This is a genomic window from Merdimmobilis hominis (assembly GCF_016901855.1).
Taxonomy (GTDB): domain Bacteria; phylum Bacillota; class Clostridia; order Oscillospirales; family Ruminococcaceae; genus Paludihabitans.
On record NZ_JACJKY010000018.1, the window covers coordinates 1 to 52,478 of the forward strand.

The 52,478-nt window shown below is 44.9% G+C and carries 48 protein-coding genes, 2 pseudogenes and 1 CRISPR repeat array; of the genes and pseudogenes, 24 read left to right on the top strand and 26 right to left on the bottom strand.

What is annotated here, in order from left to right; all coding sequences use genetic code 11:
- Positions 1-39 precede the first annotated feature (39 nt).
- From H6A12_RS10090 to H6A12_RS10125, 8 genes are all read left to right on the top strand, one after another.
- On the top strand, positions 40-135 hold the full coding sequence (locus H6A12_RS10090; RefSeq protein ID WP_204447499.1) for a helix-turn-helix domain-containing protein: 96 nt from the start codon (positions 40-42) through the stop codon (positions 133-135).
- Positions 136-288: 153 nt separating this feature from the next.
- On the top strand, positions 289-687 hold the full coding sequence (locus tag H6A12_RS10095) for a helix-turn-helix domain-containing protein (protein WP_087168774.1): 399 nt from the start codon (positions 289-291) through the stop codon (positions 685-687).
- Positions 688-1,552: 865 nt separating this feature from the next.
- Positions 1,553-2,083: a type II toxin-antitoxin system PemK/MazF family toxin gene (locus tag H6A12_RS10100; RefSeq protein ID WP_204447500.1), complete on the top strand. Its 531-nt coding sequence runs from the start codon at positions 1,553-1,555 to the stop codon at positions 2,081-2,083.
- A gap of 9 nt (positions 2,084-2,092) precedes the next feature.
- Positions 2,093-2,332 (top strand): helix-turn-helix domain-containing protein, encoded by a 240-nt coding sequence (locus tag H6A12_RS10105; protein WP_204447503.1) that lies wholly within the window; start codon positions 2,093-2,095, stop codon positions 2,330-2,332.
- 138 nt (positions 2,333-2,470) lie between these two features.
- The gene (locus tag H6A12_RS10110; protein ID WP_204447505.1) at positions 2,471-3,073 is read left to right on the top strand and encodes a type IV toxin-antitoxin system AbiEi family antitoxin domain-containing protein; all 603 of its coding nucleotides are present in this window, start codon (positions 2,471-2,473) and stop codon (positions 3,071-3,073) included.
- Positions 3,070-3,924, top strand: coding sequence for a nucleotidyl transferase AbiEii/AbiGii toxin family protein (locus tag H6A12_RS10115; protein WP_204447508.1), 855 nt, complete (start codon positions 3,070-3,072; stop codon positions 3,922-3,924). The genes H6A12_RS10110 and H6A12_RS10115 overlap by 4 nt, the downstream gene beginning before the upstream one ends.
- Before the next feature lie 409 nt (positions 3,925-4,333).
- A complete protein-coding gene (locus H6A12_RS10120) occupies positions 4,334-5,566 on the top strand; it encodes a tyrosine-type recombinase/integrase (RefSeq protein WP_204447510.1) in 1,233 nt (410 codons plus the stop codon).
- 143 nt (positions 5,567-5,709) lie between these two features.
- Positions 5,710-6,921 (top strand): tyrosine-type recombinase/integrase, encoded by a 1,212-nt coding sequence (locus H6A12_RS10125; RefSeq protein WP_204447512.1) that lies wholly within the window; start codon positions 5,710-5,712, stop codon positions 6,919-6,921.
- Positions 6,922-6,989: 68 nt separating this feature from the next.
- Here H6A12_RS10125 and H6A12_RS10130 read toward each other — a convergent pair whose 3' ends face one another.
- The 3 genes from H6A12_RS10130 to H6A12_RS10140 form a co-directional block, all read right to left on the bottom strand.
- The gene (locus tag H6A12_RS10130) at positions 6,990-9,665 is read right to left on the bottom strand and encodes a hypothetical protein (protein WP_204447514.1); all 2,676 of its coding nucleotides are present in this window, start codon (positions 9,663-9,665) and stop codon (positions 6,990-6,992) included.
- Between the two features lie 657 nt (positions 9,666-10,322).
- Complete coding sequence (locus H6A12_RS10135) at positions 10,323-10,493, bottom strand: hypothetical protein (protein ID WP_204447516.1); 171 nt, start codon at positions 10,491-10,493, stop codon at positions 10,323-10,325.
- Positions 10,494-10,495: 2 nt separating this feature from the next.
- Positions 10,496-11,620, bottom strand: coding sequence for a ribonuclease III family protein (locus tag H6A12_RS10140; RefSeq protein ID WP_204447518.1), 1,125 nt, complete (start codon positions 11,618-11,620; stop codon positions 10,496-10,498).
- A gap of 475 nt (positions 11,621-12,095) precedes the next feature.
- Here H6A12_RS10140 and H6A12_RS10145 point away from each other — a divergent pair, with 475 nt between their 5' ends.
- The 4 genes and pseudogenes from H6A12_RS10145 to H6A12_RS13815 all read left to right on the top strand — a co-directional run.
- The gene (locus H6A12_RS10145) at positions 12,096-13,652 is read left to right on the top strand and encodes a glycoside hydrolase family 32 protein (protein WP_204447520.1); all 1,557 of its coding nucleotides are present in this window, start codon (positions 12,096-12,098) and stop codon (positions 13,650-13,652) included.
- Between the two features lies 1 nt (position 13,653).
- Positions 13,654-14,556: a PfkB family carbohydrate kinase gene (locus H6A12_RS10150; RefSeq protein WP_204447521.1), complete on the top strand. Its 903-nt coding sequence runs from the start codon at positions 13,654-13,656 to the stop codon at positions 14,554-14,556.
- A gap of 479 nt (positions 14,557-15,035) precedes the next feature.
- The gene (locus H6A12_RS10155) at positions 15,036-15,329 is read left to right on the top strand and encodes a zinc-ribbon domain-containing protein (protein ID WP_204447522.1); all 294 of its coding nucleotides are present in this window, start codon (positions 15,036-15,038) and stop codon (positions 15,327-15,329) included.
- A gap of 34 nt (positions 15,330-15,363) precedes the next feature.
- A pseudogene (locus H6A12_RS13815) lies at positions 15,364-15,558 on the top strand (hypothetical protein); the annotation flags it as partial.
- A gap of 191 nt (positions 15,559-15,749) precedes the next feature.
- On the opposite strand, the gene H6A12_RS10165 reads toward H6A12_RS13815, so the two are convergent.
- The 4 genes from H6A12_RS10165 to H6A12_RS10180 all read right to left on the bottom strand — a co-directional run bounded on the left by H6A12_RS10165 (position 15,750) and on the right by H6A12_RS10180 (position 18,428).
- On the bottom strand, positions 15,750-16,724 hold the full coding sequence (locus tag H6A12_RS10165; RefSeq protein WP_204447524.1) for an FRG domain-containing protein: 975 nt from the start codon (positions 16,722-16,724) through the stop codon (positions 15,750-15,752).
- A gap of 111 nt (positions 16,725-16,835) precedes the next feature.
- Positions 16,836-17,810, bottom strand: coding sequence for a reverse transcriptase family protein (locus H6A12_RS10170; protein ID WP_243415483.1), 975 nt, complete (start codon positions 17,808-17,810; stop codon positions 16,836-16,838).
- Positions 17,811-17,846: 36 nt separating this feature from the next.
- Positions 17,847-18,062: a hypothetical protein gene (locus tag H6A12_RS10175; RefSeq protein ID WP_345941244.1), complete on the bottom strand. Its 216-nt coding sequence runs from the start codon at positions 18,060-18,062 to the stop codon at positions 17,847-17,849.
- Between the two features lie 135 nt (positions 18,063-18,197).
- Positions 18,198-18,428: a hypothetical protein gene (locus H6A12_RS10180; RefSeq protein ID WP_204447528.1), complete on the bottom strand. Its 231-nt coding sequence runs from the start codon at positions 18,426-18,428 to the stop codon at positions 18,198-18,200.
- 161 nt (positions 18,429-18,589) lie between these two features.
- Between H6A12_RS10180 and H6A12_RS10185 the strand changes: the two genes are divergently transcribed.
- The gene (locus H6A12_RS10185; protein ID WP_204447530.1) at positions 18,590-18,727 is read left to right on the top strand and encodes a hypothetical protein; all 138 of its coding nucleotides are present in this window, start codon (positions 18,590-18,592) and stop codon (positions 18,725-18,727) included.
- Between the two features lie 135 nt (positions 18,728-18,862).
- On the opposite strand, the gene H6A12_RS10190 is transcribed toward H6A12_RS10185, so the two are convergent.
- From H6A12_RS10190 to H6A12_RS10205, 4 genes are all read right to left on the bottom strand, one after another.
- Positions 18,863-19,630 (bottom strand): hypothetical protein, encoded by a 768-nt coding sequence (locus H6A12_RS10190; protein ID WP_204447532.1) that lies wholly within the window; start codon positions 19,628-19,630, stop codon positions 18,863-18,865.
- On the bottom strand, positions 19,614-19,949 hold the full coding sequence (locus H6A12_RS10195) for a nucleoside triphosphate pyrophosphohydrolase (RefSeq protein WP_204447535.1): 336 nt from the start codon (positions 19,947-19,949) through the stop codon (positions 19,614-19,616). The genes H6A12_RS10190 and H6A12_RS10195 overlap by 17 nt, the downstream gene beginning before the upstream one ends.
- 145 nt (positions 19,950-20,094) lie before the next feature.
- On the bottom strand, positions 20,095-22,845 hold the full coding sequence (locus H6A12_RS10200; protein ID WP_204447537.1) for a DUF3427 domain-containing protein: 2,751 nt from the start codon (positions 22,843-22,845) through the stop codon (positions 20,095-20,097).
- Positions 22,846-23,132: 287 nt separating this feature from the next.
- A complete protein-coding gene (locus tag H6A12_RS10205) occupies positions 23,133-23,609 on the bottom strand; it encodes an SLOG family protein (protein ID WP_204447539.1) in 477 nt (158 codons plus the stop codon).
- Positions 23,610-23,752: 143 nt separating this feature from the next.
- Here H6A12_RS10205 and H6A12_RS10210 point away from each other — a divergent pair, with 143 nt between their 5' ends.
- Positions 23,753-24,061 carry a helix-turn-helix domain-containing protein gene (locus tag H6A12_RS10210; RefSeq protein WP_204447542.1) on the top strand — a complete coding sequence of 103 codons (309 nt, stop codon included), beginning with the start codon at positions 23,753-23,755 and terminating at the stop codon, positions 24,059-24,061.
- Between the two features lie 332 nt (positions 24,062-24,393).
- Here the strand turns inward: H6A12_RS10210 and H6A12_RS10215 are convergent, their stop codons facing one another.
- Positions 24,394-25,560, bottom strand: coding sequence for a ribonuclease III family protein (locus tag H6A12_RS10215; RefSeq protein WP_204447545.1), 1,167 nt, complete (start codon positions 25,558-25,560; stop codon positions 24,394-24,396).
- A gap of 518 nt (positions 25,561-26,078) precedes the next feature.
- Here H6A12_RS10215 and cas3 point away from each other — a divergent pair.
- Genes cas3 through cas2 form a run of 7 tightly spaced genes read left to right on the top strand, consistent with a single transcriptional unit; the run spans position 26,079 to position 33,792 of the window.
- On the top strand, positions 26,079-28,448 hold the full coding sequence (gene cas3 / locus H6A12_RS10220; protein WP_204447548.1) for a CRISPR-associated helicase Cas3': 2,370 nt from the start codon (positions 26,079-26,081) through the stop codon (positions 28,446-28,448).
- A 1-nt stretch (position 28,449) separates the two neighbouring features.
- Complete coding sequence (gene cas5c / locus H6A12_RS10225) at positions 28,450-29,193, top strand: type I-C CRISPR-associated protein Cas5c (RefSeq protein WP_204447550.1); 744 nt, start codon at positions 28,450-28,452, stop codon at positions 29,191-29,193.
- Positions 29,184-30,983: a type I-C CRISPR-associated protein Cas8c/Csd1 gene (cas8c, locus tag H6A12_RS10230; RefSeq protein ID WP_204447552.1), complete on the top strand. Its 1,800-nt coding sequence runs from the start codon at positions 29,184-29,186 to the stop codon at positions 30,981-30,983. The genes cas5c and cas8c overlap by 10 nt, the downstream gene beginning before the upstream one ends.
- The gene (gene cas7c, locus H6A12_RS10235) at positions 30,964-31,812 is read left to right on the top strand and encodes a type I-C CRISPR-associated protein Cas7/Csd2 (RefSeq protein WP_204447554.1); all 849 of its coding nucleotides are present in this window, start codon (positions 30,964-30,966) and stop codon (positions 31,810-31,812) included. Before cas8c ends, cas7c begins: the two co-directional genes overlap by 20 nt.
- Positions 31,802-32,464: a CRISPR-associated protein Cas4 gene (gene cas4 / locus H6A12_RS10240; RefSeq protein WP_204447556.1), complete on the top strand. Its 663-nt coding sequence runs from the start codon at positions 31,802-31,804 to the stop codon at positions 32,462-32,464. Before cas7c ends, cas4 begins: the two co-directional genes overlap by 11 nt.
- A complete protein-coding gene (cas1c, locus tag H6A12_RS10245) occupies positions 32,461-33,492 on the top strand; it encodes a type I-C CRISPR-associated endonuclease Cas1c (protein WP_204447558.1) in 1,032 nt (343 codons plus the stop codon). Before cas4 ends, cas1c begins: the two co-directional genes overlap by 4 nt.
- Positions 33,493-33,501: 9 nt before the next feature.
- On the top strand, positions 33,502-33,792 hold the full coding sequence (cas2, locus tag H6A12_RS10250; protein WP_204447561.1) for a CRISPR-associated endonuclease Cas2: 291 nt from the start codon (positions 33,502-33,504) through the stop codon (positions 33,790-33,792).
- Positions 33,793-33,976: 184 nt separating this feature from the next.
- Positions 33,977-37,255: a CRISPR direct-repeat array (repeat unit 33 nt; unit sequence GTCCCACCCCATGCGGGGTGGGTGGATTGAAAT).
- Positions 37,256-37,466: 211 nt separating this feature from the next.
- On the opposite strand, the gene H6A12_RS10255 is transcribed toward cas2, so the two are convergent.
- The 12 genes and pseudogenes from H6A12_RS10255 to ppdK all read right to left on the bottom strand — a co-directional run bounded on the left by H6A12_RS10255 (position 37,467) and on the right by ppdK (position 47,346).
- Complete coding sequence (locus H6A12_RS10255) at positions 37,467-37,628, bottom strand: hypothetical protein (RefSeq protein WP_204447564.1); 162 nt, start codon at positions 37,626-37,628, stop codon at positions 37,467-37,469.
- 480 nt (positions 37,629-38,108) lie between these two features.
- On the bottom strand, positions 38,109-38,663 hold the full coding sequence (locus H6A12_RS13460; RefSeq protein WP_243415486.1) for a GNAT family N-acetyltransferase: 555 nt from the start codon (positions 38,661-38,663) through the stop codon (positions 38,109-38,111).
- Positions 38,664-38,675: 12 nt separating this feature from the next.
- Positions 38,676-39,149 (bottom strand): annotated as a pseudogene (locus tag H6A12_RS13465) (GNAT family N-acetyltransferase); the annotation flags it as partial.
- A gap of 18 nt (positions 39,150-39,167) precedes the next feature.
- Positions 39,168-39,617, bottom strand: coding sequence for an 8-oxo-dGTP diphosphatase (locus H6A12_RS10265; RefSeq protein WP_204447570.1), 450 nt, complete (start codon positions 39,615-39,617; stop codon positions 39,168-39,170).
- Positions 39,618-39,635: 18 nt separating this feature from the next.
- Positions 39,636-40,127 carry a GNAT family N-acetyltransferase gene (locus H6A12_RS10270; protein ID WP_204685143.1) on the bottom strand — a complete coding sequence of 164 codons (492 nt, stop codon included), beginning with the start codon at positions 40,125-40,127 and terminating at the stop codon, positions 39,636-39,638.
- A gap of 197 nt (positions 40,128-40,324) precedes the next feature.
- Positions 40,325-41,164 carry a hypothetical protein gene (locus H6A12_RS10275; protein ID WP_204447575.1) on the bottom strand — a complete coding sequence of 280 codons (840 nt, stop codon included), beginning with the start codon at positions 41,162-41,164 and terminating at the stop codon, positions 40,325-40,327.
- Between the two features lie 29 nt (positions 41,165-41,193).
- Positions 41,194-41,517, bottom strand: a complete 324-nt coding sequence (locus tag H6A12_RS10280) for a DUF4268 domain-containing protein (protein WP_345941245.1) — start codon at positions 41,515-41,517, stop codon at positions 41,194-41,196.
- Entirely contained in the window at positions 41,408-42,133 is a 726-nt protein-coding gene (locus tag H6A12_RS10285; protein WP_243415485.1) for an SNF2-related protein, read from the bottom strand. The genes H6A12_RS10280 and H6A12_RS10285 overlap by 110 nt, the downstream gene beginning before the upstream one ends.
- On the bottom strand, positions 42,126-42,329 hold the full coding sequence (locus H6A12_RS10290) for a hypothetical protein (protein ID WP_204447577.1): 204 nt from the start codon (positions 42,327-42,329) through the stop codon (positions 42,126-42,128). The genes H6A12_RS10285 and H6A12_RS10290 overlap by 8 nt, the downstream gene beginning before the upstream one ends.
- 141 nt (positions 42,330-42,470) lie before the next feature.
- Positions 42,471-43,316 carry a ParB N-terminal domain-containing protein gene (locus H6A12_RS10295; protein WP_204447580.1) on the bottom strand — a complete coding sequence of 282 codons (846 nt, stop codon included), beginning with the start codon at positions 43,314-43,316 and terminating at the stop codon, positions 42,471-42,473.
- Positions 43,270-44,100, bottom strand: a complete 831-nt coding sequence (locus H6A12_RS10300) for a ParA family protein (RefSeq protein ID WP_204447581.1) — start codon at positions 44,098-44,100, stop codon at positions 43,270-43,272. Before H6A12_RS10300 ends, H6A12_RS10295 begins: the two co-directional genes overlap by 47 nt.
- 615 nt (positions 44,101-44,715) lie before the next feature.
- Positions 44,716-47,346, bottom strand: a complete 2,631-nt coding sequence (gene ppdK, locus H6A12_RS10305) for a pyruvate, phosphate dikinase (RefSeq protein WP_204447582.1) — start codon at positions 47,344-47,346, stop codon at positions 44,716-44,718.
- Between the two features lie 292 nt (positions 47,347-47,638).
- On the opposite strand from ppdK, the gene H6A12_RS10310 reads away from it, so the two are divergent.
- From H6A12_RS10310 to H6A12_RS10320, 3 genes are all read left to right on the top strand, one after another.
- The gene (locus H6A12_RS10310; protein ID WP_204447583.1) at positions 47,639-48,742 is read left to right on the top strand and encodes a UDP-N-acetylglucosamine diphosphorylase; all 1,104 of its coding nucleotides are present in this window, start codon (positions 47,639-47,641) and stop codon (positions 48,740-48,742) included.
- 214 nt (positions 48,743-48,956) lie between these two features.
- Positions 48,957-49,838, top strand: a complete 882-nt coding sequence (locus tag H6A12_RS10315) for a helix-turn-helix domain-containing protein (RefSeq protein WP_204447585.1) — start codon at positions 48,957-48,959, stop codon at positions 49,836-49,838.
- Between the two features lie 75 nt (positions 49,839-49,913).
- On the top strand, positions 49,914-50,435 hold the full coding sequence (locus H6A12_RS10320) for a hypothetical protein (RefSeq protein ID WP_204447588.1): 522 nt from the start codon (positions 49,914-49,916) through the stop codon (positions 50,433-50,435).
- Between the two features lie 79 nt (positions 50,436-50,514).
- On the opposite strand, the gene H6A12_RS10325 is transcribed toward H6A12_RS10320, so the two are convergent.
- Complete coding sequence (locus H6A12_RS10325) at positions 50,515-51,312, bottom strand: C40 family peptidase (protein WP_204447590.1); 798 nt, start codon at positions 51,310-51,312, stop codon at positions 50,515-50,517.
- A gap of 13 nt (positions 51,313-51,325) precedes the next feature.
- The gene (locus H6A12_RS10330) at positions 51,326-52,351 is read right to left on the bottom strand and encodes a hypothetical protein (protein ID WP_204447593.1); all 1,026 of its coding nucleotides are present in this window, start codon (positions 52,349-52,351) and stop codon (positions 51,326-51,328) included.
- Positions 52,352-52,478: the final 127 nt, after the last annotated feature.

Here is a 52,478-nt window from a genome sequence, read left to right on the forward strand (position 1 = left end):
GTAAAAATCGTATACTGATAGCGAAAGGAGGATACCAATATGACCTTCGGGGAAAAAATACAAAAGCTGCGGAAAGAAGCCGGGCTGTCACAGGAGGAACTATCCTATCCGTTAGGCGTATGTGTCAACAAATAACTACATTTATGTCTTGAAAGGTTTACCTATACTTTCAAAACGCTTAAATTTCAAGATGTTACAGCGAATTGACAAATTGCCAACACTTCTTGCTTGCCAGTAAAACCCGAAAACTATATACTTGATACAACAAACGCAAGGAGGATTTTGCAAGTGAAGTTTAATGAGAAACTTATGTCCATTAGAAAAACGAAAGGCTTATCGCAAGAGGAATTGGGAATGGAACTTCAGGTTTCGAGGCAAACCATTTCTAAATGGGAATCTGGACAATCTTACCCGGATTTTCAAAGATTAGTTATGTTGAGTGACTACTTTGATATGACTTTGGATGAGTTGGTGAAAGATATTGATGTTCAAGATATACGCGATAAAAATTTAACTGATGAGAAAGTGGCGTCTATTTATTTAGATGTTGAAAATGTAAAAAACAAGTCCAGAAAATTAGTAAAAATCTTTTGTTATGTTGGTGTCATATTGCTGGGAATAGTTATTTTATCATTTATTCTGCATTTGTTTTTTCCCGACATAGAATGGTTTTGGGGAAGTACTTAATAACTAATCATTTAGCAAAGCCATCCGAGCCATACAAAATTAAATATCCAGCCGCCACCGAGCAGGAAATTAAAAGGTTTCCTGCTTTTCTTATGCCGTTTTTCAGAAGGAGGACTGCTGATGGTATCAGAATACCAAGATAACTTGTGAAATGGCAATATATGGCTGGTGTTCTGGCGTGTACTGCAATGCTGTTCATGTTCGGAAAATGATGGCCCTCAAGAAAATAAAAAAATTTTGGAATAATCGTTGTGCAACCTCTCACCCTCAACGGCAAATAGGGTGAGAGGTTCTTTTTATGGCCTCACGGCACTTTGAAAACTGCATACCCATTCATCAAGCACATTCCCGCTGCTTTGGCGAAAGCCAAAGCCCAGGTAGCGGCTGCGCGGTGATCTGCCGGGAGAAAACAACGAGACACCACCGAAAAAAGAAATTGTAGGTCTTTGGTTTGTTCTTCCTGACAAGGAGCGAGAAACAGCAGGCTGCCAGTACCGGGCGGCTCCCGGTACGGCCATGACCAGCAGCGGAGCGATACTCCCGTCCAGCCTAACGTCCGAGCGTTGAAGCGGCTCTATTTTGCCGTGATCCGTCGCAGGCAATGGGGGCGGTTGCGTGAGAACCACGCGAGGGGTGAGATTCCCCGTGGAGCTGGTGAGCTGCCAGCCGTTTGATGACTTCCCACCACGGTGCTTCGGGGTGTCGAGGACAAATAGGAGCACCTTTGAAATACGGGCCGTACAGCAGGACGGGCCAATGAAAACAAGAGGATTGTTTTATCACTCCCCGGCCTTCATACTGTTCTGCTGTCCGGCTCTACATAGGCGGCATCAGCCGCCTGCATTTCAAAGGGAGGTCATAAAGCATGAACAGAACATATCATCGCGGCGATATGTACTATGCCGATTTGGGCCGGGGAATCGGTTCCGAGCAGGAAGGTTATCGCCCTGTCCTTATTATTCAGAATGATACTGGAAACAAGCACAGCCCCACGGTCATTGTGGCGGCCATATCCAGCAAAGTGGACGCCAAGGCCAAGCTGCCCACTCATTACCTTCTCAAAGCAGAGAACGGCCTGGAGCTGCCTTCTCTGGTGCTAATGGAGCAGCTTCGCACCATTGATAAAAGGCGGCTGGAAACGTACATCGGACATCTGGAGGAACAGCATATTCGCCGGCTCAACCGCGCCCTGGCTGTCAGTGTGGGATTGATTGAAGAAACACCGAAAAACTTAATCATGTGCCTTTGTCCGGCCTGTGCCAATAACTTCTACGGCACAGGCTCTTATTATTTGCGCAGGCTCCACCCTGGCCGGGTGGAAAAGGACATCTGCACCTACTGCGGCCAGCGGCCTGGTTTTGATTATGAAGTAGTAAAAAAGAAGGAAAGGAAGTGAAGATTGGATATGGAAAAGCTGATTACTCGTAAGGAGGCGGCAAAACTGTTAGGAATCAGCCTTGCCACGTTGGATGAAGCCAGAAACAGCGGTTTGATTTCCTATATTCAGTATGTGCCGAATGGGTGCGTATATTTCACTTCTGCCTACCTTCAAGAATATGTTGCCAAATGCACCTATCGGGCAAAACCTGTGGAAAAGAAAGCGACCTACCGAAATGTGCGTAATGGTAAAGCACAGCATTTGTGAAGAACCAAAAGATTTATCGTGCAGGGGTGGCAGTACAAATAGGTATTTATGAAAAATGGTAGGTAGTGTCTGTTAATTATTGTATTTACTTTCGTGCTACATTCGTGTATAATAGTAGCACGAAAGGAAGTGGCAATAATGATCAAATCGAAGCGATTTGAGCAATTAGACAAACTGATAGTAGAACATGATGGGATGTTGCGAACTTCACAGGTAATCGACTGTGGAATTGCAAAGGCCATCTTTTATGAATATGTGAAAAAGAAAAATCTTCAACAGGTTGCCCATGGTATCTATGTTTCCGAAGATGCTTGGGTTGATGGGATGTTCCTTTTACATCTGCGATGCAGCCAGGCAATATTTTCCCATGAATCAGCGTTATTTTTTCATGACCTGACAGATCGGGAACCCTCTCCATACGCGATAACAGTACGCAGAGGTTACAGTACAACTCGCTTAAAGGCAGAAGGGTTTTCTGTTTATACTATAAAGTCGGAGTTATATGAAATTGGATTGACTACCGGCCAAACACCTTTCGGTCATGCAGTGCCCATCTACGATATGGAACGAACTATCTGCGATCTGATCCGTAGCAGAAACAGTATAGAGATGCAGACTTTTCAAGGAGCTTTAAAGATGTATGCCAGAAGAAAAGATAAAGACTTGCGAACTTTGATGCGCTATGCTGGGATGTTCCGAGTAGAAAAAATTTTACGGCAGTATTTGGAGGTACTTTTATGATAAGGACGGCAAGGCAGCTCAAGGATTTGATTCGGAACCTGTCCAGACAAAAATCAGCGGATGCACAAATTCTTATGCGTAACTATATGATGGAGCGTTTTTTGGAACGGATTTCCCTGTCCGAATATCGAGACAAGTTCATTTTGAAAGGCGGTATGCTGGTAGCCGCTATGGTCGGGCTGGATGCCCGTTCCACGATGGATTTGGACGCTACTGTAAAAGGAGCCAATGTCAATATAGAGGACATAGAAAACCTGATTTCTGCTATTGTGAGTGTTCCGATTGATGATGGTGTCAAATTCCAGTTGAAAAGCATTTCAGAGATTATGGACGAAGCGGAGTATCCTGGGATTCGGGTGAATCTGACGACAACTTTTGACGGTGTAGTAACGCCTTTGAAAATTGACATCTCTACGGGGGACGTCATTACTCCCAGAGAGGTCCGCTATTCTTTCAAACTGATGCTGGAAGATCGCTCCATTGACATTTGGGCGTACAATTTGGAAACGGTTCTGGCGGAGAAGATGGAAACCATTATTACCAGAACCACGACCAATACCCGAATGAGAGATTTCTATGACATTTATATTCTGGAACAGCTCCACGGGAGCACACTGAACCAGCATACACTCCATGATGCACTGTTGGCAACTGCCAATAAGCGAGGAACAGAAAAATATCTTACAGATGCAAAGAACGTTTTGGATGAAGTAGAAAACAGTCCTATTATGCAGAAACTTTGGGAATCTTACCGTAGGAAGTTTTCCTATGCGGCAGAGCTGGAGTGGAACATCATCATGGAGGCAGTCCGCAGTCTGTACGCTCTCTGTGAAAAGGAATCAAGCCTATGAAAAGACACGGCCATTATTGTAAAGTATGCGGAGAATGTAAAGCCAATGAAAAATTTTCAGGTAAAGGTCATGTGGCTCATATTTGTGAATCCTCTGCTTCATTTAATGGGATTGGCTGTGAAAGCGGCACGTTCCGACAAACATCACCACGATCTTATAAACTTCTGAAAAATAAAAGTTTATAAGATTGATGTTATAAACTTGATTTTAGATGGAATTTATGCTATGCCTCTCCACTTAGGGGATTAAAAAACTTCATATCTGAAATGGACAGCCGGTTGGTTTTCTCAGAGAGAATCAATCGGCTGTTATATGTCCAGGGTGTAAGATGCGAAATCGCACCTTTGAGCAGATCGTGTGGTTTTGGTAAAACAAAGATACAACACTGATTGCATTTGGAGGTAGAAAAATGGCAGCAAAAAGAAAACGAATTCCCAGGTACAGCAAAGTCCAGATAAATGGGCATGAGTATTACAAAACAGATATTGAGGACGCAGATGGCAAACGGGTGATTCTTTACGGAAAAACCCGCGAGGAAGTTTACGACAAGGAAATGGCGGCTCTTGAGCAAATCGACAACGCCACATTCCGGCGTAAATCCCCCACGGTTGCCGAGTATTGTGAAAAGTGGCTTCTAATGCAGTCTGTCCATATCCGTGCCACCACATTGATTGATTATACATCCAAGGTGCGGCGGCATATTATCAAGGAGCTGGGTGAGAAACGAATGGCCGATGTAACCCTGGATGACATCCAGGTTGCCCTTGTGCCAGTCTCTAAAAAGTCGGCTTCAGTTTATAAGTCCGTGGTAATCCTCTACAAGTCTATTTTCCGGGCGGCTAAGGAAAGCCATGTGATTGATACAAACCCGACGATATACCTTGAAGCAAAAGGCGGAGGCGTTCCGCAGGAGGAACGGCAGGCTTTGACGGATGAACAGGTAGAACGGCTTTTGGACGCCATTCGCGGGTTGCCGCCCTATGTATTTGTGATGATTGGCCTGTATGCTGGGCTGCGGCGGGAAGAAATCCTTGCACTGCAATGGGATTCGGTATATCTGGATACAGATGCGCCGTATTTGACGGTCCGGCGGGCGTGGCACACGGAACATAACAGGCCGGTCATTCTCACAGAGTTAAAAACGAAGGCTGCGGAGCGGAATATCCCTCTCCCGGATCGTTTGGCAGAGTGCTTGAAAGAGGCAAAGAAAAAATCGACATCAGACTATGTAATTGCCAACCAGGATGGAGAGCCGTTGTCTTATACGCAGTTTAAGCGGCTTTGGCAGTATATTGTGACACGGACAGCAAAACCGAGGATGGCCCGCAAACTTGTGGACGGGAAATATGTGAAGTATATGCTTTACCCGAAGCTGGGTGAAAAAGCACGGAACAATGGTCATGTGGTATATAGCCTGGATTTTGACGTTACGCCACACATGCTTCGTCATACCTACATCACAAATTTGATTCATGCTTCGGTAGACCCGAAAACAGTTCAATACTTGGCTGGTCATGAGAGCAGTAAGATCACGATGGACATTTATGCGAAGGTAAAGTACAACAAGCCGGAGCAACTGGCAGGAGTTTTGAGCGGAGCCTTTGCAGAATGGGATGGCGGTGAATACGAAGCGGCACAATAATTAGACGGAAAACGTACAAAGGGCGGGGAGTGTTCCCCGCCCTTTGCGTTTTCCAGAATCGCACCTTTGATAGAGCCATGGTTTTTCAGTATAAAGAAGGTATCGGCGCTGAAATACATATTAAATAGAAAGGAACTGAAATCATGGCGAAAAAACAAGAAAATGTTCCCCGGTATGGCACTGCCATGCGGAGGGGGATTCAATATTACAGGACTCGGATCACCGATGCAGATGGAAAGAGGGTGGATTTGTATGCTGAAACCTGCGAGGAACTCCAGCTAAAGGAGATGGAGGCCCGACGCCAGGTAGAGGAGGCGGTTTTCCGCAGAAAACATCCAACGGTAGCAGAGTATTGCGAGAAATGGCTGCTCATGCAGTCGGCAAAGGTGTCCTCCGGCACGTTGAGGGGATACACCCAGACCATGAACAACTATATTGTCAAGCCCTTGGGAGAAATGTACCTATCAGATGTGACAGCAGACGATATTCGGCTTGCGATGATTCCATTGGCTTCAAAATCTGCTGGATTGTATAGTAAGGTAAATATGCTCCTGAAATGTGTCTTTTATTCGGCAGAGCGAAGCCAGTTACTTGAATATAATCCCTGTGAGGGACTCTCGGCCAAAGGGGGAAAACCGGGGAAAAAGATAAATGCCTTGACGGATGAGCAAGTGAAGCTGCTTTTAGATACTGTCCGAGGACTTCCGCCCTATACCTTTATAATGATCGCTTTATATTCCGGTCTGCGGCGCGAAGAAATTTTGGGACTGCAATGGGACTGCGTATTTCTGGATGTTCCTACGCCGTACATCTCTGTACGGAGAGCATGGCGCTCAGAAAATAACAGGCCGGTGATTTCCACAACGCTGAAAACGAAGGCGGCCCGGAGAGATGTTCCGATCCCAAAGTGTTTGACAGACTGCCTGCGGGAAGTGAAAGAGAAAAACGAATCGGAATATGTGATTGCTGACAGAAATGGACAGCCTCTTTCATCTTCGCAGTTCCAGCGGGTTTGGAAATATGTAACCGTCCGATCCACAAAACCGCATACCTATTATAAGTATGTAAATGGCCAGTGCGTGAAGTGTACGGTGACACCCACCCCTGGCAGTCATCAGAAAAATAACCCGAAGTTGGTGTATGCCATTGACTTTGATGTGACCCCACATCAACTTCGTCACACCTATATTACTAACCTGCTGTACGCAGGCGTTGACCCAAAAACTGTTCAATATCTTGCCGGGCATGAAAACAGTAAGACGACTATGGACATTTACGCGCAGGTGAAGTATAATAAACCGGAGGAACTTCTGGGTGTTGTAAATGCGGCATTTGCTCCATCTGTTGGTGTCTAAAATGCCCCCATTTTTATGATTAAATACTGGGGCAACATTTGAGGGCAGAGGCCAAAAAGCCCATAAAATCAAGGAAAACAGGCGCTAAACTGTACGCCTGTACTGGTCTCAAGCCGCCATTTCCACAGCGGCAACTCATTTAAATACTGCTGTGACGATTCGGTCAGATAGGCGCCGTCGCCTTTTCCGATAAATCCGCCGACGTAACTGTTTCCGCTGACCACAACCATAAAACCGGTATCAGCACTGTTTACCTGACACCCCATCACAGCGGATGGCTGAATTCCTACGAGCGAGAGCAGCATCTGCGCTTTCGAAGGATCTGTGGAAAGAAGCCTTGTCAGCAGTCCTTTTACCGTACTCAGCAAGCTTGCATCTGTTGTTTCATTTTTCCCGAGATTTGAAATCCATCCGACTGTCGCAATGCCCGCAAATCCGCCGATACAGCTTTCCGCTCCTTTTACCGAAACGGAACCGGTTATCGTATCGTTGATCGCGTAGCTGTTTGTGAGTGCGCCAACAAATCCGCCCAAGTAATCTCCGCCCGTCACGGTGACCTGCGGTGCTGACACTTGACAGTCAAGCAACAAGCTCTGCGGCTGGGTCACACGAAGAAGTTCAATACCGACCTCAGAGAGCAGGCCTTTGATCTCAGCGTCCCGCGCAATTCCCGCAAAGCCACCGGCATACGATATCGCCTGAACATTGTAAGTTTGTGCACAGGAAACAGAACATGATACAGTTCGTGTTCCAACCTGTGCACCGACAAAGCCGCCAGCATAATCGGTGTTCTCTCCGCCGATCACCGTGCCATCCTGATTCAAGTCGACTACATGGCAATTCCGCAAAACCGGATTGTAGTAACCTGTAGGGATTAACTTATCCACAGGCAGCACATTATTGAGCAAAACGGTAACCAAATCACCCAATCCCAATCCGGGGATCGCATTGAGCAAGGAGGAAAGAACATTCACCGTCAATTTCAGTGTATCAGAAAGACCATCATATTCCGTCACGCCGGTGCTGTATCCAACAAAACCGCCGGTATAGTTGTTGACATTCTGCACTTTCGCGTTAGTGACTACGCAATTTTCCACCACTACGTCGCCTTCAATACGTCCGGCAAAAGCACCCGTTGCAAATCGTGTTGGATTATCCGCGCGTGCGTTCAGCAATTCCGACAGCGTATCCTTCAAACTTAACTGTACATTACCAAAGGTGAGAATCGGCAACAGCAAATCAAGAGCACCGCCAACGATCCAGCCAAGCCCCGAAGTCAGTGCGTTGAGAATCGTTTGTGTGTCTTCTGTACTGCTTGTCAGTGTCTGCACCGAAACGTTGCTCAACTCCAGATTGGAAACCATCACCTGACCGGCACTGACACCGACATTATTGATATTCATCTGATTGGAAATCGTCGAAAAGAATCCAATACCAATATATTTATTGACTTCTAACGGTGTCGTTTGTTTCACCGTGATATTGGAAATCACAGGGCGACCCGTTGCGGTAATCGATGTATCATCCCACAGTGGTTCACCGTTTTGTGAAGTCGCACCGATCATCGTTCCCGAAAATGTCAGCGGCGTCCAATTCTCTCCGTTTAAATCGATATTACGGAAAATAATATAGTTTGCATCCATGGAATACGTTTGACCGCTATCCTCGATATCCATTTTAGGGTCGATTTCACCGGTCTGCTGATTGACGCCGCAGCGCCCGACGGTCTCGAACAAACCGCCATCTGCATTTTCAATTCCGTCTATTCCGAATGTGTAGTCCTTGTGTCCGTTCTGCGCCTGTGTCAAATCCGCATCGCCGCCATACAGCATAATCGGATTGCCGTTTTCATCAGTATCGACCTGCCATCTACCTTTAAGAACCGCCTGATATACCGCAGTATAAACGGGATCATCCGAACCAATCGCACGCATCTGCTGCGCATTGCCGATCAAAATATACGTTTCCCCGTTGATTTCTTTAATTACCTGACCCGCAAAATCGCGTCCCCATTGATCGGACGATTGATTTTGTACTGCAGTGTTTGCCATCGGCTCTGCTGTATCAGAACAAAAATCAGCAGAAACAATATAGCGATGCTCCGGACTGTATGTCAAAAACGTTCCGTCTTCTCCATCCGGATAAATCAAGTTACCGATTCCAAAATATGCGGAATTCCAGTCGTCAGCCAAAACCGGCTGCTGTGCTGCATCGTCCTGCGCGATCACGGCGAGCTGATAGGGATGATAGAGATATATCGCCTGCTTCTCCACATTGTATACTGCCGCGTTCTCCGGTGCAGTCTTCGGCATGATGGTTCCGGTAAATCCCGCCGGAAGTATCCACGTCTCACCCTTTGGCAATTCAATATCTTGTGCAATTCGATAAGATGCGTCCAAACGATATAAAATGGTATTTCCCATGTCATCGGTCAAAGGATTTCCGCTTCCAAGCTCTACGGCATCCCCATCTGTCACAGGCTGTCCACTGCCGACTGCACAAAGCTGTTCATATGTATACAGTAGGATTACCCCTTCTTCATAAACCGGGGGAATGGACGATATATCCGATTCACCGAATGTGTCTTGTACAACTGCATACGCTGTATCTCCAGAAGCATGTCGCTCCTGCTCATTCCACAAACCATGAACAGGTGAAACGATCGCCTCGCAAACTGGTACTGCTGTATACATAAACAGAATGACAGCCATAAAAAACGCAGTGATTCGAATTGTCTTTTTCATCTCAAATCTCCTCTTCGCTATATTTTTTTCACAGTAAAAATCTCTTTTTCATCAGAGCTGCACATTATCAATCCAGTAATTCATTGATTGTAACCGACCGAAACTCATTAATGAACAAAACGTTAATATTTTTAATATTTATATATGCTTTCCAAACTGGACACGTTTTTCTGTACGCAAACGATATCCACACCATTTCCTCGCACTATACTAATAATGAAGTGTCAACCATATCGCAAAGATTAGCTTTCATCTTGATAAATTATTAAAACGACTAATCATAAAACTGTATTGATTTTATACGACAATTATATCATATTGTGTTTATATATGCAATCAAAAAATTTAAAGAAACCAGCATTATATGTAAAGACATCATACATGTTGAATAGAAAAATAAAAAAGTAAAAGAACGAGGCTACACCGGTTATAGTTGAATTACGATAACTAGGCAACAGTCGCCCTGCATTGTGTATGTGCCGCCCATTTCTTCAAATATCATTTTAGCCATAGCAAAAACCTCCTTTGATACGTTCATTGTACCAAAGGAGGTTTTTATTTACGAATGTGCGATCTTAAAATTTACAGAGAAAAAATTGATTGCAAAAATTACAACGAAATTTATTTCCGGACAAAAAGTAATCTTTGATTTTAAGATCACCATTGTTCTTCATCATCTTCAAATAAATTCCGATATTCTTCCTCTTCTTCTCTACGGTATTCACTATCGTCCCAGTTATAGACATATTCGCCACGGTCGATGCTGTATCCGTCCTTTTCTATCCACTCATATTCTCCTGAATCATAGTTAAAACAATACTTTGCCATCTCTACTCCTCCATTCCGAGCACATACATAAGCATACTGTACGCCGCTCCTTTTTTAGCTGCTTTTTTGCTCGAAGATGTTTCATCAAAATAGTACTCTTCTTCCTCTATATGACATTCGCAATTCCAAATCGGATTGCCATCATCATCGTATGTTTGTTTAAATGTATATGTAGGAAGGGAAAAATATCCTCTGCGAGCCAAAGTCTCCAACTGATTGACTGCCATATCTCGGTTGGGATTATCAATCTCGTCACGAATCGTAAAAAGCATATTGTGATCATCCAAATATTCGTAAGCCAATTTACAAGCAGCCATTCTTGCTTCACGAACAGATACGCCAAACCCACAAAAAATGGGCAGTGAGTCAAGCAATTTAAGGTAACAATGATATTTCAGCTTATGATAGTCATAAAATAACGGAAAACGCTGATATATCGTATTTTCTTCTTTAATATACCACGTCATCTGATACGAGGCTTCTATGTACTTATACCAAGGAATACATCCATTTTTCTGCCATTCCCACTCTTGTATAAGACGAACATAGTTTGTATCAATATCGTCAATTAAAAAATCTTCCGGGACCAGCATAGCTTCAACTACTAATTGAATTTTATTTTGATCCCATCCGCAATCAATTGCGACAGCACCAATAATCGCTTCAAACAAATCTTCTTTTACAGAATCTTCTTGATTGATATTTTGTTGAACATCTCCTTTGCCCATAATGAGATGTTCTGAAAATCCGAGCTCATCCATTCGTTGGGCTAATGTTTTTTTATTGACCATTCGACTTCTCGTTTTAGAGAGTTCATCCTCATTGTAATCACAACTAAAAGAATTGACCTCCTGTTCTCCGGAACTCTTTAAATTCTGTTCCCAAGCAGAAAGCTTTGTTCCATCAACCGGATCGCCATTTGCCAAATGTCCATATTTCTGAATAAGCAGTTTAACAACAGCAAAATCAAGTGCCTTATCTCCAATGAACTCGAGAACCTCATTGTTTTCTCCGCCTTTTTCTTCAGTATAAGAGCGCCGAGTGAATGCTTGTTTGAGCAAATCCAAATTTTTAAATTCATATCCGATTTGCCTTTGTACTATTTCCCAAACTAATTCTTTTTTCATAATAAAAAACACCTTTCCGTAAGTTTACAAAAAGGCATAAAAATGCCTGACAAAAACAATCCCACTATATAAAACATCGAGAAAAGAATAATGTCAGGTAAAACAGATTAAATTCAATTCTTTGTTTGCACGGGTTTATTCAGGTTCACTTGCATAAACAGGAATAAACAAATAAAAACAATGTCTCAAATTTAAAAAGCTATACCTTTTATGGATCCATATTACCAACAAAACAAGAAAATATCAAGATGATATCCACTTTTTGAAACAGATGTTTTGTGAAAGAGATAAACTCTAAAAATTGTTGTTCCGATTTACGCCCCAATCCTTCATATTGATTTGCTGAATTCAAAGTATAAATCATATCACATTTTTTCCTCTATCGATTTTATTTTTCCGTTGCTTTGAGCGCAAGAATACATTATAGTTAATTTAAGGGCAACAATCTATTTTGTCAAGTTAGGAGACATGATTTATGCAAATTGAAGTCAAGCAAAAATATCTGATTTTTCCTGTAAACACACTCTCTTCTTACAAAAAAATGATGATTTCCTGCGATGAAAAACCGGAATATACGTTAGATATCCGTCTTGATCACCTCTCTCCGAATTTTTACGCATATATTGACGTGTCGCAATATATAGGCAAAATTCTATCTGTTTCGATTGATCCGGAAATGGAATGTTCGTTTGAAGAATCGGATACCATGAATATTCCGTCGTTGTATCAAGAGTCGTACCGGCCGCAGGTGCATTTCACTACGAAAAACGGTTGGATAAACGATCCAAACGGCCTGGTTTATATCAATGAACAATACCACATGTTTTACCAGCATAATCCGTGTGAAAACAAATGGAACAATATGCATTGGGGACATGCCGTAAGCACAGATCTGATACACTGGGAAGAAAGAAAGATTGCGCTTTTCCCCGATAAAACCGGTGCCATGTTTTCCGGAAGCGCAATCGTTGACGAAAGAAACTTACTTGGCCTGCAGACAGGCGACACACCAACCATTCTTTTGTATTACACCGCGACAAATCCGTTCAGTCAGTACATTGCGTACTCTACAGATTCGCTTAAAACAATCAAGAAATACAGTGATTCTCCTGCTGTCCCACATATCGTTGGTTCTAACCGAGACCCAAAGGTCGTTTTCTGCAAAGAGTGGGACGCTTATGCAATGGCTTTGTATCTTGAAGATGATATTTATGGAATATTAAAATCGAACGATCTGCTTCATTGGAATCTTGTTCAAAAGATTGCACTGCCGGGAGACAACGAATGTCCTGATCTATTCCCTATTACTGCAGAGGACGGAAATAGAAAATGGATATTGATCGGAGCACACGACCGATATATTGTCGGCGACATGGGCAACGATGGATTTTATCCAATTCAAGAAGCGCAGTCCCTGCATTATGGAAAAAGCGCATATGCAGGACAAACGTTTTCGGGCATGCCAAACGGCAGAGTAATCAGAGTTGATTGGGACAAATGGGATATTCCCACGCCAAACATCTGCGGGCAAATGAGCTTTCCTACGGAACTCACACTAAAAGAAATCGACGGTATGTACTATGTTTGCGCGCACCCAATCAAAGAGATTGCATGCATCTATGATAAAAGCGAATTCATAGAGGAATTTACTGTACACGCAGAGATGCCGGAAAGAATCCCGCTTACACCAACGCCTTATCTCATCAAAATGAGCATTGAGCCTGCCGAATCAACACAGCTTGCACTCAAAATTTTCGGTATCGATGTTTTTCTGAATCAGTCAGATAACAGTATAAAAATAAGCGACAGTTCGGCATCTATCACACTGACGACAGAGAAATGGGAAATGATCATGCTTGTAGACAGATGCAGTGTAGAGTTATATCTTGACGATGGGAAGATTTATCTTGGTACAATCGATGAGAAAACATATTGTGATTATAATCTTCCCTATTTGGAAATGACGTCAAGCACGGATTGCACGATAAAAAATATGGAACTTCATTCTCTGAAATCGATTTGGGGGAACTAACATGAAACTACTTTCGTTCGGTGAAATCATTTGGGATATCTATAGCCAAAACGAGCAGACTTTAGGCGGTGCACCGCTGAATTTTGCGGCGTATACTGCTTTATTGGGAGACACTGCATGGGTGGCTTCTTCTGTCGGAAACGATCCATTAGGAAAAAGAGCCCTTGAACAAATCAAAGAGTTTGGCATAAAAACCGAATACATTTCAATCTCGGAAGAAAAAGAAACCGGTCAATGCCGTATATCACTCGATAAAAACGGGGTGCCTTCTTACAATATCCTTGAAGATGTATCCTATGACCGTATTTCTTTGCCTGATAAATTGCCTGCGAATTTTGACACCATCGCATTTGGAACGCTTGCATTACGCAAGGAGTATAACAGAACAAAATTAAAAACTGTATTAGAGAATAACAACTTTTCTGAAATATATACCGATTTGAACCTCCGCGCTCCTTTTTACTCTGAGGAAAACATTGGTTTCTGTCTTTCAAATGCAACAATCGTAAAAATCAGTGATGAAGAATTGCCTTTGGTCACACAAATATTGTTTCATGAAGCTTTGAATTTACAGGATGCGGCGATTTCTATATCCCGAAAATATTCTCAAATAAAACTGTTGTTAATCACTTGCGGCGCAAAAGGATCTTTTTGTTATGATTGTCAAAACGAAAAAACGTACAACTGCCCTTCTGAACCTGTTGACGTCATATCAACCGTCGGAGCGGGAGACAGCTTTGGTGCAAGTTTTTTATCACTCTATGAAAAAACAAAAAATATACCATACGCTCTCAAGCTATCGGCAAAAATAAGCGCTTTTGTTGTAGCTCACAAGGAAGCTATTCCTGGAACCGCTAAAAGCTTCATTGAACATCTCATATCTGATGAAATGAAATCTCAATGACTAGTGGATCTTACAAAATGACAACATGAGCATCGTATTCATACGAGTAGTATGATTTAAATTCTCGATATCCTTTTCTTTCATGTGAAAAGACCTTCTGGTTTTATATTATTGCAGTTCACCAACCCCAACTTCATTTTGCCAGAAGGTCTTTTTTTACTATATAATTTTTATTCCTCCCAATAAAGCTGAGGGACATCGCCCAAAGATCCCTCTTCCCGTTTACATATCCATGTCGAACACATATTATTTCTATATCAAACAAAGGTGGCACCTTTTCCACAACACCCATTCCTATCTGTTTAAAAACTGTCGGCATATAGAATTATACACGGGTCATTTGTTTCCAGTGTTAATCTTATTTAGTATATAATTAATTTGAGTGAGAAAATCTTTTTTATCACTGTTTTTGTGGTATAGTAAATGAAAGAATTCATAAAATCACCCATTTTGTTACTAAAGAGGAAACTACAGCCAGATTGATAAAAGGTAAAAATGATTTGGCTACTTTGAGCCCGCATTTAGCGAAAGAGTGGCATCCAACTGAAAACGGAAATTTAAAACCGGAAGATATTACTGTTGGGTCAAACAAGGAAGTTTGGTGGCTGTGCCCAGAGGGTCATTTCTATCTAATGGCAGTTAATCAGCAAGCAAAAAGAAACTATGGCTGTCCGTATTGCTCTGGTCATCGGGCACTCAAAGGAGTAAATGATCTTGCAACGACATATCCCGACTTAGTACAAGAATGGAATTATGAAAAAACACAAATTTAACTCCTTATGATGTAACTGCTGGCAGCAGAAAAAAGTATGGTGGGTGTGTAAAAAAGGTCATGCCTATGAGCAACTTATTATCAACCGCACCAAGAGGGGATATTCTTGTCCATACTGGTCGGAGTGCAATTATAGGACTTGGAGAAATCCAGTCATATCAATTGTTTGCAAGCCGTCAGCAAGAGGTTTTTATCCTAAAAAACCGGATATTGAGCATTCCGCCGCCTGAGTGAAACCATGGGTGGCGTTTTCATAACCGTTGGAAGGGCTATTTACCGATGCAATCAGGCTCCCAACCCCATCGGTTACACACCTCCATAAGGGCATTGAAGATATGCTTCAATATGCAAAAGTAGCATAATATCAAAACTCGGGCATCTCAACAACCTGTAAGCAGAAAAAGTCTCATTTGTTAGTCAATTATTCAATATATTGAGCAATTTTATGATACTGATTTTCAAATAAATCCTTACGCTGTAGCAAAATTTCATAACCGTAATCATAAGCTGGAGACGGAAATAGGTTAGCAGTTTCCAATAAATTACCTCCGCCAATCCAAGAAATCACATTATCGATTCGCAAACGAACAATTGCTACAACATTTTGTGCCATATCAAAGGATGCAGCTGGATCATGTATATTACGCCTTACAACTAATCCGTGTTGAGCATGTGGGCGCAGAAAAACAGATGGTAGTGAGGACCGAAGATCAATGGTGATCGTTTCATTTCCAAAATAAATTCCTCGTTCAATGGGGGCAGTATTATTATCAACCGCAACAAGTAACATATATTGGTAGATACCTGCAATAGGGTCTTTAGCAGTAACCAGTTCAACTGGATTGATAGTCCGTTTCTCGTAGTAACAATATTCCGATAGTTTCTTTATTGTTTTGAATTCGTTAAGTCCGAACCAAAGCGCAATCCAATGGTTGTCTACCAAATCTATAAAGTGTGTCGAATACCCATAATGTTGAAGCAACGCCTCAACTATCAATTCTGCGCTTTGTCGGCCTTTAAAGCCAGATAACTTTGCAAACCCTGAAAATTTATTATCGCCAATCGCATTTTTAATAGCATTATTTAATGCCTCTTCATATTTATAAGAATTCTGCTTACGCGAAATACTCGGAAGGAGAGATTGATGTAAATGAACCTCTCCGCGATAGTAAACATCTCCATAATCGGTATTCAAAAACTTTGCATATCCAATCAGCTGGTTTAATGCTCTATAATCAGATACATCAAATACCGGAACCTCATGTCCTATTTGAAATTTATGTATTTTAATTTTTTCTATATACGGGCTAGAGATGTTCTGAACAACTTTGGGAGAAAATTTTTTAGAAGGTCGAGTTCGTTTTATTTTTTGTTCACCAATCTTAGATAGTTGCATTTTTTATACCCCTTTCAATGGTTTGCAAGCAACAAGCAGGGCTTTCATCTTAAAATTAATCATAAAACTAAGGCCATCGTCTAAAGCCACCGTTTAATTCAATGCGGTGCTTTAGTTTTTGGCAGGATTGTCAAAAGCAAATTTTCGGATATTAGGATAAGCTGATTTATCAACCTGCCGTGCAGCAGTTACCAAACCTCGCAACCGCTGGCGACTCTTAGTGTCAGTTGGATTATTGCGAAGGTGCTCATATTCAACTACAATCTTTTTTCTGAGTGCATTTTTGATTGTAGCCTTGCCTTCGCTATTGATTATAACCCCCGTTACTAATTTGGGATATGTTTTGGAATATCCTTTAACTTTTTTCCGAGATACTTGGTAATTATATTTTTTGATAAGGGACAGTACAGATTGTCTAAATTCTGATGAAATCTTATGTTCACTTGAAAACACCACATCATCTACATAAATCGTCATTGTCACATTGTTTTTATCTGATAAAGACTGCAATTCATCAAACATTTTGCGATTAACCAAGTATGAAAGGATTTGGCTTGTTGGTGCTCCAGAAATCAAATGGTTATAGCATTTAACCCCTTTGTTAGCCAAGAAATCATAAACTTCCAACAGGTTGCTTTGGTTGAGTTTTTTAAGGTCGACGGTAGTTAAATTCGTCAATTTCTCAGCAACATCAGGAGAACAGCACAAATCTTCAAAGAAAAAACGGTAGACGCTTTCTCTGCTGATCGAGGGGAAAAAAGCGGTCAAATCAATTTTGTATAAGTTCCGCTTACTCCTACCCAAATGGAGACGAGCATTATCAGAATATGATCTCCCTTTAATACCAGAAAAAACATTATCGGGTACTTGGATTTTTCCCAATAATGTTTTTATTCGCTTTTGTACAGTTTTCAATTCAACCTGCGGGGGCTCAATGAGTCGAGGTTTTTTAGTTTTATCAATATAGGGACTAATCATTGAAACAACGCAGTCCTGTCTCAATAAATCACCGTTTTTAATATGTAGAACATATTTCAACATTTTTTTGGATTGAATTCCGTACAGTGGACAATCGGTATATTTCAAAAGGTGTTACACCTCAATTCTTAAAATGTGCTGGTGTTAGCTGTTGACTACTTTACCGATTATCCAACGGACAAAATCGGGAAGTAGTTCAGGGCAGCAGCAGGATACAGTCAGTACGGCCACCGCAACCAACGCAACGATGATCACGCCAATTGCGACAGCAGGGACATGAGAGCGAGTCTCATTCAAGTAAACCTTGTTATTGTCACCGTAGATATTGATGACAACACTTGGCTTGTCCGTTTTCTTCACGGAATTCACCTCCTTGTTATTATTGGCCCCCAAAATTGAGGGGACTTCCCGTCCGCCAATAACAAGGAGATATTGCAGCCTTATATCCTAATTCGCACCAGCACAAATCCGACTTCCCAAACAGCTTTATACTGTTCAGCTCAACACCCAATCACCATACACCGCCACAACGAGACACGCATACACACTGGCTACATGGACAGCTACTGTGTCGCCGTGTCCGTGTGTCACAGTGTCGGGGTGGACAGGTGCTGATGGCACTTCTGCCGGAAAAAATGCATCTGTACCCGTAGGTACGACGCCGCCCGCTTTTTGATCACGAGCCAAACGAAGTCTGATCTGACCGCTCGTACTGACATTTGCCATTATACCATATCTCCCGCAGAATGTAAAATAACAGATTATGAACACCGCCCAATAAGACTACGGGCGGTGTTTTCATATAGAAAAATCCGAAGGGAGGGGATAACTCCACTGGCCAGCCGTGAGGCTGGCTTTTTCTATTTCACGACAAAGGAGGGTTTTCATTGGCAGACGATAAAAAGAATATTCCAGATACCAAGAAGGTAGACGAGCCAGCCAAGGTAGAGAACACTGAGTCCATCAAGGCTGATTCTTCTGTGCCGGAACAGCCTGCCCATCCAAACTGGAGACCCGCGCGGTAGAGGGTATGTTCAAGGCCACAGCACCTCCTGCGGCAGAAAAGACTCTCACTCCTGGGCAGGCCAATTCCAAAAGCAAAGACAATCCCACCCCGTCCAAAGAGGACAGGCCCCAGTCGGGCAAAACCGATCAACAGGTCACGATCCCCGGTATGGGAGATCCCACCCCCGCCGCCCGTGACGTGGAAGCGAAGGGCAAACCACCATAATATTTTCAGTGTTATTGTTTATGCTTTTTGTAAAATAGTCAATATGATGCGCATGAATCAGGTTAGATCCATATTTTTCTCCGATATATTCTCCGCAGATTTGACAACGGTAGCCGTAGGCTGTTTTTAAATCGGTCAGAATTGTTTTTGTGAGTTTTCGGAGTTTACACACTCGTGTTTTCAGCAGAATATCTGCGTTCGGATCTGTCCCGTCCAGAATACTTTCTGCAGTTATTTCGCCTAACGCAGAAAGTTCTCTTGTTTCCTCGCGAAATTCTTCATTTATGATACAATCAAAAAGTATAGTCCCGGAGATTGGCGTGGAATAAACCGCCAAAAACTCTTTTTGATCTTCTGTAATACCTGCAACTCGCTTGCTTTCACCGCGCGTTATTTGATTATGAATCATTTGTTCCGTGTGGAAAAAGATTGTTCTGAGCCTCTGTGCCAAAAGGCTGTTTTTTGCATAACGAATCTGAAGCAAATCCTTATGTGTCGGATATTTGTTTTGATCAAATCGAATATTCACAATGTCCGCTGAATAAGTCTCTCCGTTCATTACGATATTGATCTTACGCCGTTCTCCTCTGTTAAGTGAAAACCCTAAATTCGAAAAAAGCATTTCTTCATGGATAACAGGAACTGTAAATCCAGCATTCAGCACAGAAAAATCAATGGATTTATAAAATATCAGCATAGTGTTCTATCACTTCTTTAAGAATGATTTTCTTTTCAAATCCGCCACGTTTAGCCGCCTTATCTGCACGCACCTGCTCCAGTTCATCAAGTGTCCAGCCTCGGGCTTTCACCACTGCCTGCATGACTTCAAGCAAGTCAGCCAGCTCCTCAAGTGATTTGCTCTCCTGATACTCAGCCAATTCTTCGTTCAGCTTCTGATCCAGCAAACGCAGATAATCATCATCAGACAGAACTTCACAAACACAGATTTTTCCGTCTGCTTCAATGATTTCCGGAATCCGGTCACGGACAAGTTTATGATAGGTTATTCTTCTCATCTTTCTGCCTCCTCAAAATCAGATTATTCGCGAAGCAAAACGGAGATCGATCGTTCTTCTCCGCGATATTCAATAAATGTCGTTACTCTCCCTGTTTTGACAGTATCCTGTTCCTAGATAAGAATGGAAAACTCCAACTGTTTCTTCACCCCTTTGTCAGTCCAAAATCATACTGAAGATAGTCGGGCAGTTCATGCTCCATAGCCACATCAAACAGATATGTGCCGTTTCCGTTTTCCGTCTTTCGACAGTTATGAAGCGTTCCCTTTCCTACATAGGTAAACGGCAGTACAATTCCGTTTTCATCCGAAACCTTGCGGATAAACAAATGGGCAAATCGACTTTGGTTGAGCTTTTCCAAATGAGATGCCGGCAGATTGGCCATGGATTCCCACTGGAACACATCTGCCTGCAGAAATTTGTCTTGATAGTTGAGCTTGTCCTCTTCGGGTAAATCCTTTTTGAGGGAAGCAAAAATCACCACATAATCATCGTAATAGTAGGTACCAACGGCGGTGTATCCCGGATTTTTCAAAAGCTTTAACTGCACCTGATCCATGCGGTAATTCTGCCACAGCTGAAATCCCGTTTCTTTCCCGTTCTCCGCATCATAGCGAGTAACACCATAAGTCAAAAGATCGTCAAGATATTCGGCCAGCTGATCATCCATCTGCACATTCAGCGACAGTTCGTTCCCGTTTCTGGTCACGACTTTTAAAAATTGCAGCGCGTGATCAAGCTGTTCTGTTTCATAACCTAAAATTTTTTCTGCCAACGCACGATCGATCTCTTCAATCCTGTAAATACCGTTCATCAGGCAGCGGATGATTTCATACTCATGCGGGCGCACCAGCGGAAGCAGACCAGAAAGCGTTCCGATAAATGTCACCTGCTCCTCTGTAAATACCGGCAAGTGTTCCTCACCGATGCCACTGAGAAATTGATAATAACAACCCGTCTTTTTTCCGCCGATTTTAATACTCATAAAGCGGATCAAATCCGGCGCACAGTCGTTATTCAGATAGTCCATATGCTTTGGATAGAACTCGGAATTGATGTATTTCTTAAAGTTAAAGTAATCCTGTTTTAAGTACTTGATCGCGTTAAAATTCTCTTGATCGATGAAGTCGAGGATTTCCTCTTTGCTTAAATCATCGATATGAATTTCTACTCCATATTCAGAAAGGCCTAACGCAGTAAAATCATCCCGCACCAAAGATGCCATCAGACGCTTTTCCACAACAAAATTCTCCGCCAGCGAGGACAGTGCGAAAGCAATCTGCACGCTCCGCTTGTAGCTGTTGCCAATGAAGTCCAACACCGTCACATAGGACTTATTATCGTATTTTCGAAGTCCCCGTCCCAACTGCTGAATAAAAATCGTAAAAGATTCAGTCGGACGCAAAAACAGTACCATGTTGACACCAGGAATATCTACACCTTCGTTTAAAATATCTACCGTAAAAAGGACCTCCAGCTCTGCACTGTCGCTTTGCAGGTCGTTGTATGCACGGATACGCTCACCGATGTCGTTGCGTCCGGTCAGATATGCAGTGTGATACCGCTCCCCCATCACTTCGCACATCATGCGTGCATGAGTCACATTTCGACAAAAAGCCAAGGCTTTCAGCTTCCCCTGCGGACGATGGGCTTCAATCTGTGATGAGATAAATGCACAATGCTCATCATTGGCCATCTGCGCAATCAGCCGGCGCTCTTCTTTGGCAGTCAATCCGTAGTCCACCAGAGAATCGCGGATTCCATAGTAGTGAAAAGGTACGACCAGATCATTGATAATGGCATCTCTAAGCCTCAATTCATACGGCACATTCTTGTCAAACAACTCGAAAACATCTTGATTGTCCATCCGCTCCGGCGTAGCAGTAAGCCCAAGAAGAAATTCCGGTTCAAAATAGGCAATGATTTTCTTGTAGGTTTCAGCTGTCGCGTGGTGGCACTCGTCGATGATGATGTAGTCAAACGCATCCTTTGGAAACAGCTCGAGCGTCTTGCACATAGTGATATTCGTCGAAAAAACGAAATCTGCATCCGACTCTTTGCTGGTGCCGCTGTAGATTCCGTATGACACTCCGCTTCCGAATACATCCTGAAACGTCTCCAGGGATTTTTTCAGAATCGATCCCTCATGCACCACATAAAGCAACCGCTTCGGATTAAAATTCAGTGCATCAAAAGCGGCAAGATACGTTTTTCCACTGCCAGCAGCCGCTACGACCAGCGCACGATTGGTTCCCACAGCACGGTAGCGGTTTAGTTCTTTGAGTGCTTTTCTCTGCATGAAGTTCGGCTTGATATGGGCGGCAGACAAGTCATAGTCCATATCCCACCGCTCAATCGCAAAGTTTAATTTGTTCGCATACAGATTCAAAATCTCCGGATTCAGCAGATGAGTGGCCTTCCACTTGTCCTCAAACTCTGCCATCGCTTGCTCATACACGTGATCATCCTGAACCACAATATCCCACTCGATATTTTTGAGCAATGCATATCGGGTAATGTTCGAGGAACCCACAATGACCTCGCGGTGACTGTCAAACGCAAACAGATATCCTTTGGAGTGATATCCCAACGCAGAATATCCAGAATCGTGGAAGCACTCATAATCCAGATGACACTGAAAATTTGGATACCTGCCCATGAGGGAATAAAAGCTTTTGAGTGATTCGATATCCGTGAAGTTCTGATAGGTAGATGTGATAACACGTCCCTCACATCCCCGTTCTACAGCAGACTCAATCTCTTTAAACAGCAAAACAAGGCCAGCCTTTTTGATAAAGCTGACCGAAAAGCAAAATGAACTGCATCGACGCAGATTCTCCCTGATTTTACTCAGAAACGTCGTTTCTGTATAGTTGGTTAGAAATTGATTCTGCATATTCTTCTCCTGTGGAAAGGAAACAACAATCCACAAGCCCTCTGCTACACCTTTTTTGACTTCTTAAAGAACATCATACGATAATCGGTGTTCTATAACACACAGCTGCAGGTTTATATGTTTTGTTGTAATTTTCATGGATGTATTTAGGCAAAATATAAATAAAATGATAGTACATTATATCATATTTTGTCGTATAAAACAATAAATTTTTACATGTTTACCCACAACTGCAGGATCAACTGCTATAACTATCACCACAAAACAAAAGCGCAGGCCCCCTGCGGTTACTGCGCTCCTAAATTGATTACGTTCAGCCCTTTTTGATGCGCGTACGCCACGGTATAAGCCGTACCGCCTTTGTTCCCCGTCAGATAAGCCACACAGACACTGCTGTGATCTACCAAGTAGCGATTGCGCTTAAACATACAGCCTCTTGTGTACTCTTGTGATGTATACACCACTTCATCCGCCTGCTGTTTGATGTTCTCATAAACCAATACATCTTCAGCACTCCAGCCTTTTGTTTGTGTGACGCATGGCAGTGCTAAAACAAGTCTTATGTGCGGGTACTTTTCTTTAAGCGACAGCACACATTGCGCCGCCATCGTGTCAAACCCCAACGCACCTCCTGCTAAAAACTCCGTAAATCCCCCGCGAATCAATTTTTCCACTGTATCGCGCAAGTGCTCGGCAACAATCATTTGTTGCGCGGGCGCTATTTTTCTGTGACCTGTAAAACAACACGTATTTTCTTTCGTCATTTTCAACACCGTAATCTAATTAAAATAGTTATTATAAAATAATATAACTATTTTAATTAGATAAGTCAACAATAATAGCTGATTAAACCGAATAGATTCTCTTCATCCGAATAGTACAATTATATATCAAGGTGGTGAATCGGATGGAAAAAGAACAATTTATGCATCGCTTAACCGAGCTTCGAATGAAAAAGGGTGTTTCAGCCAGAGATATGAGTTTATCTTTAGGACAAAGTGCAGGATACATCAACAATATCGAAAATGGAGTCAATCTTCCTTCTATGTCTGTTTTCTTTTATATCTGTGAGTATTTAGGCATCACTCCAAAAGAGTTTTTTGACACAGATTCACCCGACCCTACCAAATTAAACGAGCTGCTTTCCGCGGCAAAAGGGTTATCCAGCACACAAATAGAAACACTGATCTCCCTCGCAAAAGAGATTAAAAAATAATATAATGACAAAATAAACTGGTAAGAAGCATGCATAAAGCTCGCTCCTTACCGGTTCATTTATATTGTGTAGTTATACACCATTACACACAACTAGATTATTTCCGAATGTGTCAGATCTGTGCCGTTCGTAGAAGTGTACAAGCGCAAAGGATACCAGTTCATGCGTTTTTCAATATCTTTATCTCCGATAGCACTTTCCAACCTAAAATTGTGCATCAGCCATGCAAAGAGCATTCCGGTTATCTTTCTGACACTTGCTCAGAACTCTCTGATATAAAAGAAATGTATACCGCTTATTTTCAATGCATAATGTCCATTACACAGCCATCGCTATTTCTCCATTCCGAGCACATATATAAGCATTCTGTACGCTGCTCCTTTTTTAGCTGCTTTTTTGCTCGAAGATGTTTCATCAAAATAGCACTCTTCTTCCTCTATATGACATTCGCAATTCCAAATCGGATTGCCGTTATCATCGTGTGTTTCTTTAAATGTATATGTAGGTAGGGAAAAATACCCTCTGCGAGCCAAAATCTCCAACTGATTGATTGCCATATCTCGGTTGGGATTATCAATCTCGTCACGAATTGTAAAAAGCATATCATTTTCATCAAGATAACGATATGCAAGTTTGCAAACATCTTTTCTTGCTTCATTTTTGGAACGCCCGTATCCCTTAAATACCTTATTGACGTTTGGTAAGGTCATTCGACTGCAAAAATGGGTCTTCGGATATTCCTGCACATTGATAAACCAAGCTGTATGATCTCTTTTCGGCGTTGACCGGATTTCATTTCCATTTCTCAACCAAGGAGATGTTTCTTCGTCATAAGACGATCCTATTGTGCAAATATTCGGAAGCTGGCCACTTTGTCTTAAAGACCAATCCTGAATCATTGCAACATAATTATCATCTTCACTTTCCCATAAATAAGTTTCAGGCTGAAGCATATATTCAACAGCGCTTTGCATTTCATCAATATTCCAACCGGAATCTAAAGCCACTGCACCGATAAGTGCCTCAAATAAATCTTCCTTTACAGACGCCTCTCTTTCTACATGATTATTTCTATCACCTTTTCCCATGATCAAAAAATCAGCTAAATCAAGCATATCGATGCAATGTGCAAGCATTGTTTTCTCGACAAGTTTCTTCTTCATTTCCGTAAGCTTGTTTTCTTTATAATCGCAAGCAAACTCATCAAATTCTTCGTCTGGGTCAAAATCATCACACGCACTTAAGAAATAACCGTATTTTTCCGCAAGCAATTTTACAACAGCAAAATCGAGCACTTTATCTCCGATAAACTCCAACACTTCATTGTCTTCGCCACCATTTTCCTGTGCATAGGATCTTCTTACAAAAGCTTGCTGAAGAAGATCTGGATTTTTAAATGAATAACCGATTTGATTCTGAATAAGCTGTAAATCTTTATTGTTCATAATAAAAAAACCTTTCTGCATATTTCGCAAAAAGGCATAATAATCATCTGACAAAAACACTTTTCTCGTGAGAATAAGAAAGATGCTGTCAGACATAACACATTCAATTTCATTCTTTGTTTCTCTGTGTTTACTCAGGATCACTTGCATGAACAGGAATAAACACAAAGATACAATGTCTTAAATTCAACGAATTACGCCTTTAAGCAGTTTCATCTTATCATAAAGCAGTGTATGAGTCAACATATACATTTCCTTATAAATGGTAACATTTCAAATCAGCTCAGCAAATACTCTGTGTCGCGATAGCAAAAATACCCTGTCCAGCAAATCAAAGAATATCGTCTTCAAATGAGTTTTTTGAAGGAAATAACAAATTAATACATTTTGCGTAAGATATATTGATTTATTATTGTATATTATATATAATATACTTATCGCTTTACATTGATTTTTACAACAAAAATCAATGTAATCAGATGTGGATCCTCATTCGAATATATTGGTCCTTTCCTTCAAGAAACAACATTTGTTTTCCATAAAGACCTCTGTACTTTCAAAGGAATTTTAAAATGAAAAAATATATTGCGCATATTCAAATATCATCGAATGGTGAAATACAAGAGCAAACTGTAACAGAGCATTGCCGTAATACGGCAGAATATGCCGGGAAATGTCTCAACCCCGCCGGACTGTTTCACGCAGGTTATTTGGCAGGACTTCTTCATGATGCCGGAAAGTGTAAAGAGGAATTTCAAACATATCTAAAAAACGGCGGTCAGCGCGGGAGTATAAACCACACCTTCACCGGATGCCGGATGATTCTCGAACACTTTCACGGAGAATATTCAGAGCGATTTGAAGATGTGACCGCCGAACTTCTGGCATGTGCGATTGCTTCGCATCACGGACTCTTTGACTGTGTGGATCCTCAGAGAAATTCCGGCTTTTTGCATCGTATGCAAAAAGAAAATATTCAATATCAGGAAAGCCACCGAAATTTTCTTGCCTGCTGTGCAGATTGGAACGAAATCGAAGAACAATTTGCACTTGCACACGCGGAACTCTCTGTCCTATTTGAAAAGCTGATGCAGCTTTCTTCCCAAAATCAAGACACCGCGCTAAAAGAAGTTTCGTTCTACATAGGACTGGCCGCCCGTTTGTTATCCTCTGCTGTGATGGATGGAGATCGTCGAGATACTGCTGCTTTTATGAGTCAAACACCTAAGCACACTGATCGCGATGAGCCAAAAACGGAATGGCGACCGTATCTGCAAAATATAGAGAAAAAGCTGGAGGCATTCTCAAAAGATACGCCGCTGCAGCTGGTAAGAGCAGACATTTCCAAAAGATGTCGCTGTTTCGCCGAAAAGCCGAGCGCTGTTTACCGACTAAATGTACCTACCGGCGGTGGAAAAACGTTAAGCTCCTTGCGATATGCACTGGCACATGCCGCTAAATGGAAAAAAAAGCGAATCATCTTTGTCACGCCATTACTCTCCATATTGGAACAAAACGCCAAGATCATCCGTGACTATATTGATGATGACAGCATCATACTCGAACACCATTCAAATATTGTTCAAACAACGAATACGGAAGAAGCGCTCGATCTGCGGGAGTTAGCGGTGGATAGCTGGCACGCTCCTGTGATCCTGACTACGATGGTTCAATTCTTAAACACGCTTTTTCTCGGTAAAACCACATCGGTACGCCGTTTCCATGCACTTTGTGATGCGGTGATTGTCATTGACGAAGTGCAAACTGTACCGAATCATATGTTGACATTGTTCAACCTTGCAGTCAATTTTTTGTCGGAGTTATGCGGCACTACCTTTTTATTATGCTCCGCCACACAACCTTGTTTTGAACAAGCACATCACCCCCTGATGAAAAAACCAATCGATGTAGTCCCGTTCGATCCAAAGCTATGGGAACCTTTTTGCCGAACCACGATCATAGATGCCGGTAAAAAACAACTTGAAGAAATCCCTCCTTTCGTCCTCGATATTCTTTCCGAAGCTCAAAATATACTGGTGGTCTGCAATAAAAAGAGCGAAGCCACATTTTTATATGAACGCCTTTCTGAAACGAATGCGCATTGCTTTCACCTATCCGCCTCCATGTGTATGGCACACCGAAGAGAAACACTGCAAAACGTTTATCGCGCATTAAAATCTCCTACAGAGAAAACTATTTGCATTGCAACACAGGTGATTGAAGCCGGTGTAGACATTTCGTTTCAGCGCGTGATCCGTTTCTCTGCCGGCATGGACAGCATCGTACAAGCGGCAGGACGGTGCAACCGCAATGGAGAAGAAAAAATACCAGCTCCTGTATATATTGTGCAGTGCTTAGACGAAAATCTTCAAAAAATGCAGGAGGTTCAACGGGCAAAAAACGTTACCACCGTACTACTTGAAGCATTTAAAAAATGCCCTCAAAGCTTTCAGTATGATTTATCCTCGAATGCATCTATCCGATGGTATTATCAAAGACTGTATGCGAACATGAAAGCAGATTTCCAGAATTATGCGATCCCAAAACAGAAAAACACTCTGTTTTCCATGCTGGGAAGCAATACACAGTATTATACGGAGGACTGTGATTTTTATGGGAAATATACGCTTGCCCAATCCTTTCAAACAGCCGGTCGGCTGTTTCATGCGTTGGATGAAGATACAGTCGACGTGGTCGTACCGTACGGAGAAGGTGAAGCGTTAATCAATGAACTGGCGGTACAAACCAATGTTTCAGTCCCATGGCTTCAAGAATGGAGCCGGCGGGCACGGCCTTATACGATCGCATTATACGAATATCAGAAGGAAGCATTAGGCAATGCGCTGCACAGTGTAAACGGCGTTTTACTCCTGATCCCGGAAGTGTATGACCCACAGACCGGACTTTCATTCAATCAGAAATCAACTTTTTTGGAGGTGTAAAATGAAAAATACAAGATTTCCAAACATCGTCACGTTTGAAGTAACCGGAAACTATGGTTTGTTTTCCGATCCGGTTACACGTATCGGCGGCGAAAAATGTTCCTATCAAGTTCCCACTTATGAAGCACTGAAAGGAATACTGATGTCGGTGTACTGGAAGCCCACGCTGATTTGGTACATTGACAAGGTGCGCATTATGAATCCCATTCAGACAGAGGTCAAAGGAATCCGCCCGATCAAATATCATGGAGGAAACGACCTCGCCTACTACACCTATCTCAAAGATTGCCGATATCAGGTGCAGGCGCACTTTGAGTGGAATGAAAACCGTCCGGAACTAGCACAAGACCGCAATGAGAACAAACATCATGAAATCGCTAAAAAAATGATCCGCAAAGGCGGCCGGCGGGATATCTTCCTTGGTACCCGAGAATGCCAGGGATATGTGGAACCCTGTACGTTCGGTGAAGGAGAAGGCGCCTATGACAATATCCCCAATCTGGCGTTTGGCTTAATGTATCACGGACTTACCTATGCGGATGAAGCCTATTCGCAGGAAACTGCCAATGCGATGACCGCAAACTTCTGGTATCCGGTGATGGAACACGGCATTATTACCTTTCCAAAGCCCGAAGCCTGTCCTCTTCATAAGTTTTTGCGCCCGATGGATATGAAACCGTTTAGTGAGACACTTCATAATTTCAGCGGTTTGTCGGAGTTTGAGGAGGTGTCCGTATGGGATTGATGCAGCGCGCAGTGGAAACGTATGACTTCATGCAAAAACAGACACCCGACCGGCAGCCGGCCCCGATTTCCCACATGACGACCCGTGCAGATTTGGAAATTACCATCAATGAAACGGGCACGTTTTGCAGCGCCAATGCAGTGAGCAAAGATGAGCCAAAGACTGTCATCCCGACAACCGAAAGCTCTCGCGGCCGCACCAGCGGCGTATGCGCACACCCGCTGTGTGACCAACTCCAATATGTAGCGGCATATAACGACAAAAAACATACCGCTTATGTCTCGCAGCTTGAAAAATGGACGTATTCTGAGGAAAGTCACCCAAAGCTTCTTCCGATCCTGACCTATGTAAAAGGCGGTACGATCCTCTCTGACCTGGAACGTTGCAGACTGATCAAACGCGATTCGCAAGGCGGTTTAGAAAACGAAGAAAAATCCGGAAAACTGCTGGTTCGATGGCGTGTCATCGGACTTGATGACAACACACCTGACACCTGCTTTGAAGACTCAACTTTGTTTGATTCGTTTATCCGATTTTATCAAAAAGAACACAGTGAAGATCCTGTCTGCCTGTGTATGATCAGCGGTGAACATGGAAGAAGAGCAGAGCAGCATCCTAAGGGCATCATCCCTATCAGCGGCAATGCAAAACTGATTTCTTCCAATGACACCAGCGGCTTTACTTACCGGGGACGCTTTACCAATGAAGAACAGGCATTGGAAATCAGCTATGAAGCTTCCCAAAAAGCGCATAATGCACTACAATGGCTGGCATCGGAACAAGGTGTTATCTACGGCGGACGCACCTTTTTGTGCTGGAATCCGCAGGGACATGAAGTGTGTCATGTCGTCGGCGCATTTGCAAACTTTTCTAAGCCGCAGCGGGAGCCCACCAATTACCAGGCACAGCTGAAAAAAACACTGGAAGGTTATCAAAGCCAACTGCCCAAAACAGCTGGCGTCGTAATTGCGGCATTCGATGCCGCCACCAGCGGACGTCTCTCCCTCACCTACTATAACGAATTACAGAATTCTGATTTTCTGCAGCGACTGTATGATTGGGACAACACCTGCTGCTGGTACACGTATTTCGGAATCCAGTCGCCACCTTTATGGCAGATTGTAAACTGCGCCTTTGGAACCCAGCGAGAAGAAAAAGGCAAAATGTGCATGAAAACAGATGATCGTGTGATGCGTCAGCAAATCCAGCGACTCATTGCCTGCCGCGTGGACAAAAGAAGATTTCCTGCCGACATCATGCAGTCACTTGTTCACCGTGCCTCCTCCCCACTCGGCTATGAAGCCAATGTGAGAAAAACCATTCTGAGCACAGCTTGTGCTGTCATTCGAAAATATCATTTGGACAGAGAAAAGGAGGATTGGGACATGACTTTGCAGCCCAACAAAGAAGACCGCAGCTATCAGTTTGGAAGACTGCTGGCTATATTGGAAAAAGCAGAACGAGATACCTTTGGGAACGATGAGACACGTGAGCCAAACGCCATCCGTCAGCAATCTGTTTTTTGCCAGCGCCCTCTATATGCCGCCAACAATATTGAAGGCCAGCTCGAACGCGCCTACTTCCCCCGTTTAAGTCCGGGAAGCCGGATGTTCTATAAAAAGCTGATCGGCGAGATCATGGAACAAATCGGCCGATTCCCGGAAGAGCAGTGGAATCAGCCACTGCGCGAAACCTATCTTCTTGGCTATTATTTACAGCGAAACGCTTTATACACATCAAAACATCAGAACACTATGGAGGAGAACGATCATGACAGTACTGAAGAATAAAATTGATTTTGCGGCGATTGTCTGTGTAAACCGCGCCAACGCCAACGGCGATCCCTTAAACGGAAACCGTCCTCGAACAGACTATAACGGATTCGGCGAAATGTCCGATGTATGCATCAAACGCAAAATTCGCAACCGGATGCAGGACTTGGGACAGGCTGTGTTTGTGCAGTCAGAGGACCGTTGTGACGACGGATTCGGAAGCTTGAGCGAGCGGGCAGCCGCTGTACTCAAAGGCGAAAAAAATCGGGATGTCTATGCCAAAACTGCTTGTGAAACATGGCTGGATGTTAGAGCTTTCGGACAGGTATTCGCTTTTAAAGATGCAAAAGGAATGTCTGTCGGCGTGCGGGGTCCAGTGTCCATTCATCAGGCGGTAAGTATTTCACCGGTAGAAATCGAGTCACTGCAGATCACCAAAAGCGTCAACGGCGAAAAAAGTGAAAAGGGCTCAAACCGCACATCAGATACCATGGGAATGAAGCATTTTGTGCGTTTCGGCGTGTATCTGGTCAAGGGCTCCATCAATGTTCAGCTGGCAGAAAAAACCGGATTCAGCTATGAAGACGCACAAATCGTCAAAGAATGCCTGCGCACACTGTTTGTAAACGACGCTTCTTCCGCTCGGCCGGACGGCTCCATGGAAGTGGTTCGCCTGTACTGGTGGGAGCACAACTGCAAAGATGGACAGTATTCATCTGCAGCTGTTCACCGTTCCATTACAATCACACCAAAAGACCCAAGCCGCATGCCCGAATGCCTTTCTGACTATGAGATTGCATTAGCGCCGCTAGAGGGACTTAAACCGGAGATTCTCGATGGCGTATAAAGAAGACGATTTCCTTCAAATTTCGGGATTGCAGCACTTTCACTTCTGCCGCCGCCAATGGGCGCTCATCCATTTAGAGCAGCTGTGGGCAGAAAATCTTCGTACCGTGGAAGGCGAGCTGCTTCATGAACGTGCGCACGATGCCTCCCTGCGGGAAAAGCGGGGAGAACTGATGATTGTACGGGATATGCGCGTGTTTTCCGCAAATCTCGGTGTTTCAGGCGCTTGTGACGTGGTGGAATTTAAAAAATCCGAAGCCGGAATTCCTCTTTCTGGGTTAGAAGGGAAATACCAACCCTACCCTATCGAATATAAGCGAGGTTCCCCTCGGACAGACCAGGCCAATCATCTACAGCTTTGTGCGCAGGCCATGTGTTTGGAGGAAATGCTCTGCTGCGACATTCCGGAGGGAGCACTTTATTACGGAGAAATACGCCGTCGGGAGAATGTGCTCTTTACAGAAGAACTTCGCCAAGCAGTCAAAAGCGCGCTCGAAGAAATGCATCAGCTGTATGAGCGCGGCTATACGCCAAAAGTGCGTCCAAATAAATCCTGCAACGCCTGCTCACTGAAGGAACTGTGCCTGCCAAAGCTGATGAAAAAGAAATCCGTCGCAAAATATTTACGGGAGCGTCTGGAGGAACAGTCATGAGAAAATTACTCAACACCTTGTTTGTTACCACTGAAAACGCTTATCTCACCTTAGAAGGGGAAACAGTGGTTGTTCACTGCGAAAAAGAAAAAATCGGACAATTTCCTTTGCACACGCTTTCTGGGATTGTTTCTTTTTCGTATGCGGGAGCGTCCCCCGCGCTGATGGGTGCCTGTGTGCAAAAGGATATTTGCCTTAGCTTCTGTACTCCTCACGGACGGTTTCTGGCCAGAACTTCCGGAATTTCCAACGGAAATGTACTGCTTCGCCGTGCGCAATATCGGACAGCTGATGATTTAAACGCTAGCTGTCAAATCGCCAGAAACATGATTTTCGGAAAGCTATATAATGCCCGATGGAGTATCGAACGAACCCGGCGCGATCACAAGCTTCGTATTGATGAACAACGCTTTCAATCTGCTTCTGAAACGATACACAAGCTTTTGCCAATGGTTCTGCAGGAAACCAATTTGGAATCACTGCGAGGATTGGAAGGCGCCGGTGCAACCGCTTATTTTAGTGTATTCGATGATATGATTTTGCGGGAAAAGGAAAATTTCTATTTTGAAATTCGTACTCGTCGTCCGCCGCTTGATAATATCAACGCCATGCTCTCCTTTGCATACAGTCTTCTGAGCAACGACTGTGGATCGGCACTGGAAAGCGTAGGACTTGATGCGTATGTGGGATTTTTACATCGCGACCGACCCGGAAGAAGTTCACTTGCTCTGGATTTGATGGAAGAATTGCGTCCTTGTCTGGCCGACAGATTTGTTTTGACACTGGTAAACAATCGAATCATAAACGGAAACGATTTTTCAAAGTCTGAAAGCGGAGCCGTTCAGCTTTCAAATGAGGGACGTAAAAAATTTTTAAAAAGCTGGCAAGAAAGAAAACAAGAGACGATTTCTCATCCCTTTTTAGAAGAAAAAGTTCCATGGGGTTTGATTCCTTATATACAGGCGCTGTTGCTTGCGCGTTATCTAAGAGAAGACTTAGAAGCATACCCCCCTTTCCTTTGGAAATGAGGTATTATCATGATGGTTTTAATTACTTATGATGTCAACACCGAAGACGCCGCGGGCAAAAAGAGACTGCGCAAAATCGCAAAGCAGTGTGTGAATTATGGACAGCGTGTTCAAAATTCCGTTTTTGAATGTGTACTTGATGCAGCACAGTGCAAACAGCTGCAGCATACATTACTATCCATCATAGACACGGAAAAAGACAGCCTGCGTTTCTACTATCTTGGAACTCATTATCAAAAGAAAGTAGAGCATTTCGGCGCGAAGCCCATATATGAGCAAGAAGGGGTGTTGTTGATTTAATCGTGCGAAGATCAAGCAATCATAAAAATGCTAGGCAGTTCGCACCAGAAAAAACAAGTAAACTATAGTTTTTATGTAATATATATTTTCTATTACCATGACTTTTATAATGATTTTATGATAAATGCAATAGAAAAGTATATGTTTCGCATAAATGCAGCATATGAATTTGTGCATTTATGCTGTCCCACCCCATGCGGGGTGGGTGGATTGAAATGTAAAATTTACGATTGGAACGAATCCGTTGTAAAGTCCCACCCCATGCGGGGTGGGTGGATTGAAATACAAAGTTTTGGTTTATATGACGAAAATAAAATAAGTCCCACCCCATGCGGGGTGGGTGGATTGAAATATCGCCTTGTTTGCGCCGTCCAGCACCGGCAGCCGTCCCACCCCATGCGGGGTGGGTGGATTGAAATCTTTTGATACAGCCGCGCCGCGATCACCTGCCGAGTCCCACCCCATGCGGGGTGGGTGGATTGAAATTTTGCTAACAGTTTGTGCAGCATTTGTTACACTAGTCCCACCCCATGCGGGGTGGGTGGATTGAAATAATTACAATTCCAGATTCAATAGCTTGCTTTATAGCGTCCCACCCCATGCGGGGTGGGTGGATTGAAATGCCTTCGCTGTGAATCAGTGCTTTCAGATCGCCGGTCCCACCCCATGCGGGGTGGGTGGATTGAAATCTTTTGATACAGCCGCGCCGCGATCACCTGCCGAAGTCCCACCCCATGCGGGGTGGGTGGATTGAAATACATACACACTCAAACATCGCGCCCTTGCTTGCATGTCCCACCCCATGCGGGGTGGGTGGATTGAAATACCTCAGGTTTCGACGGCTCGACATACAGTCTCCAGTCCCACCCCATGCGGGGTGGGTGGATTGAAATCGGACAAATCGTGGAAGGTTACGCGATCGGTTTAAAGTCCCACCCCATGCGGGGTGGGTGGATTGAAATGTTTTGTGCCTGCTGCCAGTCGGACACCTCAAGTCGTCCCACCCCATGCGGGGTGGGTGGATTGAAATGTGTATGACGTGCGCATGATGCCTGTGATATCGCGTCCCACCCCATGCGGGGTGGGTGGATTGAAATGCCAGCCGACTTCCGATGCGATATTGAACGCTGAAGTCCCACCCCATGCGGGGTGGGTGGATTGAAATCGTTTTCTCGCGCAGTTTGAATGCTGGAGAGCCACGTCCCACCCCATGCGGGGTGGGTGGATTGAAATCGCTTGTCGTTGTAAGGATTGCAGAAAGTGTCCGGAGTCCCACCCCATGCGGGGTGGGTGGATTGAAATTTTTTCCTTTTGCCTCTTTTACTGTTTGATTTTCGTCCCACCCCATGCGGGGTGGGTGGATTGAAATGATTATATTTTTAATGCTATGATGACTAGTCAAAGGTCCCACCCCATGCGGGGTGGGTGGATTGAAATAACCTGCACAAGTGAAAACCCGTGCCGGAGAGCAGTCCCACCCCATGCGGGGTGGGTGGATTGAAATTCTTGTGCCTGTTGAACACAAGATGCGTGATCCGTCCCACCCCATGCGGGGTGGGTGGATTGAAATTGGCGAGTACGGTGATCTTACTTATCGCCCGCAGTCCCACCCCATGCGGGGTGGGTGGATTGAAATAAAGAGGATGTGACTTTTCCGGGTGCGCATCCTCGTCCCACCCCATGCGGGGTGGGTGGATTGAAATTCCTGTACCGCCGCCAGCTGTGTTTTGAGCTCCGCCGTCCCACCCCATGCGGGGTGGGTGGATTGAAATACATCTGTCCCGTTTACCCGCGCATATTTCAAGAGTCCCACCCCATGCGGGGTGGGTGGATTGAAATTCTCCCTTGCATCCACTCTGTTTTAATGCTAAATTGTCCCACCCCATGCGGGGTGGGTGGATTGAAATATTTGATTCGGCGGCCGAAGCCGCAAAACAGTATGGTCCCACCCCATGCGGGGTGGGTGGATTGAAATCCACGGTGATGGCTCCACCGATAAGAAGGACTGCAGTCCCACCCCATGCGGGGTGGGTGGATTGAAATCATTTGCACCGTCAACCGCTGAACCACGAGCAAGTCCCACCCCATGCGGGGTGGGTGGATTGAAATTCTGACATTGGTTCTGCGGTCGGCGAGGTAAACACGTCCCACCCCATGCGGGGTGGGTGGATTGAAATGTGTACGATTTGACAAAAAGGAGGACGAATAGAGTCCCACCCCATGCGGGGTGGGTGGATTGAAATAGGTGAGCCTGTTTACAAAACGCGGCCTGTCAGGAGGTCCCACCCCATGCGGGGTGGGTGGATTGAAATCATGGCGGACGGATACACCGACTGGGGGAATGAGTCCCACCCCATGCGGGGTGGGTGGATTGAAATAGGTGAGCCTGTTTACAAAACGCGGCCTGTCAGGAGGTCCCACCCCATGCGGGGTGGGTGGATTGAAATATAAGCATTATCGGTCAAAATATAGAGGAAGAACGTCCCACCCCATGCGGGGTGGGTGGATTGAAATCTTGTTTAATGATTACGTTCCGGATTTGGATCCGGTGTCCCACCCCATGCGGGGTGGGTGGATTGAAATAACAAAAGACTGCTTAACATCATCATGCCCGTCAAGTCCCACCCCATGCGGGGTGGGTGGATTGAAATCTCAGCCGCCACACGCTTTGCATATCCGGCGACGGTCCCACCCCATGCGGGGTGGGTGGATTGAAATAAAATACCGTAGTCCATGCTTATGTATGTTTCTTGTCCCACCCCATGCGGGGTGGGTGGATTGAAATTCTAAGACTAGTGGAGAGGAAAGAGAAGCCGCAGGGTCCCACCCCATGCGGGGTGGGTGGATTGAAATATCTTTGCCACCATAAATGTAAAACGTGTTTGTTGTCCCACCCCATGCGGGGTGGGTGGATTGAAATGCCTCGTGCAAATAACTGCTTACCGTAGTCCTCTGGTCCCACCCCATGCGGGGTGGGTGGATTGAAATCCTCCCATATTTGCAAGAATATTTGTACCGTTTTGGTCCCACCCCATGCGGGGTGGGTGGATTGAAATAGACTCAATATCAGCGTGCCGGCACTCGTTATTGTGGTCCCACCCCATGCGGGGTGGGTGGATTGAAATGATGATGTAAAAAAATCGCCCCGTCGTTTGACGGGGGTCCCACCCCATGCGGGGTGGGTGGATTGAAATACTTCATTGGTATTTTGTAAGTGTACTTTTGTGACGTCCCACCCCATGCGGGGTGGGTGGATTGAAATTCGCATTTCTTTCCGCAATGGATGAAATGGAAGGTCCCACCCCATGCGGGGTGGGTGGATTGAAATATACTCCGGCCTGCTCAAAAACTCTGCTTGTTTTGGTCCCACCCCATGCGGGGTGGGTGGATTGAAATCAGTTATTGCGCAATGCGAGCATTGCGCAAAACAGTCCCACCCCATGCGGGGTGGGTGGATTGAAATCGCTAAAATTAAGTTTAACGACGGAGCGAACAGTCTAGCCCACACAAAGTAAATGTATTGAAATGAGATTTCGCAAACAAAAAACCGAGGTGACGTATTGTTACCTCGGTTTTTTGTTTCTAATTATATAATTTTACGCATTATATTATGCAGAAACAAGTATGGAAACGACGTCTGAAATACATTCGTTGGAAGGAAGCAGAAATCGACTTCACTTTTTGATAATTTCCTTGCACTTAGGTTCAAAGAATTCTTTGATTACATATTCTTGCTTATCTGATTTTGCGATATTCTCAAAAAGTTTTTTGTACTCTTTTGGTGCAATCCCATCCAGTACAGCAATAAACTCATCAGTTTCTGCTTCATCAAACAAATACTCTCCAATAATGCAGAAGTATACGCATTAAACAGTCGTCCGTATTTGTTAACATCATTTTCATGCAGAATATCTCCAACTGCATTTATTGCTTTGGCACCAACCAAGCTACCAGCGAATCCCCCACAATTCCAAACACCGCACCTACGCCAGGTGCTACAACACTACCTGCTGCAAGTGCAATTTTTGCAATGCCACACCTGCAACCACTGCTCCAAAGTCATAGTATCCTCGTAATGACTGCGAATGCACGGCAGAGCGGAAACCAAAAAGTCCGCCGTACCACAGGCCGAGTCTGTTGCCGTGTCTAATTTGATACAACATAACGGCAGCTTATTTCTACCCCTTAACGATGAACACCCCCGTGTGCATTTTTGCACACCCCTCATAACGATGCCGTATGCACCGTTACGGAGTAAGGGATTCGGTTTTATCGCTACCTGTGCGTACATTGCGTTCTCCTCGTGGAACTGAAAATTATCTCTTTTCCAACCATTCTTCTTTCGTCAAACAAGTTATATGTTCTGTTCGTAGAACACCCTCTAACGCACAAGGAACATTCTCTGAAGTGTGATGGTAATGAAATCCACATTTTTCTTGCACACGCTTTGATTTCTCGTTTCCATCAAAGTACCCGCACCATAATTTTTCGAGATTCAGTTCTTCAAAGCCATATCGCATTATCTCACGAACCGCCTCTGGGATGAGTCCTTGTCCCCAATATGGAACGCCAATCCAGTATCCGATTTCACCATCCGTATCAGGAATGCCGATATCACTTGCCTTGCCAAGCATTAATCCTATACTGCCAACTGGATGTCCTGTTTCTTTCAAAACCACCGCGTATGTCTCTGGTTCAGAAAGCACACCTTTTATAATCTCTCTGCTGTTTTCTACACTCGTATGAACAGCCCATCCCGCAATCGGTCCCACATCGGGATTGCTGGCGTATTTGTATAAATCCTCCCCATCGCTTTCTTCCCAGCGGCGCAGGATTAAGCGTTCTGTTTCAAGCGATTTTTCTATGAACATTTCCATATCCGTACATTTCCAAGTTCCTATCGGCATCTCGCATTCTCTCTTGGCATACTCGGTAAATCCTACCGCCTCATAACAATACCTTGCGCTCTCATTATTCTCAAATACGCCCAGATCAATCCTTTTGGCGCTGAGATGTTCCTTTACATATCCTATTCCAAGCTGAAGCAGTTCTTTTCCGTACCCTTTTCCCCTTATAGCGGGATTGACTATTACAAAGCCAAACCGAACAGAACTGTCATCATCATCTCGTGGATATCTTATGATAAAATGTCCGACAATAGTTTCATTTTCATCCACAGCCGTGAGAGGATAGAAGCGTCCTGATTCAATCTGAGGTGCATAGTTTTCATTTATGTCCTCTCCCGTAAGCGGATACTTGTTAAACCTGTCGGCAGACCACTTGTATAACTCCTCCTCTGATCGTAGCCACTCGGCTATAATCGGTGCATCTTCTTTTTTGAAATTTCTCAGTATCATTAATTCTGACCTCTTAAGTTATTTTATAGAAACTGTCCATGTGTCCCCATCAACCAAGTACTGAAATTCCGTCAGAGCCGGATCGTTTATCACACGCATCAAGTCTTCAAAATCATCGACCGTGTTTATTTCTGACAGACGATTGCTTTCCACCCATTCCATCTGCCCCTCATCAGAAGACACAACCGTGCCGCTATATTCTGTAGTCTTGAACAGTAGGACAACATACCGTCCGTTTTTGATTGGGAACTGCTTCACACCCACAAGCCGTGGATTTTTTATGTCCAGCCCCGTTTCTTCTTTCATTTCACGGATCACCGCGTCAACGAAAGATTCTCCCGGTTTCACATGACCGCCCGGAAGCGTATATCCCTGCCAGTCCTTTTTTATTCTGTTCTGAAGGAGCATTCTGTCATCATCAGTGATGAGACACAATACCGTCAACTCGACATTTTCTGTTCTGCTCATTTTCTCTTCCGACTTTCCTTATAATTCACACACCATAATATATTCTTCGGCGTTCTCATCCACAGTCTTGAATCCGACATTTTTATACATCTTCACGGCGTAGTTTTCTTTCTGCACCGCCAGGGACGCCCGTTCATACCCCTGCCATTTCAGCAGTTCGAGCATCTTCACCATAAGCTGCGAACCGATGCCTTGACCGCGATATTCCTTGTAAAGCGAAATAGCGAAGGACGGTGTCTCATCATCCACATGGCCGTAATCGTCCATGATTCTTGTCCAGACCGCTCCGACTACCTTACCGCCGAAATCTGCCACCAAGCAGTTATCGCCTTTCCGGGTACCGAAATCATCCGTGTACACACGAAGTTCCGGCTTCTCAATGATGTCCCTCGCAGGCGATTCCGTACCCTTCGGTATGAAGATTGCTTCATACAAGAAGTCCTTCAGCAGATCGGTTTCACCTTTACGAAGGCTGCGGATCACATATTTTTTGTGCTTGTCGCTCGTCATGTGGGAGATATGCTCGTTACGCACCCTGCCCAGCATTTCAAGGATCTGTCTGCCAATCGGCTCCGGCTCGTTATCATTGCTGCCGCATATAAGTTCCAGCGTGTCCGGCGTCCAAATGTACCCGTGCGCCTTGTTATAGAGGTACTGCTGGAATTCCTCGTATTCTTTTTCTTTCAGTTGCTTCATATATACATCCTTTATGACTCCGGCATTGGAATTGCCTTTAATGCCTCATCAATTTTTATCGCCTGCACAGGAACATATTCACCATTGAGCCGAACGCCCCCGCCAGTCAATGAGAACAATTCCCTTGACGTGTTCAGGTCAAGTCGTAAATTTTCGTTTGAAAGTAACTGATCCAAACCGGCAGCCACCTTCTCCGAAAGAAACTTCTCAGCTTCCTTCTGCCGTTCAATACACAGTTCTTCCGATTCACAGTCTTTCCTGATTCGAGCGTTGCTGATTATCCGGATTTCATTTACCACGCCAAGCATATGATAGACCAGTCTCATCATATGGGCTTTGGCTTCCTCTTCATCCATCTCGAAGTAAAATTGTTCAAACGCCTTATCAATCTGCGAAGAAACATCTGCAAGCCGTCTATCTGGCTCAGCTTGTTTTTTAACAGCTGTTTTTGCTGTTGTTGTGGTCTTTTGCTCCTTTTTCCCACTGACAGCATTTTTTATTCCGCGACCCTTTTCCTTAACCCAAGGCCATGCGGTGTTTTTCCACCAAGGAGATATAACCTCCCGAAACAGCAAGATGCCTCCTGCTACGATGGCCGCACCCAGCGCTTCTCCGACTTGCTGTGCAAACTCTTCCTGCTCCGGTGTTAATTGAACGCGTCGTTCTTCATAAGGGTACGGATCATAATCATCGCTCCGTAAATCGTCAACATCGTACTCTTCCCACTCGATGATGTCGGGATTCTGATTGTTCTCGTCCCGCGTCAATCCTCTCACGCGGTCTGGATTATCCTTGGAACGAATGAGATGATCTCCATCTTTTACAATTGGCTTATATACTTTCTCACCCATTCTGTATCTTCTCCCTCAAACAAGACAAATTATAAGTATTTCTTGAACGCTTTCTTCATCTTGAGCATGACATCGATTATCCAGTCAAACTGTGCGTTCCATTGATTCTTGTCACCGAAAGTTACGCTCTTCTCGATAACGATACGGCTTGCCTTACGCTCCGGCAGTTCTCGCCAGTCAAAGGTTAATTCAGCGTCGGATTCGATATCGTCTTTATTATCAAAGAGTGAGTGGAACAGGTCTTTATCCTCGCTGATATACAGTTCCACGTCCAGTTCGTTCCGCTTCTGAATCTGCGACACGGCGATGTGGCAGGCAGAAGAACCCACGCTGAAGTTCATCCAATGATCCATAAAACGATGTGCCGAATATCTGCGGATTAAGGAAACGGTACTGCGAGAACACGTCCAGTTCACGGTTCGTGATGACCGTGCCCGTGAGGAGCAGCTTATACCTTGCCTTATCTCCAAGGGTATGGAGTCCCTTGCTCTGCTTGCTGCGGTTCTCTTTCAGTTTGTGCGCCTCGTCCGCTATAATCAGGTCGGCGTTATATGCCAACAGTTCCTTTTCGAGACGCCACGCCGATTCGTAATTTACGACCACGACCTGCAAGCCCTCGTCCTGCAGCTTGTTCAGCTGCTCCTTCTTCTTTGCGACAGTTCCCTTGAGAACCGTCAGCGAATCTGGGAAGTCGGCAAACTTTTCAAATTCCTCCTCCCAGACGCCGAGGATGGAAAGCGGCGCGACCACAAGGACTCTGTTCACCAGCCCGTACTGGTACATACATCCCGCCACGGCGATGCTCACTATCGTTTTGCCGGTGCCCATTTCCATCAAAAGCGCCGTCCCGCGGCTCTTGAGACGCCCGTCAAATACACCGAACTTGTCGCAGGCAAAGGCAAAGGCGCGTTTCTGATGGTCATACGGAGCAGCCTTGATCGGCATCATCAGTTCGATGTTCTCACTCATTGCCGTCACCCCGCATTTCCTTGATCTCGATGCCCTGCACGGATTCGCCCGGCGTCAGCACGAGAACCTCACAGAATTCTCCGAAGAGAAAGGTGAGAAGCCTTTTCGGAATACTCCTGTGTTCGCTCTGCAGGACTTCCTGCTTTTTTCCCCTTTTGTCGGCGATATTGATTCGTACTTTGTGTTTTAATCTCATAAATTTGTCCTCCTGTTCCTGATCTGCATTGCTGCGGAGGATGGATGTATTTCCTTCCTCACTCACTACCGGAAAATTCAACCCTCCGAAGAGGTGCGGCCGGGGAGGACTCCGACCGCCGTATCTGCCGCCGCCCACGGTTCAGTCCTTTTTCGGGTACTTGTGGCGTTTTACACGCTCGACCCCGAAGGACTTAGCCACCCTGTCGATGATCTTGTTCTTGCGGTTCGTCATCGCCGCGGAGGAAGGCAGCTTTCCCGTCTGCTTGGCTTCATCCTGGCGCATCTCCTCAAGCGGAGTGCTCTTGCCGAAATGCTCGAAGAAGAAGTCCTGCTGCGCCTCCGTGCATTCCTCATTAATGACGCGGCGCGCCTGCTCCGCCTGGGGATTCTCCGGCTCCGGCTCGGCGAACAGTGCGTCTTCCGGGCTACCGCTCTTGTCGGCAAGCGTGTCCCAGGGATCGACTGCATCCTCGTTGTCGGGATCGGCCTTGTAGCTGTTCACCTTTGCATCAAACAGGGGATCGCGCAGTTCGCCCTCGTAGCGATCCTGCAAATCCATGTCGTGGTCGGACTCATCGAGCATGATGGTCAGTTCGAGCGACAGGTCTTTGCCGACCTCAAGTCTCTGCGTAACCACGCACTTTGCGTCATCGTCCCAGCGTTCGTAGCAGTAATACTTGCCGTCCGCCGTGAGATAACAGGTACAGGCCTTCCTGCGCCTGTGACCGGATACGATTTCATACCTGCCGTTCTCTTTCTGGCGAAGGGTAATGGGTGTAATGATACCGCGTTCCTTGACGCTCTCGACAAGCTGATCCATATCCTCATCCAGACGCACCTGAAACGGATGATCCGGAAAATCATCAATTTCTGACAGTGGAATGTCGTAAATTCTCGGAAGTGACGCCTCCCGGCGTTCCGTTTCATTCATGAACAGCTCATCGTACCCAGTCATGCCCAGATCGATTGTGGGCTTTCCTTTCAAGCGCCGTCACCTCCTTTGTCAGCATTTCATAAGCCGCCGCAACCTTCCCCTTTTTGTCATGAGAAAAGATGCTCTCACCGGTCAGCGCACATTCCGCCGCACGAACGGAATGCGGAATTTCGCTATCAAACACCTTGATATTCTGCCCTACCGTGTTTCGCAGGGATTCGATGATCTCTCTTGCGTTGTTCGTACGGCTGTCCACCATTGTCAGCAGAATTCCGTCTATTGTGAGCTTTGGATTGATGCTTCGTTTTACCTTTGAAATCGAATGCAGAAGCAGATTGAGTCCTTTCGCAGACAGAAAACTCGGCTGAGACGGTATGATCACGCTGTCTGCGGCCGCCAGCGCATTGATTGTCATCATCCCCAGAGAAGGCATGCAATCAATCAGAATATAATCGTAATCCTTCCGAACCGTATCAATATAGTTGCGGAGAACGTACTCACGGCTCATGAGATTGAACAGACCGGTTTCCATACCGGACAGTTCAATATTGGACGGAAGAAGATCCACGCCTTCATCGTGATGCAGAATGCCTGTGCGTTCCTCTATCGGCCTGTCTTCAATCACTGCGTCCATGACCGTTGAGAGTGTCACATCAATCGCGTCTGGATTTTTATGTCCGAGCGCCACCGTGAGACTCGACTGCGGGTCCGCGTCAATCAACAGCACCTTTTGATTATGGAACAGCTGAAGTCCCACACCGAGGTTTACAGTCGTCGTTGTCTTTCCGACTCCGCCTTTTTGGTTTGTGATGGCAATCACTTTGCAGTTGTCCATTGGCTTTCCTCCTTTCTTAAACATCGGGATCTTATCAAAAAGATCCATCAAAACACAAAGTGCTTGTCTTTGTGTTTTGATGGCTGCATTTCATTTTTCCTCGAACCCTAAATGCAGAAAGGGAACTCATCAGACGCCCGACAGCGAATCGGGTCCATGGGAATCTCACCCCTGCCGGGTCCTCTGCCAGCTCCGTAGAGAAGTATCATAATCGCCTGAGCCTGTCTCGGCCGTATCCGGTGCCGCCGGATATTTCGGAATGGTTTCGGGATCGCTCGCCGCCTTGTGTCCCGCTGATACCGCTTTGCGGCAGGTGGTTCGTGGCGTACCTTCCTTCGGCTATCGACTCAGGTAACGTATCTGATGAATGTGTATGCAGTTTTCAAGATGCTAAAGGAACTTTGAAAAAAGATTCCTTCAAGTGGTAGCCGGCGAGAAGCGTATTTTTTCACCCTCTTTTTTTAAAAAACAAAAAAATAATTCCCACGGCCGAAAAATCAGCCGCGGGAACAGAAAAACAGTGCTGTAAAGGCAAAAAAATAACGCCCCCATTTCCAATACGGAAATGAGGGCGTTTTTAGCTAAAAAGCTCGATATTTAGGCGAAAATTTTAAATTACTTATTTTCGCGGATCGCCGCTTGTGCAGCCGAAAGTCTTGCGATCGGCACACGGAACGGTGAGCAGGAGACGTAGGTCAGACCTGCGTTATGGCAGAACTCAACAGAGCTCGGATCACCGCCGTGTTCGCCGCAGATGCCCAGTTTGATATCCGGACGGGTCTGTTTGCCCAGATCAGCAGCCATTTTAACCAGTTTGCCAACGCCTTTCTGGTCGAGTTTTGCAAACGGATCGTTCTCATAGATCTTCTTGTCATAGTAAGCGTCGAGGAACTTGCCTGCGTCGTCACGGCTGAAGCCGAAGGTCATCTGAGTGAGGTCGTTTGTACCGAAGCTGAAGAACTCTGCTTCTGTTGCGATCTCGTCAGCTGTCAGAGCAGCACGCGGGATCTCGATCATGGTACCCACTTTGTAGGTGAGGTCAGCGCCTGCTGCTTTGATAACTTCATCAGCAGTAGAGGTGACAACGCCTTTGACGTAAGCGAGCTCTTTGACTTCGCCAACCAGCGGAATCATGATTTCCGGAACGATGTTCCAATCCGGATGTTTTGCTTTTACAGCCAGAGCTGCCTGGATAACAGCTTTTGTCTGCATTGCAGCGATTTCCGGATAGGTGACAGCCAGACGGCAGCCACGGTGACCCATCATCGGGTTGAACTCGTGCAGAGAAGCGATAACAGCTTTAACGTCTGCAACCGTTTTGTTCATTGTTTTTGCCAGAGCTTCGATATCGTCCTCTTCAGTCGGAACGAATTCGTGCAGCGGCGGATCGAGGAAGCGGATGGTGACAGGATCGCCTTCCATTGCCTCGTACAGTTCTTCAAAGTCACCCTGCTGCATCGGAAGCAGTTTTGCCAATGCTTTTTCTCTCTGCTCAACGGTGTCAGCAACGATCATCTCACGGATTGCCGGGATACGGTCAGCATCGAAGAACATGTGCTCGGTACGGCAAAGGCCGATGCCTTCTGCACCAAATTTTTTGGCCTGAATTGCATCACGCGGTGTATCAGCATTTGTTCTGACTTTGAGTGCTCTGAATTTGTCAGCCCACTCCATAATACGGCCAAATTCGCCGCCGATGGAAGCTTCCACGGTCGGGATTGCTTCGCCATAGATTGCGCCGGTCGAACCATTCAGGGAGATCCAATCACCCTCTGTGAAGGTTTTGCCAGCCAATTCGAATTTTTTGTTTTCTTCGTCCATTTTGATCTCGCCGCAGCCAGATACACAGCAAGTGCCCATACCACGAGCAACAACGGCTGCGTGAGAAGTCATACCGCCGCGAACGGTCAAAATGCCCTGAGAAGCAACCATGCCTTCGATGTCTTCCGGAGAAGTCTCAAGACGAACGAGAACAACTTTCTCGCCTTTTTCTGCCCAAGCTTTTGCATCGTCAGCAGTGAAGACGACACGGCCGCAAGCAGCACCTGGAGAAGCAGCCAGTGCGGTTGCGAGCGGGGTAGCTTTTTTGAGTGCAGCAGCATCAAACTGCGGGTGCAGCAGGGAGTCGAGCGATCTCGGATCGATCATTGCAACTGCTTCCTGCTCAGAGATCATGCCCTCGTCAACGAGGTCGCAAGCGATTTTGAGTGCAGCAGCTGCTGTTCTCTTACCGTTACGAGTCTGGAGCATGTACAGTTTTTTGTCCTCAATGGTGAACTCCATATCCTGCATATCGCGGTAGTGGTTCTCCAAAGTATGGCAAATGTCAACAAACTGGTTGTAGCACTCCGGCATAACCTCAGCAAGCTGATCGATTGTCTGCGGAGTACGAACACCTGCAACGACGTCCTCGCCCTGTGCGTTCATGAGGAACTCACCGAACAGTTTTTTCTCGCCGGTTGCCGGGTTACGGGTGAATGCAACGCCTGTACCGGAAGTATCGCCCATGTTGCCGAAAGCCATCATCTGGACGTTAACTGCAGTACCCCAGGAATACGGGATGTCGTTCATTCTTCTGTATACGTTTGCACGCGGGTTGTCCCAAGAACGGAACACTGCTTTGACAGCACCCATGAGCTGCTCTTTCGGATCAGACGGGAAGTCTTCGCCGAGTTTCTCTTTATATTCTGCTTTAAACTGATTTGCGAGTTCTTTTAAGTCCTCAGCAGTCAGCTCGGTGTCCATTGTAACACCTTTTTCTTCTTTCATTTTGTCGATGAGTTCTTCGAAGTATTTTTTGCCGACTTCCATAACAACGTCGGAATACATCTGGATAAATCTTCTGTAGCAGTCATATGCCCAACGCGGATTACCAGATTTTTTTGCCATAACTTCAACAACTTCTTCGTTTAAGCCAAGGTTCAAAATGGTATCCATCATGCCCGGCATAGAAGCACGTGCGCCCGAACGAACGGAAACGAGCAGCGGATTTTCATGATCGCCAAATTTTTTACCAACGATTTCTTCCATTTTTCCAATGTACTCCATGATCTGTGCCTGGATCTCATCGTTGATTTTTCTGCCATCTTCATAATACTGTGTGCAGGCCTCTGTGGAAATGGTAAAGCCCTGCGGAACCGGAAGACCGAGTTTGGTCATCTCAGCGAGGTTTGCACCTTTACCGCCGAGCAGTTCACGCATGGAGCCGTCACCCTCTGAGAAAAGGTAAACATACTTTTTGCTCACGTGTAATCTCCTCCAAAAATCATTGTCGGCCAATCTGTTTCATATGTCTTTTTAAAAAGTAATGAAAAAATCAGGCCGCTTGTCCGGTCACGTACACACATACGCACCAAACATCAAGCATATTATAACAGAAAAGAAACGAAAATGCTACATTTTCTTTTGTGAAACATCGATAGAATCGGTGTTTTTTTTAAAAAAAAGCATTCTGCTTGAAAATTCGGTTTGTTTTTGCCATAATAACAATAGAAAATTCTCTCAAAACGGCTCTTTATCTTTGTGTGAGGTGATTTTTATGTCAAACAAGCAAGCGGTACTCATTTTTGCAGATTCCGACGCGTTTGCTCCCATTCTCTTTTCTCCATCTGTTGCATGGGTGGTTGATACCTGCATGACGGGCGGTATTTCCTCTCTATGCATTTTTGCAGATGAAATCCCTGATACCGTTTCCTTGCCGGATACAGCTGACATTTTTACAGGCGATCATGCAGTCCATCATCTGGCAAACTGGCTCGAGAACCACCGCGGTGATGACATTCTGATTCTCGACGGCAGCATGCCGCTTGTAACGCCAGCATCTATTGCCGATTCCGCTCTCCATTGCACAAACGGCGGTGACCTTTTAAGCCGCATGCAAAGTTTGGAGCTCAAAGCGCATACAGCCGCTGATTTTTTGCGTGCACTTACTCCAAACACGTACAGCACAATCCGCACTGATTCAAGCCGTGCACGCAACGAGATCACCACACAGCTCCGTCAGCGCATTTTGTCTGATCTGCTTAATCAAGGCGTAGAAATTCCGTGCTTTGACGGTATCTTGATCGGCAGAAATGTATCGGTCGGCGCAGGCACAACAATTCTGCCGGGAACGATTCTGCGTAAAAATGTCACCATCGGCGAGCAATGCACGATCGGACCGAACACACTCATTGAAGACAGCACGATCGGAGAAGGCACGACACTCAATGCAGTGCAGTGTTATCGTTCCACAATCGGAAATCATGTCACTGTCGGACCGTTTTGTCATATTCGGCCAAACAGTGTGATTCGCGACGGCGTTCATATCGGCGACTTTGTCGAAATCAAAAATTCAGATATCGGCGCGCACACACACATTTCCCATCTGACTTACGTTGGGGACAGTGACGTCGGTGAACGGGTCAATTTCGGCTGCGGTGTTGCCACAGCGAATTATGACGGTAAAAAGAAATACCGTTGCAAAATCGGCAATCACGCATTCATTGGTTGTAATACCAATCTGGTTGCGCCAGTCACCATTGGCGAAAATGGATACACTGCTGCCGGTTCCACCATCACCGATGATGTTCCCGACGAAGCACTGGCCATCGCCCGTGCCCGTCAACAAAATAAGCCATTTTATAATAAAAAAATCCGATGAATTCCATCGCCGCAACCACTTGTTGCGGCGATTTTTCTTTTCCAAAATGTAATTATTTTTACTATCACTCCGTAAATCACAAAAATTAACGCTGTTCATATTGATAAATAGTAAAAAAAACGAATAAAAAAGCAAGAATCAGAATGCAATCTCGGTAAATTTGCTATATAATATATCCATCGACCGATTCCTTTTAGTAAAAGGAGGCGAAATCATGATCTTGGGCACTAAGATGCACTCGATTGATGAAAAAACATTCCAATATCTTGCATCCTGTTTCCAAGGATACAGTTGCAAAGTGTTTACCCTGCTTGAATCTGATGCCGCTTTACCTGCTGGGATGTGTGAATGCTTTATTCCGCCTGAACAGGCGTTGGCGGTTATTCTTCCGCTTTCCCATGTTTCCGGGTTTATCCATGACAGTGTTATGGTAGCAGAAGAGCCCAACATCGCATATCCTGTTTATGACGGCGTATTGCGTTATCGTTTTCAAAACGGAAATTCTTTCTACCTGCTCTTGATTGAGACCAACTTTTTACGGGAAATTCTCTGCGACACCAATTATATTCAAAATACTTCTGTTAAAAATTTTCCGATCACGCAAAAGCTTCTCCACTTAATCCAGATGTTCCGTGAAGAATTTGAGCGTACAACATTTGAGCATGAAGCGGTGTTGCAAAGCATTGCACATCTTCTGTGTACTGAACTTGTTCGGCAGGCGACTAATATCTCACAGTCCAATACCTCCGGTACATTTTCCAAAAAGCATACAGAAGTATTGGCAGCGGCAGAATACATCCTGATTCATTGTGCTGAACCGCTCTCCATTGAAAAGCTGAGTCAACAGTTCCACATGAGCAAATATTATTTTTCCCATGTTTTTAAACAGGAAATCGGCGAATCCCCTTATTCTTATCTCACACGCGCACGTATTGCACAAGCAAAACGAATGCTTGTGTATGAAACGACATCCGTCATGGAGATCAGTCAGCGATGTGGCTTTTCTACGCCCAATCATTTTTCTGATCTATTCCGTCAAAAAACCGGAATGTCTCCAAATGAGTACCGTGCTCATCATACGAAAACGCGTACATAATTTTTATTTTGGCCCAATGCGGTAGTTTTCGCATAGCATATGATCAAACATTTTTATTGAAAGGAAGGAATTATTATGTTGAAAAAACTTTTAGCCATTGCAACTGCACTCGTATTGACACTCGCGTTTGCTGCCTGCAGTAATGACAGCGGCTCTACCTCAGGCACAGAATCCTCTAAGGAGCCAAGCAAAACAACAGAAGAATCAACAGAAACAGAATCCAAAGCTGAAGAAGAACTCGAGACCCCATCTGGAGACAAAGTAGAACTTCCGGAAGGAACAGCATATGCAGACACTGATATCAGCGCAGATTGGCCTTCTGATCTCCCCGCTTCCTTGCCAAAAATGAAAGGCGAATTAACCGTTAAAGCAACAATGACTGGCGAAACTGTCGCTTTTGCAGGTGTTACAGAAGAAGATGCACTTAACTACATGGCTCTTTGCGATGCCGCAGCAGAAGAGAGCACCGGTGCTTATAATGATGGTAAAAAGATCGTTTTAAACGGAAAATTCGATGGCGAAACACTCACCATTACATACTATATTGAAGCAGTTGGTTCCACCCATAACGCCAACGATTTGAAAATTGCTTTTTAATTTTTAAAATATGATACCGCTATGCGATTTCTCTGAGTAGATAAAAAAGAGGTACAGATTCTGTACCTCTTTTTTCTTTTTAAAAAATGGTTCCTGCGCAAATAAAACTCTTTAACAGATCGCCTCGATATCCTTTATCCTCTTTCCGAAAACTTCCAATACAAACCCCATCATCCCCTGCACGCGCAGTTGCATGCAAGAATCTTGCATCTCCTAAGTAGAGTGCCATGTGTCCCGGAAAATACAGCAGATCTGCCGGTTTTGCCTGCTGCAAAGAAATGGGTTTCACAATTCCTTTTGACGGTTTGACTGCATCACGCCAGATCACTGCCCCATTTTTCAAGTAACTCATAAAACAAAGGCCAGAACAATCGATTCCGCTTGATGTCTTCCCGCCAAATTGATAGGGTGTATGAAGATAGGACATTGCAGTGCGCACCACATTCCGGCGGAAAACAGGCTCTGGTGCAATCTGTTCTGCGCGTTGTGCAAGCCAGGACGTGCGTGTATACAGAATGTCTGACATCCCTGCCGGCTGAATCTGCGACCATCCGTCCGCTGTTTCACTCATGCAAATAAGCAGACTGCCCTGCGGCACGCTCATTTCCTGCACGCTGTCCACACGCGGCTGCTTCATCAAATGCGCACTGCGCGCCGTCACCACGCGGTTTGCAGGATATTTCCCGTCGCAAAGCGCACCGGATGAAACAAATCCGCTGTATCCATAATCGGAAGTTACCTCGCACATGCCGTTTAAAACAGCTTCTTGATTCACGATCACTTCCATTCCATAAAGAATCTCATCCTGTAAAACCGCTTCGCTTGTTGCCGAAGCATAAAGCAAAGCACTCGGGAGAAAAACGGTTGCTTTTCTCATGCCATTCCCTCTTTCACTGTTGTTTCTGCGGGAGCACCGCCTCTGTTTCAGACGTTTTTTCTTCCACAATCAGCTGTTCCCCTGCCGGCTGGATCAATTCCTCACGAATGATTGAATCCGGCGCTTCATCAATCTGCGCCTGTTCCACCAGTTCCCATCGAATCAGCGATGCATTTTCCTCTGCGGCAGGCTGTACGGAAGACTCCTCTTCCGCCGGTTCTCCGTCAGAAGGTGCATCCGTAGTCATTTCTTTCGGTTGAGAAAGCGGATCTTCCGGTTCTTCTATATCGCGTTGCTCAGATTGCATCGTTTCTTCCGATTCCTCTTGTTTTTCTTCTATGAACAATTCTTCTGTCTCGACTTCCACACATACTGCATCAGTCAGTTCGATCACTTCATCCGATACCTGTGCACTTGTTTCAGCCTGCTGATCCTCCGGCTCGGCCGATTCGATTTCAAAAATCTGATCTGATGATTCTGCAGCTTCCGCAGATTTGACCTGATCCGGATGTAAGAATGCTTCAAGCAATGCATCGTAATATGCTCTGCGGCGCATGGTTTGTTTTTTGACCAACATCCACACCAAACAGCCGCCGCAAATCAAAAACAATCCGCAGCCGCCTATAATCAGCGCCCATTTCACCTGCGGCTGACGCAGCCACTGCACCAGACTGCCGATGGACGCACTTTCAAACACGATGCCGCCAAGGCACTGTGAGGAATCCATATAGATGCCGCTGAGCGTCTGTGTATCATCCAAATAATAAATCGCATTGCCGTTTGTCTCAACGACACGAACCATAGAAATTTTGCCGCCTACTTCAAGCATCAGCTTTGTTCCCGGTTTCATGTCCGCCGCATGATTCGATGCCACAAAAAAAGTCGGCGCGTCCTGATCATTCGCAACAAACGCTGTATAGCCAAACAAGGATGGCCGCTGCGATGCCGCCAGTACAAACAAACAGCACGCAATACACGCCAATCCGGCAACCAGAACGAGATTGACTGTTTTTAAAATCCGAGTGATTTTTTTCTTCATCGCTGTTCTCCTGTTTTATTTGATATGATACCTAAAAAGTAGACATTAAAATATAGGACACCTTGATGTATAATAAAAGAGTCAAGGAGTTGAAGAAAAATGGGAAAATACCAGTTTAGTTACGAAG

Bases quoted from the DNA above. Each gene is read 5' to 3' on its own strand.
- H6A12_RS10100 (WP_204447500.1), top strand. From the start codon at position 1,553: ATGAACAGAACATATCATCGCGGCGATATGTACTATGCCGATTTGGGC.
- H6A12_RS10110 (WP_204447505.1), top strand. From the start codon at position 2,471: ATGATCAAATCGAAGCGATTTGAGCAATTAGACAAACTGATAGTAGAA.
- H6A12_RS10190 (WP_204447532.1), bottom strand. From the start codon at position 19,630: ATGCTGATATTTTATAAATCCATTGATTTTTCTGTGCTGAATGCTGGA.
- H6A12_RS10210 (WP_204447542.1), top strand. From the start codon at position 23,753: ATGGAAAAAGAACAATTTATGCATCGCTTAACCGAGCTTCGAATGAAA.
- H6A12_RS10330 (WP_204447593.1), bottom strand. From the start codon at position 52,351: ATGAAGAAAAAAATCACTCGGATTTTAAAAACAGTCAATCTCGTTCTG.
- H6A12_RS10125 (WP_204447512.1), top strand. From the start codon at position 5,710: ATGGCGAAAAAACAAGAAAATGTTCCCCGGTATGGCACTGCCATGCGG.
- H6A12_RS10195 (WP_204447535.1), bottom strand. From the start codon at position 19,949: ATGAGAAGAATAACCTATCATAAACTTGTCCGTGACCGGATTCCGGAA.
- H6A12_RS10115 (WP_204447508.1), top strand. From the start codon at position 3,070: ATGATAAGGACGGCAAGGCAGCTCAAGGATTTGATTCGGAACCTGTCC.
- H6A12_RS10130 (WP_204447514.1), bottom strand. From the start codon at position 9,665: ATGAAAAAGACAATTCGAATCACTGCGTTTTTTATGGCTGTCATTCTG.
- H6A12_RS10200 (WP_204447537.1), bottom strand. From the start codon at position 22,845: ATGCAGAATCAATTTCTAACCAACTATACAGAAACGACGTTTCTGAGT.
- cas1c (WP_204447558.1), top strand. From the start codon at position 32,461: ATGAGAAAATTACTCAACACCTTGTTTGTTACCACTGAAAACGCTTAT.
- H6A12_RS10290 (WP_204447577.1), bottom strand. From the start codon at position 42,329: ATGAGATTAAAACACAAAGTACGAATCAATATCGCCGACAAAAGGGGA.
- H6A12_RS10165 (WP_204447524.1), bottom strand. From the start codon at position 16,724: ATGCAACTATCTAAGATTGGTGAACAAAAAATAAAACGAACTCGACCT.
- H6A12_RS10270 (WP_204685143.1), bottom strand. From the start codon at position 40,127: ATGACGAGCGACAAGCACAAAAAATATGTGATCCGCAGCCTTCGTAAA.
- H6A12_RS10140 (WP_204447518.1), bottom strand. From the start codon at position 11,620: ATGAAAAAAGAATTAGTTTGGGAAATAGTACAAAGGCAAATCGGATAT.
- H6A12_RS10315 (WP_204447585.1), top strand. From the start codon at position 48,957: ATGATCTTGGGCACTAAGATGCACTCGATTGATGAAAAAACATTCCAA.
- cas5c (WP_204447550.1), top strand. From the start codon at position 28,450: ATGAAAAATACAAGATTTCCAAACATCGTCACGTTTGAAGTAACCGGA.
- cas8c (WP_204447552.1), top strand. From the start codon at position 29,184: ATGGGATTGATGCAGCGCGCAGTGGAAACGTATGACTTCATGCAAAAA.
- H6A12_RS10300 (WP_204447581.1), bottom strand. From the start codon at position 44,100: ATGGACAACTGCAAAGTGATTGCCATCACAAACCAAAAAGGCGGAGTC.
- cas7c (WP_204447554.1), top strand. From the start codon at position 30,964: ATGACAGTACTGAAGAATAAAATTGATTTTGCGGCGATTGTCTGTGTA.
- H6A12_RS10105 (WP_204447503.1), top strand. From the start codon at position 2,093: ATGGAAAAGCTGATTACTCGTAAGGAGGCGGCAAAACTGTTAGGAATC.
- H6A12_RS10135 (WP_204447516.1), bottom strand. From the start codon at position 10,493: ATGGCAAAGTATTGTTTTAACTATGATTCAGGAGAATATGAGTGGATA.
- cas4 (WP_204447556.1), top strand. From the start codon at position 31,802: ATGGCGTATAAAGAAGACGATTTCCTTCAAATTTCGGGATTGCAGCAC.
- H6A12_RS13460 (WP_243415486.1), bottom strand. From the start codon at position 38,663: ATGTTCATAGAAAAATCGCTTGAAACAGAACGCTTAATCCTGCGCCGC.
- H6A12_RS10120 (WP_204447510.1), top strand. From the start codon at position 4,334: ATGGCAGCAAAAAGAAAACGAATTCCCAGGTACAGCAAAGTCCAGATA.
- H6A12_RS10265 (WP_204447570.1), bottom strand. From the start codon at position 39,617: ATGAGCAGAACAGAAAATGTCGAGTTGACGGTATTGTGTCTCATCACT.
- cas3 (WP_204447548.1), top strand. From the start codon at position 26,079: ATGAAAAAATATATTGCGCATATTCAAATATCATCGAATGGTGAAATA.
- H6A12_RS10325 (WP_204447590.1), bottom strand. From the start codon at position 51,312: ATGAGAAAAGCAACCGTTTTTCTCCCGAGTGCTTTGCTTTATGCTTCG.
- H6A12_RS10150 (WP_204447521.1), top strand. From the start codon at position 13,654: ATGAAACTACTTTCGTTCGGTGAAATCATTTGGGATATCTATAGCCAA.
- H6A12_RS10280 (WP_345941245.1), bottom strand. From the start codon at position 41,517: ATGGATCATTGGATGAACTTCAGCGTGGGTTCTTCTGCCTGCCACATC.
- cas2 (WP_204447561.1), top strand. From the start codon at position 33,502: ATGATGGTTTTAATTACTTATGATGTCAACACCGAAGACGCCGCGGGC.
- H6A12_RS10285 (WP_243415485.1), bottom strand. From the start codon at position 42,133: ATGAGTGAGAACATCGAACTGATGATGCCGATCAAGGCTGCTCCGTAT.
- H6A12_RS10180 (WP_204447528.1), bottom strand. From the start codon at position 18,428: ATGGCAAATGTCAGTACGAGCGGTCAGATCAGACTTCGTTTGGCTCGT.
- H6A12_RS10310 (WP_204447583.1), top strand. From the start codon at position 47,639: ATGTCAAACAAGCAAGCGGTACTCATTTTTGCAGATTCCGACGCGTTT.
- H6A12_RS10090 (WP_204447499.1), top strand. From the start codon at position 40: ATGACCTTCGGGGAAAAAATACAAAAGCTGCGGAAAGAAGCCGGGCTG.
- H6A12_RS10205 (WP_204447539.1), bottom strand. From the start codon at position 23,609: ATGACGAAAGAAAATACGTGTTGTTTTACAGGTCACAGAAAAATAGCG.
- H6A12_RS10145 (WP_204447520.1), top strand. From the start codon at position 12,096: ATGCAAATTGAAGTCAAGCAAAAATATCTGATTTTTCCTGTAAACACA.
- H6A12_RS10275 (WP_204447575.1), bottom strand. From the start codon at position 41,164: ATGGGTGAGAAAGTATATAAGCCAATTGTAAAAGATGGAGATCATCTC.
- H6A12_RS10320 (WP_204447588.1), top strand. From the start codon at position 49,914: ATGTTGAAAAAACTTTTAGCCATTGCAACTGCACTCGTATTGACACTC.